Source organism: Flavitalea antarctica (genome assembly GCF_054461535.1).
The window spans coordinates 1-57,671 of record NZ_JBTLQG010000018.1 but is presented as its reverse complement, the minus strand read 5'-3'; the positions used below and the strand labels follow the sequence as shown (position 1 = coordinate 57,671).

Genomic DNA, 57,671 nt, shown 5'->3' with positions numbered 1-57,671 from the left:
CACTCACATAGATCTGCTGGGTTACATTGTATTCAAATTCCTGTTTGATTTGTTGGGTGAGTAACAGCTGCATATCCTTCAATCCAAGTCCCGGCTGGTTAACACGGCTGATTACATTCGGTAGCGCTATCCTGTCGGTCAGAAGGATCATACGCTCGTAAGCCTGTAATTGAAGCTGTTTGCTGATATCATCAGCTGGTTTCTTTTCAGGTACCGGTGATTTTGCAGAAGGTGCCGAACGCTTTGCCTCCTGTCGCTGTTTCCAGAAGAGATAGGCAAGCGTGCCGCCAATTGCAAAAGCGATGATCAATTGCCAGATTAACTGACTACTGGATAATGACATAATGGATTTTTAAGTTAGGCAAAAATAGTGATTAGGCACACCTATAACGGAACTTCTTTGAATTGCTTATTTTTGCATACAAACTTTTTTGGAAGCTGATTATTAATATACCCCGACTTGCCGGAAGGCTCCGTAGGGGCAACAAACAAGATATCGATTTATGGAAACTACAATAACTTCTCCGCTGAATTTTACAGCAAAGGCAATTGAAGAAATTGACCGCCTTATGCAGGCCCCGGATTTTGACAAAACAAAGTTACTTCGTGTTGGTGTGAAGGGTGGGGGCTGCTCCGGGATGACATATATTCTAGGCTTCGATCACAAACAGGACAACGATGAAGTGTTTGAAATTGAGGGATTGAAATTCCTGCTGAACAGATCACACAGCATTTACCTGATGGGAATGGAGATCGACTGGCAGGACGGTCTTAATGCACGGGGCTTTAGCTTTTCCAATCCCAATGCAAGTAAGACCTGCGGATGCGGAACCTCTTTTGCTGTGTAGTCAAAAACAAGCATTTGGCAGGTTTTAAACAGTGGTCTTTTTGTCTGAATTCCGATCACCTGAATGTTCGCCTGAACACTAATCGTTTAAACACGCATAGACGAACTGAAAGCTTATCACAAAAAAAAGGCCAGTCCCGAAAGAGACTGGCTTCATTATTATTAGAAGATCATTATTTAGTAAGCGCTGGTTTAGGCTTATCAATCTTAGCCGTTGGTGCCGAAGCATCTGGCTTGCCTAATGGTCTGTTGCGGGCAAGATCCACAAGTAAAGGAGCTGCAACGAAGATGGAAGAATAAGTACCGGTAAGTACACCAATCAACATCGCGAAAGCAAAACCTCTTGTTACTTCACCGCCCACCAGGAACAAAATGAGGACGGTAAGAAATACGGTGAATGAAGTCATTACTGTTCTGCTCAGCGTTTGATTGATCGCACGGTTCACAATCACATGAGAATGCTCTCCTTTCATCAGTCGTGTGTCTTCCCTTATACGGTCATAAACAATAACCGTATCGTTCATTGAGAAACCAATCACCGTCAGGATCGCCGCGATAAAGTGCTGGTCGATCTCAAGTGGGAAAGGAACAACGTTTTTCAGGAATGAAAACACTATCAGGGTTACCAGTACGTCGTGTAACAATGCGATAATGGTACCCACAGAATATCTCCAGTCACGGAACCTGATGAAGATATAAAGCGTGATAACGAGTATCGACCAGAAGGTTGCCCATAAAGCACCTTTTTGTAAGTCATCCGAAATCGTAGGATCAACTTTTTTAGTTTGCTCAATATACCTGGTCGTTGCAAAAACCTCAGGTGTTAAGTTAGCCGGCAGGAATGGTTTTAATCCTGCAAACAGTTTTTGTCTCACCTGCTCATCAGTTGCGATACCTTCCTGGTTGATCAGGTAATCAGTGGTGATATCGAATTTGCTGCTTGATCCATATGTTTTGATAACAGGGGAGGATCCGAATTCTTTTTCAAGTGCTTCACGCAGTTTTTCCCCATCCTGTGGTGCGTCGAACCTTACTATATAGCTGCGGCCGCCACTGAATTCAACACCTTTTTTGAAACCGTTGATCAATGCTGCCACACCAAGAATGGCGATAACTACAGAAATAACATAAGCATACTTCCTGTATTCGATGAATTTGTAATTCGCGTGACGGAAGATCCGCTTGGAGAAGCTGGTGAAATATTTGAAGTGACGGTCTTTCTTAGTATAAAAATCAGTAATCAACCTCGAAACCAGGATACCTGTGAACAGGGAAAGCAAAAGTCCAAGTATCTGCGTTGTTGCGAATCCAAGTACCGGGCCAAGACCATAGATCGCAAGGATGATCGCTGTAAGCAAACTGGTGATATGCGCATCAAGCACGGGTGGTAAGGAACGACGGTAACCGGTTTTGACAGCCTGGTCATGGGTGCTTCCTTTAGCCAGTTCTTCCTTGATACGTTCAAAGATGATAACGTTTGTATCAACCGCCATACCGATGGTCAATACCAGGCCCGCAATACCTGCAGCAGTCAGCGTAGCATGCATCGCGCTAAGAATACCGACGGTGAAAAGCAGGTTAAGTATCAATGCAATATTGGCTACTATACCCGCGGTGTTGTAATAGATGATCATCAATACGAAGATCACCAGGAATGAAATCAGGAATGATAATAAACCACCCTGTACTGCCTCCTGGCCTAATGTTGGTCCAACTACCTGCTCCTGGACAATTTTTGCAGGGGCATCAAGTTTACCGGCCTTAAGGATGTTTGCAAGATCCTGGGCTTCTTCAACAATAAGCTGTGTATTCGCACCGCTACCGCTTCCCATGGTGATCCTTGAATTACCACCGGAGATCTTGTCGATCACATTCGGAGCCGAGTAAACAATATCATCCAGAACGATTGCAATGGATTTGTTTTTATTCTTCTCTGTCATTCTTTCCCAGGTGCGTGCACCGGAGTTGGTCATTGACATAGTAACATTCACCTCATTGGTAACCTGGTCAAATTCCTGGCTCGCATTTTCGATGGCTTCACCTTCCAGTTCAGCACCCTCTTTACCAGGAATTGTTTTGATCGCATACAACAACAACACCGGTGAAAGTTTACCGGCTTCATCCCTGTCCTGCTTGCCCCAAAGGAACTTCGCGTTTGCAGGGAAATTATTTTTTACTACAGGTAGCCTGAGGTATTCATTGACTTTAGCAGTGTCACTGATTCTCGCGAGACCGATGTATGGGTAGAAGTAATACTTTCCTGTTTCAGGATTTTGTTGTGGTACAGCAGGATTCAGGATCCGGAACAATGGATTGCTGCCGGCACTGGTGTCTGCAACTTTAAGTGAATCAGGCACACGTGAAAGTGAGTCCTGGGTTTTGGCTGAAGAAAACAGGTAGGTGTCCAATGCCTTATCAGCAGCCTGGAGACCTTGACCAAGGTCGGCAAATGTATACACTTCCCAGAATTGCAGGTTAGCGGTTGACTGCAGGAATCTTCTTACCCTTTCAGGGTCAGTTGCTCCTGCAAGTTCCACAGTGATGATACCCTTGTTTTCATCAAGACTGATATTGGGCTGTGCTACTCCAAATTTGTCGATACGTCTCCTGAGAACTTCAAAAGTCTGGGCCATGCCCGCATTGGCCTGGTCGCGGATATAGTTAAGCACCTGCGCATCAGATGCGTTGATGGTAAGTTTATTCCTGTTGGTGTTTGCGAAGAACGGTGCAAGTTTAGCGCCCGGGTTCTGATCATTGAATGCAGCACCAAAGAGATCGATGAAGTTCTGATCACTGTTCAGCTTTCTTCTCTTTGCTTCCTCGATTGCTTTCAACAGCACAGGATCTTTCGGGTTGTTCGATACTCCTTTGATAAGACCATCAAGTGCGATGTCGAGTGTCACGTTGATACCACCCTGCAAGTCAAGCCCAAGAAGCAATTCGCTTTCTTTGGCTTTCTGATAGGTATTACCCCACCATGTTATCTTCTGATCTTTTGTGCTATCAAGTAGAACTGCCAGTCTTTGATTAACAAGTGTGTTAACCGTGTCCTGGTATAAAGCCTGCGCCTCTTTATTACCTGCATATTTCTGCTCAGCAGCGGGATAAAGTCGTTTAACCTGTTGTATCGCTTTTGCTTTCATCGCTGATTCATGCTTATTCACGAACCATGTAAAGGAAAGCTGGTAGCCGGATATCAGGATCAGCAGAACAGCAAAAATACTAACCAGTGCTCTCATCGCAATTGTTGTTTATTTTTTTAAGGTTGGCAAAGATAGGGTTTTCAGGAGAAGAAATTCCTATATGATTCCGGTTTTGCCACAATTATAAGGTATTTCAGAACCGACGTTTACAACGTAAATCGGCATCTCATGGTATGCCCGCCGGCCTTAATCTTATAAAATTTACCAAAGCATTTGCCTGAAATCTGAAACTGTTCCTACCTTTGCGTCCTTCATCAAAAAATAAAGCAACGAAGCAATGCAGTTATCTTCCAGATTACAGCGGTTCAACGAACCGGAAACCCTCAAAATGGCCAAACTCGGCAGGGAATTAAGAGCGCAAGGAATTGATGTTATTGACCTAAGCCTCGGTGAACCCGATTTTGACACGCCCCAGCACATAAAGGATTCTGCAAAGAAAGCTATTGATGAAAACTGGAGTCACTACACACCGGTAGCAGGTTATGCTGACCTCCGGGAAGCCGTTTGTACAAAGCTGAAACGTGATAATAACCTGGATTACAAGCCAGAAAACATTCTCGTCTCTACCGGGGCAAAACAAAGCCTGGCAAATGTGATTATGGCTGTGATTGACAACGGCGATGAGGTGATCATCCCAACACCGTTCTGGGTGACCTATTCTGAACTTGTACGTATTGCGGAAGGTAAACCTGTATTTATCCGATCCACCGTCGAAAATAAGTATAAGATTACCCCGGCAGAACTGGAAGCGGCCATCACCCCGAAGACTAAGCTTTTCATGTTCTCATCCCCCTGCAACCCCAGTGGCGCAGTATATTCGAAAGAAGAACTGGCCGGCCTGGCAGAAGTGTTCAGGAAATACCCTGAGATTTTCATCATCTCTGATGAGATTTATGAATATATCAACTATGTGGGCAAACACGAAAGCATCGCACAGTTTGAGGACCTCAAAAATCGTGTAATTATTGTTAACGGACTGAGCAAAGGTTTCGCCATGACAGGTTGGAGACTAGGGTATATCGCTGCCGATCCGCTCGTGGTGAAAGGAAGTGAGAAGATCCAGGGACAGTTTACCAGTGCAACCTGTTCAATTACTCAGCGTGCGGCCATTATCGCTTTAACCGGCGACCTGACCCCATCAATGCAGATGTCTGAGGAGTTTACCAAACGCAGGCAGAAAATGCTTGAATTGATGGGCACTCTTCCCGGAGTAACCTGTATGGAACCAGATGGAGCGTTTTATGTATTCCCGGTAATGAAGGCATATTATGGCAAGAAAAACGGCGAGCATGCCATAAATAATTCGGATGATCTGTCGATGTACCTGCTCAATACGGCCCATGTGTCGAGTGTTTCCGGCAGTGCGTTCGGAGAACCTGACTGCATCAGGTTGTCGTTTGCAAATAGCATGAAAAATATTGAAACCGGGGTTGCCCGTATCAAAAAGGCACTCAGCGATCTGAAGTAATAAAATAACAAAAACGATGAGCTGATGCCTTGTGTTTCAGTTTCATTTAACCGAAAAGGGCGCAGTCAATAGCGCCCTTTTTTGCATTAAAACAGTGTTCTCACGAAACCGCTAAGGGATTTTACTTATTGTAATCTAAATTATTATCCAACAAGACACTTTTACCCCGATACTTCGGATGGATTGAGGATGTAATACGTGCATCTTTGTTCTACCAAAACAAACTGCTTCAAACACACCGAAACTAACTGAGCAGTAACCCCTTAACCTTAAACCCGGAAAAGCCTGCGGTCAGAGCCTAAACGTAGAAAATTTGTCGCTTCCGCAGACGACGGGCCCAGAAGAGTAGCCCTTAAAACAACCAAAACAAGCTTGTTGATCAATGGACAAGCTTAATGCCCAAAACTAATCAGCTTATTACTTCGAGGTAACCAGCTTAATAACCAAAACTAACCAGCTTATAACCTGAGCTAACACATTTAACGACCAAAACTAACCAGCTTAACCCCTAAACACCTAAACCCCTTAGCGCTAGCCTGTTTGCTTACCGTGGTAGATTAAAGACCCCTCTAACGTCATTGTAACCCAACCGCAGATTTACGTAACGAGATTCCCTGCCTGAGAATGGTGGGGAATTTTTTTGAAGGCTGATTATTTAGAACGGCTTACAAGACCCCCCTTTCTGCTATCCACATTTATGCCATATTTTCCGGAGCCGCGAACTATCCACCTGACAGTAACAGTACCCATACCAGGTATATTATCTACTTCAATGGTTTGCGGATTTGTTTTCTGTTCAGTGGTGATATTCAGATCACGGTTCTGAACTATCATACCGGCAATAACATTTGCACCGGTAATAGTGATGTAATCAGGTCTTTCAATTTTGAACTTTATATCCTGGCTGGAATGTGTCGGCATGATGCGGCGGTTGGCGATTACAGCGGTGATTTCTCTTAAGCCATCTCCCAGGTCCTTTTCAGATATGGAATCAACTTCAAGTTTCGGAGTCTGGTAACAATGATAAATCGTAAAAGCCATGTTCCGGTGTGCATCGCTCTCCAGTAGAAAACCAGGATGAGCCCTTCCGAAATTCTTTTTGAAACCGCCGATCTCTATTTTTCCATATTGAGGGTGATTGAATTCATGCCAGTCTACAAATGCATCTCTAAAAAGCAGATGACGGTTGAATTCGCTGGATGATGGATCCTGCGGATCTCTGGTCGCATCTTTATTAAACATCAGGTAAGGTGTCCATAATTCATTTGAATAAGTGTAGATGCCGCGCCCGCCATAAAACCAGTCAAGTTCGCCGCCATAAGCGGAATATAAATCCTTATACACAACCAGGTATTTATAGCCTGGTATCAGTTCTTCACCTTTTTTGGCGATAAAATCATAAACCCTAACATCCTGCGCATTGTAGGTACCAACATCCTCCTGTCCCCCGGGACCCCGTAATATCATACCGCCGGCATTGTGATAAGATTGTGCAGCAGCTATATTCGGATGCTTCATTACAAATTCCATGATAGCCCGGTTTTCAGGGAGACTGAACGGATATTTAAAGGCGCCGCCCTGAATATAGTTCGGTTGCCATCCCCATCCCCAGTCACGGTTAGGATCGTATTCAAATGTATAACCGTCTTCATTAACCTGGCCGTCGCCGTCATTGTCAATCCCTTCAAGTCCAAGAAATTCATAATCTCCTTTCTGATCGGCCGGTACGGTGATCATTCTTGAAGGATCATTAGGATCTGCACGCAGGTTACCATTGGAACTTTTTCTCCGCATGTATAAGATTTCCTTATCGCCATCCAGGTCGTCATAACCATCTTCGTTCACGAGTCCATCGCGATCATTGTCAACCGGGATAACACCAGAACGGGGAGAGCTGGCAGTATTCCCTTTGTGCATATAGCTGTCTCTTCCATCAGGATTAATACTTGGAATGATATAAAAAGTCTTGTCTGCAAGTAGCTCCTGGATAAACTTCGTATCAAAAAAAGATTCTGTAAGATACCATGCAGTGTACATCGCAAATTCGGCACCCTGGATCTCGTTCGAGTGAATGTTGCCATCAATGTATATGGCCGGCTTTTTTTCAGCCGTTCCTTTTTTGTAGTCGGTGATTGACAGGCACCAAAGATCACGGCCCTCAAAAGATTTTCCGATCGATTCAAGCTTTGCAAGATCAGGGTATGCGGCTGCTATTTTTTTACATATTTCAGTAATACCAGCGTGGTCATAATACTTGTTCCAGCTTAAAACAACTTTGGGATTCGCGGGGCTACCCGCAGCTTTGAAGATCTGGTCAGCATTCTGGCCAGTCGCAGGCACCGCGATCACAACCGGTATGATATAAATGAAAAGTGATTTTATGAATTGTTTCATGTATGCTCAGTTTGTATAGATCATGCGCCGGAGATTCATCCAGGCAATACTAATTTATAATTTTATCTCCTGTCTTTTTGTTCCGGTTGTCGGTGAACCAGCTTCCAGGGTTACCGTGCCTGTCCCTTTTACCAGCCATGTAAGCTGTTGGGAGCCGAGACCGGACAAGCTATCTATTAACTGTGATTTTTTGCCACTGATCACGGTTTGTTTATCAGTGGTTCCAAGTTTTACATTAATCTTTTTCAGCCAGTAATTTTTTTCGCCAAGGGCCGATGTTGCCGGGAGAACTCCTTTGTTGGCAATGGTTGCCGTGATCCGGGTAAGGCCACCGTCTACCTTTTCAGTTTTGAGATTAAGGATGTCGATCTCAGGCTGAAGCGCCGCCAGTTTGACCAGGAAACTGGTGTGTTTTTTCGTGATATCAGGGACAAGTTTGAACGGTGGATTCACCAGCACAAAAGGGTCGATGCCTCCCAATTCAACCTTCTGACCCGGAAAATCCGGATGTTGAACCGGCTTCCATTCAGTGAAACTATTGGTCACTCCTTGTTGTGTCGCAAACCGGAGATAGTTGGCAACGGGATCATCAACCGTAAGCGCTTTTTCCTTTTTTGCGGTGTCGGCTTTTGCTTTGGGAACAAACCAGCCTGGCGTGCCGAAGCTGAAACGTCCGAAATGATAGTAACCCCATGACAGGAGGTCACCGCCTGCAGGAGTACTTTTCGGCGCGTCTTTCATCGCTGTTATTTTGTTGTATAGCTCGCTTACAATTGAATTGATCTTTGTATCCGGTTCAAGATAACCGGCCACCAGGCGCTGGGTTGCTGCGGTGGCGTTGTAGGTAACGGGCGTAGACAGGTTGTTGTCATGGCCAAAGCAAACGAGTGCATAGATGTTTGAACTATTATATAGAATATCGAGCATCGCCCTCGATTCAATTTCAGAAACTGCAAACTCACCGGCACCTTTCGTGAACGATGGATGTTTGAATGAAAGGTTTTTGTTAATGGCAACACCGCCTGCACCATCTTCATTAAATTCCCCATCTTTATCATTATCGATGCCTTCCGCTATCAGGATATATTTTCCTTTTTCGCCTTTGTTCAGATCAGCTTTAACGAGCACCCGTGCATCATCAGGGTGGGGGATATATGCTCCCAGCGGTGACTCTATCCTTAACCAGTTTATTTTTCCATTTCCATCGAGATCCTCATAATCATCTTCATCTGACTTGCCATCACGGTCATCATCAGTCGAAGTTGCATTGCCAAGTCGTTCATATTTCAACTTACTGAAATATTGCTCCATGGCATCAGGGCTCATATTCGGAAAAACATAATAGGTGGTATTGTTAAGCAGGGTGCGAATCGAATCGGAACCCGCTGCCTGAACAATCTGTTCAGCAAAAGCAATAGCCAGTTCCGTACCCAGCAAATGGTTTCCCTGTACACCGCCAACTATTGCTATCGCTGGTTTTGTTTCTGTTTTTCCTGTTCCAAGGGTTATCATCCAGATATCCTTTCCGCCGGCTGTTTTTGCTATTGACCTAACTGAAGCAACCTGTGGATTCGATTTTGCCAGTGCATTTATCCGGGCAGACTGTTGTTGAGCATTACTGTAGTCAGATTGCGCCTGCGTTACGTACCAGCACATCAATGCCAGTATAGAAGCAGTTAGTCGTTTGGTCATGAAGAGAGTTTAGGCCTTAAATATAGGGAAATATTGAAAGCGGGATAGCCTGCTCAGGAGTTTTGAAGAGTGCTACTCCCGGCTGATGATTTTTCAGTAAATAACTGGTGTAGTTTTAATACCTGTGGTATTACAAGTTGCCTCTCATCATTGTAAATGAGAAAATCGCAAAGCTTCATTTTTATATTTTCATCAATCTGCCTGTTCATCCTCTCAATCACCTGTTCCCGGCCCGAGTGGTCCCGTGCCATCGTTCTTTGCAATCTCAACTCATATGGTGCAGAAACACCAATAATGTAATCGAGTGCGGCGTATGAGCCGCTTTCAAAAAGCAGTGCCGCTTCTTTTATCACATAGGGTGCCCGCTGTACACTCAGCCAGTGGTCAGCATCACGAATGGTTGCGGGATGTACAAGCGAATTGAGGAGTTCAAGTTTTGTCTTATCATTAAATACCTGTGCGGCGAGGAATGCGCGGTCAAGTACACCATCTTTATATGCTTCATTGGTGAAATGCCGGGTGATCAGTTCAATCACCTCAGGATCGCTGTTCATTATTCTTTTGGATGCGTCATCGGCGTAATAAACCGGAACCCCAAGCACAGAAAATATTTTTGCAACGGTGCTTTTGCCTGAACCAATTCCACCGGTAATACCAACTTTGATCACCATATCTATGGGTTAACAAAAATGCCGGCAATAAGCCGGCATTAAATGTATAAAATAGTGAATGATTATTTTGCGGGAGTAACCGGTTTGTTGATATTAGAAGTCCATTCCATAGAAATAGCACTTTTTTCTATTTTCATATAACTGCCCGGGCTGGTCTCTATCATAATGGTGCCATCTTCATTTACTTTGTTTACTGTACCATGAATGCCGGCAATGGTTACGACTTTATCGCCTTTCTGCATATTCTGCTGAAACTGTTTTGCGAGCTTCGCTTTTTTGGCCTGGGGACGAATCATGAACAACCAGAAAACGAGAATCATACCTCCTAACAACAATAATTGAAAAGTTCCTGCGGATCCTCCTGCTGCCTGTAAAAAAATAGCTAGTGATGTCATTTTTGAATATTTATATTAAACGAGGGGCAAAATTAGGTAAAAATTGTTCAGCTTTTAGCTTTAACCACCATTACATTGAAGCTTAAAGTGTGCTGGCTCGACTCCTTCGTGTTTGCAGTTACCGTAATTTCCTTGTGTTGCTGACCTTCTCTTCCTTTACTGTCGAACGAAGCCGTGATAGCTGCCTTCTTGCCGGGGGCTATCGGCTCTTTCGGATAATCCGCCACTGTACATCCGCAACCAGGAACAACTGATTGCAGGATCAACGGGGCCGAGCCGGTATTTTTCAGTTGAAAATTGATCTGTAGTTTCTGTCCTTCATTGATAGTACCGAGATCCTTTTTCGGTTCGATCCATTCGATACTTGTAAGGGCATTGGTGCCTGGCGCTACAATAGCATCAACATCGCCGGTTTCAGTTGCATCTTTGCACCCGGTAAAGGCTGAGGCCAATAAAAGGATTGCGAACAAATTTTTCATATCTGGTGATTTAGTCGTGGTTGAAGGCTGTTTACTTGTAAGCGATCTTATGCATCTTCTCGTCTTTGACAAGATCTTTATGAATATTGTCAAGTATTCCATTTACAAAATGGCCGCTCTGAGGGGTACTGTATTCCTTAGCAAGATCAATGTATTCGTTGATGGTAACTTTAGGGGGAATGGTTTCAAAAAACAGGAATTCACAAACACCCATACGCATCAGGATCATATCCAGCGCAGCTATTCTTTCCGGATCCCAGTTTTTCAATTTGGGTTTGATGTATTCCATCGTCAGTTCCTTTTTTTCCAGGCTGGTAGTAAGGAGCTCTTTGGCAAACTGCCATTTTTCGGGGCTGACCAGCTGCTGGAGGTCAGCTGTGGCGGGTTTGGCAATAAAGTTCAACACAAGGAGATTCATCATCTCGCCATCATCATCCCAGTTGTTGAAATGTTCTTCAATAAAACTGGTGAAATTCTCATTAGGGAGCATGAGATCTGTGAATATGTATTCGAGAATTTCTTTTTCTGACTTTTTTTCTCTGCCGGGAGTATTGATGTAAGTGGCATATACATCGGAAGCTGCAAGATCCAGGTAGATCTTCTTCAAAAGATCCGGATTGGAAATGTATTGCGGTTTTTCTTCCTTAATGGCCTGCTGGTAGGAGGGGAGTTCCAGAATCTTCCACAGGTATTCGTTCCCGGCTATTTTCGTGTTGATCGACAGGTCCTCGGCGGAAGGGAGGTGTTTGGATGCCTTGTTACGCGCATGTGTCTCCGAGTAGCGGGCAACCTCTGTTAAGAAATGGACTAAATAGATAAATAACTGGCGGGACTGATCGAACTGTTTCTGGAGTAATTTGACTGGTTCACCTGGTTTAAGCTGTTCCTCGAGGGTTTCAATCGAATAAAGCATTTGCATCACCTTCACCCTGATATTTCTTCTACTGATCATTTTAAGAGCTTGAATTGAAGGTGCAAAACTAGTAAAACAACACAGTATTGACAATGATTATTTCAGGGGGTATGCTGATTTAACAATTCCCGGATGGTGATGCTTGCTGGCAACCCTGCTATCTCTGGACGATATTAATCACTTCGACCCTTTCTTCTCCGGTACCTTGCCATGCAGCAGCACGGGAGCCGGTTTTCTTAAGTATGACCCTTACAGCCAGTTCGGAGACCTTGTAATTGTCCGGAAGATTGACAGGTTCGTACACTACAGAATTTTCAGTGACGAGTAACCAGGCATCTGCCGTACATGCAGGCCCGCAGGGAAATTTTGTTTTTGAAATAGTGGCCGATTCGGAAATAAGCGGAGAAGCATCCTTGCTTTTTGAGCAGGAGATGAACAAAAGCTGGGCAACCAGCAATGCCAGGATCGGGTTTTTCATCAGTTTGGGATTTTGGCCGGGGCTGAGCCGGCGGTACAAACACCTAACGCGGTTTCTGAGCATTTAGTCTGCTTAGAACCAAATACTTGCCGGTACTGTAAAAATGACACAGACCACGGGATAATGCCTGCCGGTGCATGTGCCGGGACAGCTTAACTCTGACAATGCTTACACATAGCCTGCAAAATTGGCTTTTAAAAACGAATTGGTACAAAATTCGCCTACATTTGCCAGCCTTCGGCCCAGACGGCCTGAACGGAGATTTTCTTACAATTCACTAAATCAAAAATTGAATAATTATGGCTAATTCTAAAATTGCCGCGCCAAAAGTTAATGTTACCCCATTACACGACAGGGTAATAGTGAAACCAGCTAAAGCGGAAGAAAAGTCCGCCGGTGGTATCATCATACCGGATACCGCAAAAGAAAAACCACAACGTGGAACAGTAGTAGCAGCAGGACCTGGTAAAAAAGACGAACCAGTAACGGTTAAGGTCGGCGATACAGTTTTGTATGGCAAATATTCCGGAACCGAAATAGTTATAGAAGGTGATGATCTCCTCATCATGAGAGAAAGTGACATTCTCGCGATCGTTTAATCAGCGATAATTTACGTATAGTCAGTCCAACACTGATGCATTCAAGAGTCACAATTAATTCAAACAAACAAATACAATATAATCATGGCAAAACAATTGTTCTTCGATATCGAAGCCCGGAATAAGATGAAAAGGGGCGTTGACGTCCTTGCAAATGCCGTTAAGGTTACACTCGGTCCAAAGGGACGTAATGTGGTATTAGAGAAAAAATTTGGTGCTCCAACCGTAACTAAGGATGGTGTTACCGTTGCAAAAGAAATCGAACTTGAGGATCCTATTGAAAACATGGGTGCTCAGATGGTTAAAGAAGTAGCTTCCAAAACTGCAGATATCGCAGGTGATGGTACTACTACTGCTACAGTTCTTGCACAGTCAATCATCAGCGAAGGTTTGAAAAACGTTGCTGCCGGTGCCAATCCAATGGATTTGAAACGTGGTATTGACAAAGCCGTAATCAAGGTGGTTGAGAACCTGAAAGCACAATCAAAGGCAGTTGGTTCCGACAGCAAGATGATTGAGCAGGTTGCCACAATTTCAGCTAATAACGATAACAATATTGGTAAACTGATCGCCCAGGCTTTTTCTAAAGTAGGTAAAGAAGGTGTTATCACTGTTGAAGAAGCAAAAGGTACCGATACAACTGTTGATGTTGTAGAAGGTATGCAATTCGATCGTGGATATGTATCTGCTTACTTCGTTACAAACAGCGAAAAGATGGAAGTTGAATTGCAGAACCCATACATTCTTATTTATGATAAGAAAGTATCTGCAATGAAAGACATTCTGGCTGTACTGGAAAAAGTTGCACAAAGTGGTCGTCCTTTATTGATCATCTCTGAAGATCTTGAAGGTGAAGCACTCGCTACACTTGTTGTAAACAAATTACGTGGTACACTGAAAGTAGCTGCTGTTAAGGCTCCTGGCTTCGGTGACCGCAGAAAAGAAATGTTGCAGGATATCGCTATCCTCACCGGTGGTACTTTGATCAGCGAAGACATGGGTCACAAACTGGAAGCTGTTGAACTGGTGTCTCTCGGCCAGGCTTCTTCTATCACTATTGATAAAGACAATACCATCATCGTTGGTGGTAAAGGTAAAAAAGAGCAGATCCAGGCTCGCGTTAACCAGATCAAAACACAGATCGGAACTACAACTTCTGACTACGATAAAGAAAAACTTCAGGAGCGTCTTGCTAAACTGAGCGGCGGTGTTGCAGTACTTTATGTTGGTGCAGCTACAGAAGTTGAAATGAAAGAGAAGAAAGACCGCGTTGACGATGCTCTGCACGCAACAAGGGCCGCAGTAGAAGAAGGTATCGTTCCAGGTGGAGGTATCTCTTTCATCCGCGCCATCGAGTCTCTCGAGAAACTGAAAGGTTTGAATGAAGATGAGAACACTGGTATTGCCATTGTTAAGCGCGCTATCGAAGAACCTCTTCGCCAGATCGTTGTAAACAGCGGTATCGAAGGTAGCATCGTTGTTCAGAAAGTTAAGGAAGGTAAACTTGATTTCGGTTTCAATGCCCGTACTGAAGTTTACGAAAATCTTTACAAAGCTGGTGTTATCGATCCAACTAAGGTTTCACGTATCGCGCTTGAGAACGCAGCCTCTATTGCAGGTATGCTTCTTACTACCGAGTGTGTAATCGCTGACAAACCTAAGAAGGAAGAAGCTCACAACCATGGTGGTGGTGCTCCTGACATGGGTGGAATGGGTTATTAATTTTCAGAGCCGATACAGCATTTGCTGCTATCCGGCCAGTTATAGAAAAGGTCCTGACGGTTCGCCGGCGGGACCTTTTCGCTTTGAGGGGGGGCTTCCATATTTCCGCGATGTTTAAGTGGTAAATCAGCCTGCAGTTTCCCGGTAACAGGTATATGTTCTGGGCAAACAAACGGGCACCTATGATCAAAAGAGTATTTACTCATAGCAAAAAAAAATCCGGCACTCGTTGTGCCGGATCTCCGTTCGATATCTTGTGATTATAGTTCTTTTATCTTCATATTTTTCCAGCGGACCTTTATACCGCCACCATCGTGAATTTGAAGCGCCACGAATCCTTTGCCCTGGCCGATCTTCTCATCTTTAAGTTGCACCATCTGGTGACCGTTCAACCATGTCGTCACTTCGTCACCCCTGGCCCTGATCTTCATATGGTTCCATTCTCCGGGTTTAAGCCATTTTTCATCTTCTGGTTTTGGCTTGATCAGCCAGTTGCGACCATATGATTCGTAAATACCTCCACTATTATGATTCAATGGCGCCACCTCAACCTGCCAGCCGGAAATCTTTACGCCTTCTATGCCTGAGCGTATAAAAATTCCACTGTTCCCATTGGCTTCCTGCTTAAAATCTACTTCAAGTTCAAAATCCTGGTAGTTTTTATTGGTCGACAGGTATCCGTATTGTTTGTCTGGCCCGCTTTCACAAATCAATTCTCCGTTTTCAACATACCATTTTTCTGTGCCGTGAATTGTCCAGCCGGTAAGATCCTTGCCGTTAAATATTGACACGGCTTTCTTTTGAGAGTATATAGTTACCGATAATACAACGGACAAACAAAGCAGTAAAAGATGTTTCATACACAAATAATAATTAGGCTTTAAATGTAAGCAATTTATCAACGTTAAGTGAAGCAGTAATGACGCATCTTAACGCAGATTTCACTTATAAGTCATTTCTGCAATAAGTGTTTTGTGAGCGGGATACAGGTCAGTAAGTTCCGCGCGACCGGCAAGTTCAAAGTCCGCAAAATCGAAGCCTGGCGCCACCGTACATCCTACCAGCGAATACGTACCATTGTCCGCTACTCTTGAGCCGAACCATCTGCCGCCGGGGATCATCAACTGGAATGACTGGCCTTTTGAGGGATCACGGCCAAGCTTATGCGTAATCAGTTCGCCCCCGGGTGTGAATTCGAAGATATCCAATGGATCCCCTTCATAAAAATGCCAGGTTTCATCACTTGCGATCTTATGGAAGGCTGAAAACTGTCCTTTTTCCAACAGGAAATATATGCTTGTTGAAACTGGTCTCGGAGCTTTGTAATTTTTTCCAATGGCTTGCTGATCCAGGATAATCGGTGAGCGATAAGTTTCACGGAATGACCCGCCCTCTATATGTCTTGTCAGGTTGAGTTCCCTGATCCAATAGGCGGCGTCAAAGTCCATGCTTAGCAAGTGTTGATTGAAGTTATTATTGCATCAGATTATTGCTGAATGGAAACTTTCATTTCTTTCCGGCCCCAGTACCAGGCGTTGAGTGAATCTTTGATACGTGCAGTATCAGCAGGTGTTCCGGGGAGATCAATATAAATTTTAAAGGAGATGGAATCAGGCGTTTCCAGTTTCATCTTTGGGCTCACCAGTGCCAGCTGATTGATGCGTTTTATTGCCCGGGCTTTTGTTGCGGGCGTTTCCAGGATATACCGGAATGTGCCAGGTGTTACCGATGCCTGGTTAACAGGTGCAGCTGTCACAGGCACTGAGTCCGTTAATGGTGCACGCAAGGTGGTATCAACCGTTTGTGTTGTTCCTGTATCGACCGGCGTTGCAGCAGATACCGGTGGTTGATTATCTTCGATAGCTGCTGGTGTCAGAGGTTCGGTGTTACGGTTATATAAAGAATATCCACCCCAGATCACGGCAGCGAGTCCCAGCACAAGTCCTATACCAAGCAATGCTTTGCGATTGTTGTTATTATCTGGTTCGATCTGCGAATAACCGCTGTCAAACGCAGGTCGTTTTTTGATAATTTTTTCACCTGCTTTATCACCTTCGAGTCTTTCCATCACGGGTGCCCCGGCTACGAATTCGTAATCGCCTTCGCCTATTTTATGCAACGTCCCTATCCCTTCCAGGAAAAATGGTTTGCCAATATTGAGCAGTAGTTTTCCATCGGAGAGATATGATTCAAGATCCGATTCTGCAAGCGGGCGGATTTTTCCCGTCTGTATCCGGATAAAATCTATAAAATCATCGTCTGGCTTCTGGATGGATTTTTTTGTAAAGCGGATATATTGTTTAAAATCGGGTGCATTTTTGTCAGAAGAATCCGGAAGGGGAATAGAGGGATCAATTTCAAAAGTGCCTATCCCCGGCAAATTCATTTTTTTGTTTTGATAGAGGTATTGTGCAAATACAGAGGATAATTTCAAATTGTGGATTTTGGCCCTAAGTTAAAGCAAAATGATGATTTCAGTATAAATGGATGATAGTTAATTAGTATTCTTAATTTTGCGGCCGTTATGAATAGTGAGCAGGAAGAACTTTACATCAGGTATTGGGAAGCGAACAGGGAACGCGAAGGCAAATTTGTCACGCAGTTGCTGTTCGGTATACCCATTGGACTTCTTTTCTCCGTTCCGGTATTCGTGATATTAATAAGTGCGAAGATCTGGTACAAGCGCGCAGATATGGCAGCAAACAGTTCACTTAGCCCCGCCCTGCTCATTATCGCTGTTGGGCTGATTGCTTCGTTCGTTGCGGTGATATATAAAAGGCACCAATGGGATATGAAGGAACAGCAGTATCTTGAGTTTAAGGCAAGGGCTGAAAACCGGGCGAAGAACGAGGTAGAACCAGGAGAAGGAATTATTATACCGGGTAATATCAGCATACAGGGTAACAGTCGAAGTACAGATCACAGCGGCGAAATCGACGACATTAAATCGCAGCCGTGATCCCCGGCAATGCAGCGGTAAGGATAGCGGCGGAGTCTTAAGTATTTTAAACCAAACATATATAAATCAAATCAGAGATCATGAGAAAATTAGTGGCGGGACTTGCATTCATTTTACTGGTGGCTACAGGATGCAACAAAAAAAGTGAATGTCCGGAAGAAAATACAGTGGCTCCTGCATCAGAAGAGCAAATGATAAAAGACTATCTCACCGCTAACAACATAACCGCTACTAAACATAAGACCAATTTATACTACCAGGTGATGACAGCCGGAAGCGGTGGCTCACCCAATGCATGTTCAACAGTTTCGGTGGCTTATGTGGGAAAACTTACTGACGGCCATATTTTTGATCAATCCCAAAATGCTGCCTTCAATCTGCAGGGCCTGATCAAGGCATGGATACAGGGAATACCACTGGTGCAGAAGGGCGGAAAAATCAGGTTATTCGTTCCACCTTCCCTTGGTTATGGGAACCAATCGATCACTGACAATACAGGACGGGTGATCCCGGGCGGGACGCTGATGATCTTTGATATCACTCTTTTTGATTTTCAATAAACGACTTCCTTAATTATAAAAAACCGTTGCCACACGAAGCCATCTCAGTATTCGACATATTTAAAATAGGCGTTGGACCCTCCAGTTCCCATACGCTTGGTCCATGGAGGGCGGCGCAACGTTTTATAACAACTATTGATGCAGCCGGCGACTTGTTTAACATCAGGTCGGTTCGTGTTCTGCTTTATGGTTCTCTGGCAAAAACCGGTGTCGGGCATGGAACGGATATCGCCGTCCAACTTGGCCTTTGCAATGATGATCCGGTGACCTTCGATGTAAACGCGATTGCACCCAAGATTGCGGATATCGCAGCTATGAAATTGCTTATACTTGCGGGGAAACACGAGATAGAATTCGATCCGAAAGAAGATATAGACTTTCTCACCACCGAATCGCTGCCTTATCATCCCAATGCACTCACCTTCCTCGCTTCGTTTGTCGATGGCCGTGAGATCGCGGAAACGTTCTATTCCATCGGGGGCGGATTTATCAAAAAAGAAAATGAACCTGGGCTCGCCCGGCTGGGCCTCGAACTTCCTTTTCCTATAGACAGTGCAGATGACCTGTTACACTGGTGCCGGCGGACAGGCTTGCCCGTTAGTGACGTTGTGCTGGAAAACGAAAATAGCTGGAGAACAGAGAGTGAAACCAGGAAGGGACTTTTGGCCATCTGGGAAGTGATGAAACAATGTACGTTTCGCGGTTGTCATACTTCCGGCACTTTGCCCGGTGGACTGAACGTGAAACGCAGGGCCGCTGAATTGAACGCCAAACTGATCGGAAACAAAGACTATGATGATTACAATGGCTGGCTGAGTCGCATCAGGGCAGGCGGTAATGATTTTAAGTACACGCTTGACTGGGTCAGTTGTTTTGCCCTTGCCGTTAATGAAGAAAACGCATCCTTCGGAAGAGTAGTCACTGCACCCACTAATGGCGCTGCGGGTGTGATTCCGGCGGTACTTCAATACTATGCTGTTTTTTGTGACGGGTATAACGAGGATAAGATCATCCAATTCATGCTTACAGCCGCCGAGATGGGGAGTATATTTAAAAAAGGTGCTACCATTTCTGCAGCCATGGGCGGTTGCCAGGCCGAAGTCGGCGTATCCTCTGCAATGGCTGCCGCAGCCCTTACCGAGGTACTCGGAGGAACACAACGGCAGGTGCTGATGGCGGCTGAAATTGCTATGGAACATCACCTCGGACTAACCTGCGATCCCATTGCCGGCCTGGTGCAGGTTCCCTGTATTGAACGAAATACCATGGGTGCTATAAAAGCAATAACCGCTTCACAGCTGGCTCTCCAGAGCTCCCCTGATTTTGCCAAGGTGTCGCTGGATGGTGTGATCAAAACAATGTGGGATACCGCGAAAGACATGAACCACAAATACAAGGAAACTTCAGAAGGGGGTCTGGCCATTCATATCCCTATCAGCCTTAGCGAGTGCTGATGTATCGGGTGAGACCTTCACTTTCAGCCGCACAAGTTTTCTTATGAGATGGACTTACCCTTCATGTTTTTCTTGATAACAATCCGAAAGAACTGATATGTCGCTTCCAGTGGCGCCGGGAACAACGACCTCCGGACCACTTTCGGGGTGTTCGGTTGCGAACAGGTATTCATCAAAACCGGACAGCTTACGCCTGGAGATAAGCGTAACAATTTGATTTACATTCGATTGTCGATTTGGCATTTTATTGAATATAAATAGCAGGGATTACCATTTACCAACGTTTCCTGTAACCAATCGTTATGTTTAGACACCAGTTGCTTATTGCCCTCAGAAATATGAAGAAGTTTAAAACTTCCTTCCTGATCAACTTCCTGGGATTATCAACAGGACTGGTCTGCACATTCTTCATTTATCTATGGGTCAATGACGAACTGCAATTTGATAAGTTCCATGAAAATGATAAACAATTGTTCCAGGTGATGGAACTGAGCAAGGAAGACGGTGCCATGGTTGTGCATGATGGAACACAGGGTTTGCTTGCGGAGACTATGGCGAAAGATCTTCCTGAAGTTGAACGTGCAGCTTCAGTGATGTCACTCTATGATGAAGGGATGAGAATGGAGGTGGGACTTGAAAATAAAAAACTTAAGGCGTACGGTTCATTTGTAAACAAGGACTTCCTCGAAATGTTTTCGTTCCCTGTTCTTCATGGGAATAAATCGCAATTGCTTAATGATCGTAATAACGTTGTCATTTCCCGTGAACTGGCTATAAGTCTCTATGGCTCCCCCGAAAATGCCGTTGGAAAAAGACTTGACTACGAATTATTCGGCAACACCCGGCAGGCCGCTGTATCAGGAGTACTTGCAAGCCTCCCGTCAAATACTTCGATGAAGTTCGATCTGCTCCTGACACACGAAATATTAATTAATGAGATCTGGACCAATGGTCAGAAATGGTGGAACACGGGTCCTTCGACATACCTGCAATTAAAGAAAGGAACAGATGTAACCCGTTTCAATGCAAAGATCAAACAGTTCCTGCAGCGTTATCATCCTGAAAACATCTATTCATTATTTGTAAGACCGTATTCAAGTGCATACCTGTATGGTAATTATGAAAACGGTAAGCAGGCAGGAGGAAGGATAGAGTATGTCGGTTTGTTCTCTATTATAGGTATCATCATTCTTGTAGTGGCGTGTATCAACTTTATGAATCTTTCAACGGCAAGAGCTTCACGACGCCTTAAAGAAGTAGGGATAAAAAAAGCAGTTGGTTCTTCACGCCGTGCTCTCGTGTTACAGTTTATTTGCGAAGCGATGCTGATGGTGTTGATATCTGTAGTGGCAGCCTGTTTAATCGTAACCATCCTGTTGCCCTCATTCAATAACCTTACCGGCAAGGAGATCGGCATCAACATCAATGGTGAACTAATGCTGATGTTGCTGGCCGTTACTGTTGTGACAGGATTCATTTCCGGCAGTTACCCCGCATTTTATCTTTCTGGCTTCAATCCTGTTGTCGTGCTGAAGGGGAGGCCCAAAAATTCCGTTTCTGAATTATTTGCCAGGAAAGGACTGGTGGTATTCCAGTTCACCGTTTCACTATTGCTGATTGTGTCGGTAATTGTAGTGTACCAGCAAATGAAATTTATTCAATCCAAAAACCTGGGCTACGACCGGTTTTCGATGATCTCATTTGAAAGATCAGGTGGCATCAATAAGAACACCGAAGTCTTCCTTAACGAACTGAAACAAACACCAGGCGTACTCAGGGCTTCTACTCTCGAACAAAGATTTGCCCAGGCCGGTAATGGCTCATCAACTTACGGCATCAGCTGGCCGGGGAAAGATGAAAAACAAATGTTGGACATTGCGGTGCGGGCGGTTGATTATGGACTGATAGAAACGATGGGTATCAAAATGAAAGAGGGTCGTAGTTTTTCCAGTGCTTTCGGTTCCGATAGCAGCAGCCTTATCTTCAATGAGGCCGCAATCAAAGCGATGGGGTTAAAAAAACCAATTGGAACTCCGATAAAGATGTGGGGTAATGATATGACTATTGTTGGGGTTATGAAGGATTTCCACATTTCGTCGCTGCATGAAGCGATTGTTCCGATGGTATTCAGGTACAGCCCATCAAATACTGCCCTGGTGATTGCAAAAATTCAACCGGGCAAAGAGAAAGAAACTTTAGGCCGGATAGAAACCCTATATAAAAAATACAATGCCGGCAGCCCGTTTGAGTACTCCTTTTTGGATGACGAATACCGTGCGCAATATGTCTCCGAAGAAAGGATTTCCGTATTGGCACAATACTTCGCCGGGCTTGCGGTCCTGATCATGTGTCTCGGCTTGTTTGGCCTTGCAGCGTTTAATGCCGAGGTGCGTACAAAAGAGATCGGGATCAGGAAAGTACTTGGCGCTTCCACAAGCGCTGTTGTACTCCTTCTCTCCAGGGATTTCTTCAAACTAGTTGTCATTTCTATGTTGATCGCTTTCCCTCTTGGTTGGTGGGTAATGAATAAATGGCTCAATGGATTTATATATAAAATAAAACTGGGACCGGGTGTATTTGTAGTGGCGGTGCTTGCAATACTCCTGATCACTATAGTCACTATAAGCTTTCAATCTATCAAAGCGGCAGTCGCGAGCCCTGCCCGCAGTCTGAAGGCGGAATAATCGTGAACTCCGGTATCACTTACCTGTAGCCATATATTGCTGTTAATAAGACGTATAATTTTAGCCACGACATTTGAACAGGAACCGGTTTTGTGATCAGACCGGTTTTTGTTTTTTGCTTCATTTTAATCGGATCGGGAGGATCCATGATAAGAAAATTTGCCTATATTCAAGCCGGGTATCTCCCGGCTAGTCATATAAATACAGCTTGTTTTATGAATCGAAGATCTGCAGTAAAAAATCTTGCGTTGGCGTCCGGCGCAATGATAACCCTCCCATCCTGGATGCTAAAGATAGGGATGACCGACCATCCCACTTTCGTTACTGATTTTACTACCGCAGAACAGGACATTCTTGCAAAGATGTGTGATACTATGATTCCTGCCGGCAATGCAATCGGTGCCTTATCGGTTGGCGTCGACAAGTATCTCATCAAACTAATTGATGACTGTTATGAGCCGGAAGTAAAGGCAAATGTGAAGAAACATTTACATCAGTTGGAATCATCCTGCCTGGCAAATCAAGGCAAATCATTTACTGATCTCGCCTTCGAGCCAAGACTTGCCGCATTGAAAAAAATATCTGTTTCAGAAAATAAAGATGACCAGGAATTTTTCAAGCTGATAAAATCAGAAACCATTCGCGGCTTCACCACTTCTCAGAAAGTAATGATGAACTACCATGGCTATAAAATAGCTCCTGGTCATTATTACGGATCCGTAAATGTAAAGGCCTGAACTTAAGAACGCAAAAGACCAATAAAAGTAAAAGCTGAATTATGCCTGGTATTTTAAACGTTGTTGAAGAAAGAAATTTCGAAGCCATTGTGATCGGGTCCGGAGCGAGTGGGGGATGGGCAGCCAAAGAATTTTGTGACAAGGGATTTAAGACCCTCGTCCTCGAACGGGGCAGGGAAGTGAAACATGGCAGGGATTATCCTACCGCCTCAAAAGCACCCTGGCAACTTGACCATCGTGGCGCCGTGCCACTTTCAGCAAGAAAAGATTACCAGGGAGCCCGTATGTTAAGAGCTGAAACACTGCCATTCGCCTTAAAGGATGATGAACAACCATATATCCAGGAGAAACCCTTCCGTTGGGTAAGGGGTTATCACATGGGCGGGAAATCGCTGATGTGGGCAAGACAAACCCAACGCTGGAGTGATTACGATTTTGAAGGACCAGCCAGGGATGGCTTCGCAGTTGACTGGCCCATACGTTACAAGGACCTGGAACCATGGTACTCCTATGTTGAAAAATTTGCAGGAATAGCGGGAAACAAAGATGGTCTACCGGAACTACCCGACAGCGAAGTGATGCCCGGGTTTGAGATGAGCCATATAGAAAGCTACTTCAAAGATTCCCTCGCAAAGAATTTCCAGAACCGGCACCTGATACAGGCAAGATGCGCCCATATCACAGATCCGCAACAAATACATACCCAACAGGGCAGAACAAAATGCCAGAATCAGGCCATGTGCAACCGCGGGTGTGTATATGGGGGTTATTTCAGTTCCAACGCATCTACTTTGCCGTGGGCATTAAAAACGGGCAAGCTCACACTAAGGCCACACTCTGTTGTTCATTCAATTATCTACGACGAAAAAACTGCGAAAGCAAAAGGTGTGAGGATAATTGATGCAAACACAAAAGAGATGATTGAATATTACAGCAATGTGATCTTTGTGAATGCATCTGCATTAAATACCAATGCTATCCTGCTAAATTCAATTTCGTCACGTTTCCCGAATGGTCTTGGCAACGACAATGGCCTCCTTGGTAAATATATATCCTGGCACAACTACCGTGGAAAAGGCAGCGCCGAATATGAAGGATTCCACGATAAAAAAACAGATGGCCGCAATCCGAGTAATAGTTATATACCCAGGTTCAGGAATCTGAAGACACAGGAGATGGACTTCTTGCGCGGCTACGCTATCGGCATTGGTGGTGGCCGGGGAACGGAAATGGACACCAGTATGATTGGTGACCAGCTCCGGGAAAACCTGTTGAATCCAAGGCTGGGCAACTGGAGGATAAGCAGCTGGATGATGGGTGAATGCGTACCTCTTGAAAAAAATCATGTGAGGCTTCACAAAGATCTTAAGGATAAATATGGTATACCGCAACTTATCGTCTCCTGCGAGTGGGATGTAAACGATGATAAGATGGTGGCGGACTACGTTAGCCAGATGACGGAAATGTTCCGGAAAGCCGGATTCATCAATATCAAAGTGGAAGACACAAAATCGCCACCGGGATCTGACATACATGAAATGGGTGGGGTAAGGATGGGTTTGGATCCGGCTACTTCATTACTTAATGGTCACAATCAACTCCATCATTGCAAAAATGTATTCGTAACGGACGGCGCATGTATGACATCCACAGGAACGCAGAATCCGACACTCACTTTTATGGCGCTGACTGCAAGAGCAGTTGACTATGCAGTTAGTGAACTTAAAAAACGAACGATTTGAATAGAGTGATGAGTGATGGGTGATGAGTTATGAGTAAGTTATGAGTTTTAAATGTGTTGAGAGCTGGTTAAGAGAGAAGTTTAATTATTTATTATAAAAGTGGAATCATGAAGAATTTTTTTCGTTTCGTTTTTGTTATGACATTTTTAGGGTGTGCCACAGAGGTGGTTTGGGCACAAAGTGGCAAGGCCCTGTTCACCGCGCCTTTAGGTGTACAAGCTTATACCTTCCGTAAAAGTTTTCCCAACAGTGTTCCTAAAACGCTGGACACTATCAAGATGATGGGGTTTACAGAGATAGAAGGAGGAGGTGGTCGTATGTCACCACAGGAATTCCGGAAACTATGTGAAGAACGTGGGATCAGAATCCCCTCCACCGGTGCCAGTTATGAGCAATTGGTGCGTGCTCCTGATTCAGTTGCAATGACAGCTAAACTGCTCGGGGCGAGCTATGTAATGTGTGCATGGATACCACATAAAAATCACACTTTCACCCTTGAAGATGCAAAAAAAGCAGTTGAAGACTTCAACCGTGCGGGAAAAGTGCTGAAGGAGCAGGGAATCACCTTTTGTTATCATACGCATGGTTACGAATTTCAACCATACGAAGATGGAACGCTGATGGACTATCTTATCAAGAACACAAACCCGGAATACGTGTCGTTTGAAATGGATATTCTTTGGGTACAGTTTGGAGGCGGAGACCCGGTTGCTCTGTTAAAGAAGTATGGTCCGCGCTGGAAGCTTATGCATCTGAAGGACCTTAAGAAAGGAACGAAAAAAGATCTGACAGGTGGTACTTCACAGGAAAACGATGTTCCCCTTGGTACAGGAGAACTTGATATTCCAGGAATTTTGAGAGAAGCAAAAAAGATAGGCATCAGGCACTACTTTATAGAGGATGAAAGCAGCAATGTCATTGGGCAGGTGCCGCAAAGTATAAAATACTTAAAGAGCCTGAAAGAATAAGCTTACCATAATTAATCATAAGGATCATGATTGCTTGAGTCACAGCCATCATGGTCCTTTTTGTTTGTATAAACCGAACACCCGATGTCCGTTTCCGGACAGTTATCGATAGTATTATCATCCGGAAACCTTATCTACCAATGGTTTCGTAGCTGGCACAGGGCTTGGGGGATGTCCTTATTCCAAAACCATGATCATACTTAAACCAGGAACATGCTCAAAAATTATCTGAAAACTGCTTTGCGGAACTTAAGCCGTAACAAGGCTTATTCCCTGATAAACATTTTAGGGCTTAGTATCGGCCTTGCCTGCGCAATGCTTATCATGCTTTATATAAAGGATGAAGTTAGCTATGACAGGTTTCACAACAACGTATCATCAATTTACCGGGTTGTAAGCACAAGGAGTGTTCCCGGCGATAGTGTCACAGAAAAGAACCCATATACCGGCTACTTCCAGGGTCCCCGCTTCACTGCTGCAATTCCTGAAATTGCTGCTTTCGTTCGCTTTCAATCTGACCGGCGCGACCTCAAAAACGGTACTGATGTCACCTCACAGGAAGTCTTTTATGCTGACTCTTCGTTTTTCTCGGTTTTCACTTTCCCTCTTATTAAAGGGAACAGTAAAGAAGCACTGAAGGATCCTAATTCAGTGGTTATTTCAGAAGAGATGTCCATCAAACAATTTGGTACAACCGATGCGGTAGGCAAAACATTACTGCTGAAGGATGGTGACAACTTCTCTCCCTACCTCGTAACCGGGGTGGCCCGTAAACAGCCGGAAAATTCTTCGGTTAAGTTCGAGGTTCTATTACCGATGATAGTCCCCAAAGATGTCGAAGCGGAAAGTATGAACTGGCTTAACTCTTTCATGAACACTTTCGTTGTACTAAGAAAGGGTGTTGACCCTGGTAAAGTCGCCCTGAAAATGCAACAGGTATTTGAACAGGATGCAGGGGAGGCCATGCGGGTGGCCAAAGAGAAATACGGATTCAAGGACAAGATCACCCAGATGTTACAACCATTTACCGGCATGCACCTGAGCACGGACCTTCAGGCTGATAATGGGCTTGTCGGTAGCAGCAATCCTATGTTTTCATACATACTAAGTGGTATTGCCATTTTTGTTTTACTTATCGCCTGTATCAATTTTATCAATCTCACTGTTGCCCGGTCGGTTAAACGTGCAAAAGAAATTGGAATTCGTAAAGTGGTTGGTGGCGACCGGAAACAGTTGATGATGCAATTCCTGGGGGAGTCATTTGTGCTGTCATTTGCAGCGTTCATCCTGGCTATTGCGCTGGTACAATTGGTTCTGCCTTTGTTTAACGAACTATCAAATAAGAAGCTTGCCCTGGTTTACCTTGCAGACGGATGGCTGGTTGGAGGTTATATCGTATTGTTTATATCCACCGCGTTGATTGCCGGTTTTTATCCCGCGATAATATTATCAGGATATCAACCCGTGCAAACATTATACAGCCGCTTCACACTGTCAGGCAAAAACTATCTGCAGAAATCTTTGGTGGTGGTCCAGTTTTCGCTTGCATCGTTCCTGATCATAGGAACAATGGTGATTTATTCACAATTGAATTATCTCACCAATACAGACCTGGGTTATGATGATAATAACCTGGTAATCGTCGGGAACCGCGGTATGTCACTTAATGATGTAAACACTTTCCGGGCGGAGCTATTGCAGAACAAAAACATCGTTGAGGTTGCACCGAAAAACAACGGGATGTGGACCACCATAGCAAAGATCAACGGCGAAACTGAGATTAATTTTGCATATGAAACGATAGACGAAAAGTATCTGCCAATCATGAAAATTCCCGTAGTAAAAGGACGTAATTTTTCAACTGAGTTTACGGCGGATTCCATCAATTCCGCAATGGTAAACCAGGCATTTGTGCAAGCTGCCGGCTGGAAGGATCCGATAGGGCAGGAGATAAATTTCTGGTACAATAATCAAAAACTGAAAGTTATTGGCGTAGTCAAAGATCATCACTATGAGGCGCTGAATACAAAGATCAAACCCCAGGTGTTCAGGATGACATCGGGAGACAGTTATGGTAAACTGATAATGCGCATTCAACCCGGCACCGAGACAGCAAGTCTGAAATCGATTGAAACGTTGTTTAAAAAACTATATCCGTTGAATCCATACAGCTATACATTTATGGAAGAACAGAACCGGAAAAAATATGAGGCAGAAGATAAGTGGAAACAGATCATTTTCTTTTCGGCCATTCTCACGATTTTCATCTCATGTATCGGGTTGTTTGGGCTGTCTGTGTTATCTGCCGAAAAACGCGTTAAAGAGATTGGTATCAGGAAGGTGCTTGGCGCGTCGGTACAACAAGTGGTCAGTATTTTGTCAACCGATTTTCTAAAGCTCGTGATTCTCGCCCTGGTGTTGGCAATACCGCTTGCCTGGATCGCTTCAAATCAATGGCTGCAAAACTATCCTTATAGAACTTCGCTCAATTGGAAATTGTTTGCTTCAGGAGCCGTCCTGGTGATGGCCATTGCTTTTTTTACTATCAGTTTCCAGGCAATAAAGGCCGGACTGTCGAACCCTGTCAAAAGCCTGAAATCGGAATAGTATGTGGCAGGAATATTAGTCTACACGCCAAACTGGGAAAGATGGTGGTCGAGATGTTTGTAAAACATGTTGTTCCATTCAACTTTTGTAAGTGGTCCGAATGAATGAGAAGCTTTGTTGTGAAAATAGGATTCCCCCAGCTTTTGGGTTTTATTCAGATGATCTATAAGCCTGTTACGCTCTGCTTCAAAATCTTTTGTATCAGTGATGAGAAATTGAGCAGAGGTCCTCATGTTTCGCTTATAAGGTTTCTCATTGGTAATAAATTTTTTCACAAAGGATCTGAGCAGGAAGACTACAAACTTATTCGGCCTGGGGTGTTTGTTATCGTAAACCATTTCATAGGCAACATTGCAATGCGCCAACATTTGGGAGACCGTCATTTTACCCCACTGGGGCGTTGATGTTGGCTTCAGCTGATTGATCCTGCCAATCAGCTTTTCTGTTACATCCCGGGTAAAAATATTTGGAAGTGCCATACGAGCTGGTTTGTGATATCAGGGTTAATTGATATTAGTTCTATGGTTGAGTTTTGACGATATTACGATCAGCACACTTTATGAGGCAGTATTCTTTATGAGACTATATTATTAATACTCCATTAATTCTTTGTATAACGTATCTCTCTCTACCGGCCTTCTTTTCACTTGTTTTATAAGTGACACCAACTGATCCGTACTCATGGAAGGTGTTTGTTCTTCTGAGCCGGCCATTGAATAGATCTTAGTGGAATCGTCAATAGTGCCATCGATATCATTCACTCCAAAGGATAATGCAAGCTGTGCATTCTGCCGCCCCAGCATCGGCCAGTACGCTTTAAGATGCGGAAAGTTATCCATGTACAATCGGGCTACCGAATACATTTTCATGTCCTCGACAATGCTGCTTTCGGGCACGTTACTCATTTCATTGTCTTTGTTTCGGAACTTAAGGGGAATAAAAGTATTGAAGCCACCTGTCTTATCCTGTAATGCCCTCAGCCTTTCCATATGATCGATGCGATGTTCGTATTTTTCGATATGTCCATATAGCATGGTAGCATTTGAATGCATGCCTAGTTCATGTGCGGCACGATGGATATGCAACCAACCCTCCGCATCCACTTTATCATCTGCGATCTGTTGCCGGATCTCAGGATGAAATATTTCGGCGCCTCCACCCGGAAGTGAATCAAGCCCGGCTTCCTGTAGATACTTCATTCCTTCTTCAACAGTGACCTTCGCTTTCCTGAACATGTAGTCCAGTTCGACCGGTGTAAAGCCTTTAATGTGTAAGTCGGGGCGGTGCGACTTGATCTTCCTGAGCAAATCAGCAAAAAACTCCATGGTCAGTTTTGGATGTACGCCTCCGACGATATGTACTTCAGTAACAGGCTGGCCATCGTATTTCTTAACGATGTCGAGCATTTGGGCTGTCGTGAGCTCCCAACCGTCCTCACGGTGGGCATACAGCTTTGAATACGAGCAAAACTTGCATGAAAACACACAAACATTTGTCGGTTCAATATGGAAGTTACGGTTGAAATAGGTGGTATTGCCATGAAGTCGCTCACGTACAAGGTTAGCCAGGGCGCCCAGGAATGGAAGACTCCCATTCTCAAATAATATTAATCCCTCGGCAGGAGTGATCCGCTGTTTCCCTGATATTTTTTCCGCTATTGCTCTAAGTGCTTTATTCGGTTCCCGGGCAATTAATGCCTGTATATTCTCTGTCATTACATTGAGGTTCAGTCACAAAAACGATTGTAAAGATATTACAGAATAACAACCCTTAACCGGGAATGTTGTTATAGTTAAGGAGAAACAGTTGGCCGGGCGATCTCAGGATAAAGCCCCGGCAATACAGCCACACATCAGGCAAGCGATGGTACCCCCGATCAATGCCCGCACGCCCAGCTCGGTGAGATTTTTTCTTTGCGAGGGCGCGAGTTGGCTGATCCCACCAATCTGGATGCCGATTGAAGCGAAGTTTGCAAAGCCGCATAAGGCATAGGTTGCAATCAGGATCGATTTCGGATCAGCGATGGTGCCGGCATTTTTCATCTGGCCAAACGAAACGTAGGCCACAAATTCGTTCAGGATTGTTTTCTCGCCGAGAAGCTGTCCAACAGCGACCATCTCCCGTGTATTAACGCCTATCAGCCATGCAACCGGGGAGAAGATGTATCCAAGTAACATCTGCAGCGACAATGAGTCATAACGACCGTTAGTCGCACGAGCTATATCATCATTGATTCCAACCCAGTATCCTACTGAACCAAGTATCCAGTTACAGAGATACATCAGGGCCGTAAAAACGATCAGCATGGCGCCAACGTTTACTGCCAGCTTCAATCCATCAGTGGTTCCGAGCGAGATTGCATCCAGGAAGTTGTCGCCAATTTTTTCCCTCGGTACATGAAGCTCGCGAATCACATTTTCCGTCTGGGGAAACAATACTTTGGACACCACGATTGCTGCAGGTGCGCTCATGATGGATTGGCTCAACATATGTAATGCGAAATATTTTTGCTGATCGGGGTCGTTTCCACCGAGAAAGCCGACATAAGCAGCAAGAACACTACCTGCTGTATTGGCCATACCTCCAACCATAATACAAAGGATTTCGGACCTGGTCATCTTGTCAAGAAAGGGCCGGATCATCAGGGGAGCCTCCGTCTGACCAAGAAAAATGTTGGCCGCGGTGGAAACGCTCTCGGGACCGGAGATCCCAATTTTTTTTAGCATCCAGGCAAACACAAAAACGATCTTTTGAAGAATACCGAGATAATATAACATGGCGGATAGTGCCGAGAAAAAGATGATATTAGGTAAAACCTGGACCGCGAAGATATATGCCCAGTTGCCGGAGGGGTCGGCCAGATTGCCAAAGATAAACTCAATGCCTTTGTGACCGATGTTGATGAGTTCGACGAATTTAGCAGATACCCATCCGAAAAATATCTTTACGAAGTTCACCTTCAGTACACCGAGCGCAAAACAAATCTGGGCAACAACTCCAATCAGCACGAGTTTCCAGTTGATTGCCCGGCGGTTATTGCTCAGGGCAAAACAAACCATTATCAGGAAGAACATCCCGAGAAGGCCACGGAGCAGGTTATCCACGTGAAGATTCATTCAATTCATTTTTTCTAAAAAAACAGGATCCAATGGGCGGCAATATAAAGCTAAGAACCCATAATCTTCAATCGTGGCATCAAATAACTGCGCTGTTACCGGGAGGCTGACGCATTTCTTTGCGTTGGATAAACCGCTTCATAGAGGGCGCTGGCAACCTTCTTATGACCCTGATCATTCCAGTGAGGATTACAACTTAAAAAATCCGTTTTCTTGTTGAGCACATCACTAAGATCGACGATATTAATATTGCCGCGTGTTATACCACTGAAATCACCAGGTTCATATTGTACCGAAGGGGCTATAACGAAATAGAATTGTTTATCCGGAAACTCCGTACTGAACATTGTCATCACCTTTTCTACATTCGGATATTTCCTGGGGACGCTGTCAACCTCCCTGGCCAGCATTTTTGACTTCAGGAAATTCCGATTTTGAAAATGATCAAGCAAATGGTTGGAATAGGAATATTGAAGCAATAGAAATTTTGACTTGTCTACCAGGTCTTTTTGTTCAGGGAATCCATCTTTGTTTTCCGTGTAAGCAATACCGGTATCAGTGAGATAAGGTCGATATCGGTTCTTATCCGCCCGGGTTATCGTGTTTTCATCATTCGGAAGTATTATGACAACGAAACAGGTGTCAAAATTCAGGACTGGCGCGAACTTCCTGAGGGCCATCAACGACTGCACAGGCGTAAAGGTCCCACTCATACCACAATTGAAAACCTCCGTATTGGTACGATCTTCAAATATATCCGTGAATCTTTTTTCATCCGGCACTCCATATCCCTCCACAAACGAAGATCCGAGGAATAGGTGCCCTTTTTTTGTAGTATCCCAGTCATTATCCCGTGCACCGAATCTGTTCGCTTTCATAGGTACGCTGAAGCAGGCGCCCAGCTGCAACCAGCTGTCATATGGTTTATGCCAGACACCAACAAGCGTGTCACGGTCTGCGTAAGCGTGTACCGAATCATTCCACTCACTGGAAAAATAGTGTTTAAACCCGGTTGGTTCTATATCTAATGCCGACATGGTTAAGCCTGTCAGTTCAATAACTACGAAAGCCCAGCAGAGGTATTTTACAAATCGCTTCATTAAAATTGGAAATAAATAAATTGATTAGTAAACCGGTCCTCAATAAATGATCCAAAAATGGCAATCGTTAAAAAAACATGGAACACGAATATGGCGAAACGCGGGAGTGCCAGTTTTTTCATCAGCATGTAGTCGTAAACAAATAGTACGGCAATCATGGCTAAATCAAAACTATAAATAACGGTATTATCTATCACCAGGTTGAAATCGGAAATGATTCGCGCAATAAAGGAGAATGCAGTTGAAATGTCCGGCGCACGGAAAAATATCCACCCGATGGTGACCAGTGAGAAAGTAAGTATCATTTGTCCGAATTCCCTGCCACCAGGAAAAAGGTTGTCACCTCCGATGTCTTCGCTGCCATGATTTTTAGTCCGATTCAATAGTAGCAGAGGCAGGAACAAAAGGGCATGGAAAAGCCCCCAGATTATAAATGTCCAGTTCGCACCATGCCAGAAACCACTAACGAGAAAAATGATAAAGGTGTTTCTTACTGCAATTGCCTTGCCCCGGCGGGAACCCCCCAGTGGAATATACAGGTATTCCCTGAACCAGGATGAGAGCGAAATGTGCCATCGCTTCCAAAACTCGGCTATGTTGCGTGAGAAATATGGAAACCGGAAGTTGGTAAGCAATTCAAAACCGAACAGTTTTGCCGTACCCAGGGCGATATCGGTATAGCCGCTGAAATCTCCGTAAATCTGGATGGAAAACAGGATTGCACCAAAGATGAGTGTGGCACCCGAATACTGCTGGTAATTGTCGAAAATATTGTTGACGACAGGCGCTATGGAATCAGCTATCACTATTTTCTTAAAAAAGCCCCAGAGCATCATTTTTATCCCATCTATTGACTGATTTGGATCAAAAACCCTCGGTTTTTTCACTTGGGGCAGAAGATGGGTGGCTCTTTCTATAGGTCCGGCTACCAGCAGAGGGAAAAAGCACACAAACAATCCATAATCAACGAAATCTGTGGTCGGTTTAATCTTCCGGTTATAAATGTCAAATACATAAGACATTCCATGAAACGTATAAAACGAGATACCGACGGGCAGGGCAATCTGCAGTACATACGGATGCGCTGTCATGCCAAAAACTCCAACCAGGTCACTAAAACTGTCTGCAAAAAAGTTATAATACTTAAAAAAGCCAAGGATCGCCAAATTACTGAAGACGCTTAACCACAAAAAGAGCCTTTTCCTTTTTACCGAATCATGGATTTTTATACCAAAGAAATAGTCGATAACGGTTGAAAGCAACAACAAAAAAACAAATCGCCAATCCCACCACGAATAGAAAAAGTAGCTTGCAACCAGCAGGAACAGGTTCTGGGTTTTCAATCTGCCCTTGTTCATCAGCCAGTAAATGCACAACACTACCGGAAGAAAGAATAAAAGGAATTCTTTCGAGTTAAATAACATGCTGAGTCGTTAAGAAGTAGTTTTCAGTTTTAAATGGTCCGGCTTGCCCGGATAGTGCTAATGCTATTGCCTATGACTTCCCGGTATTGGTGGAGGACAAAGGAAATATCTTATCAACCGCAAACATATCGAAAATATACTAACCGGCGATGCGTAAAAATACGTGAGTGGCCAGTTTTAAATAAGGACAAAAAAAGCCCTCCACTTAAGGTGAAGGGCTGATAAAGTTTGAACCTGATCAGATATGCTGCTCTATTTTCTTAACGAAGTTTGACTTTGGCTGAGCTCCAACCAGTTTGTCTACCACCTTTCCACCTTTGATAAAAAGGATGGCAGGAATTGAGGTAATGCCATAATTAACAGACAATTGCGGATTATGGTCAACATTGACTTTGCCAATATTTATTTTTCCATCGTACTCCTTAGAAAGTTCCTCGATAACCGGGCCAATCGCACGACAAGGTCCACACCATTCAGCCCAAAAGTCTACAACTGTAAGTTTTTCTGAAGAAATCACTTTATCCTGAAAATTTGAATCATTAAATTCTGATGCCATAGTTTTATGTTTTATATTATTATTCTTTTCCTCTTATGAGTATGCTGCTATCAGGCAAATTTACATCCAATCGTGAATAACCGCTTGTTTGACATTTCCACAAATGTTCATTACTCGTAGTATTCTTAAATACCTGACATTTGGTCGTGCAATGATCGTGAAAAGCTCCATAGCCATCTCTTATTTAGGTAGTTAACACCTGTACTTCGAGCTCTTGCTTGTCATACAAATAGGCCGCCAATTCGTCATTCATCTCAATTCCCGACTCCATACTAAACATCGAAATTTTTGACTGCGAACGCGGATCACTGATGTTGAACTTCAAACCCGTCCGGCCGGGATGGGTTTTGAGATTGTTTTCCAGAAACCTGATCAGCCCCTCATCTACGAATCTCGCCTCGATGTCAACTATAACCTGTTTTGTCAGCATTTGTTTGATGCTTTCTAATAATATTATCTTATCAATCTTAAACTCAAATTCTATTTTGTTAAAACGTGGTTTGAAGGAACCGCTGATAAACAGGTTTTTCCCTTTTTCGAGGTAGGCTGCATACCGGGTATAGTCATCGCTCCATAACATCAACTCGGTTTTCCCTGTATAGTCCTCGATCATTAATGACCCAAACTGCCGGCCCGTTTTGGTGAGCCTGTGCTGGGCATCTACCACCAGCCCGGCAAGCCGGAATGTGCGCCCGGCATTAGGAGAAAGATTTATCGCGTCCTTTATCTCATTAAACTCTCCGAGCCTGGTGATCCCGTAGTGTTTGATCTCAAAACGGAAATTATCAAGCGGGTGGCCGCTCATAAACATTCCAGTGACGTCCTTTTCATGATCCAGCAATTCCACAAGGGGCCATGGCTCGCAGGTAGGTATCTTCGGAGGCACCACATCAGGCATTGCCAGGTCACCAAACAAGGTGTTCGAAGCGCCTGCTGAATTGGTTTGAAAAACATTCCCGAATCGAATGATCTTTTCCATGCCCGTCGTATTGTCGCCCTGCGGTATGTGAAAGTACTGGGCCCGATGCATTTCGGAAAAGCAGTCAAACGCCCCGGCATAAACCAGACTTTCCAATGTCTTTTTATTGACCGTGCGTTGATTGATCCTTTTGATAAGATCGAAAACTGTTGGGAAAGGCCCGTTTAGTTCTCTCTCCGCGATGATGCTTTCTACGGCCGCCTCACCAACTCCTTTGAGGCCACCCAGACCAAACCGGATCTCGCTTTTATCGTTAACGGCGAAACCTTTCTTGGATTCGTTGATATCCGGCCCGTAGACTTTCTGGCCCATACGTTTACATTCTTCCATGAAAAATGTAATCTTTTCAATACTGCCCGCATTGTTTAATACTGCGGCCATATACTCTGCAGGATAGTGTGCCTTCAGGTATGCGGTCTGGTAAGCCACAAATGCATAGCAGGTTGAATGGGATTTATTAAAGGCATATTGGGCGAAGGCCTCCCAGTCTGTCCAGATCTTTTCAAGCTTTGCGGTGTCCGGGTACTTTTTGGAAGCGCCGGAAATGAACTGTGCCTTCATTTTATCGAGCACCGATTTCTGCTTTTTACCCATTGCTTTCCGCAAAACATCCGCATCACCCTTTGAGAAGCCGGCAATGATCTGGGAGAGCAGCATTACCTGTTCCTGGTAAACGGTTATCCCATATGTTTCTTTAAGGATGTCTTCCATTTCAGGAAGATCATATGTGATCGCCTGGCGACCATGTTTACGATCGATGAAGTCAGGTATATAAGCCAGGGGCCCCGGGCGGTACAAAGCGTTCATCGCAATCAGGTCATCGAACTTATCCGGCTTGAGATCCCGCAGATATTTTTGCATCCCGGTACTCTCAAACTGGAACGTGCCGTTTGTTTCACCCTTCTGATAAAGTTCAAAAGTTTTCTGGTCATCAAGCGGGATTTCATCGATCTCGATACTGATTCCGTGATTTTGCCTGATCAGCTCAAGCGCGTTCTTCAGGATCGAAAGTGTTTTCAACCCAAGAAAGTCCATCTTGATAACCCCTGCATCTTCAATGATATTACCCTCTATCTGGGTGACCCACAACGGAGAGTCCTTGGCGATGCAAACAGGTATCAATTCCGTAAGATCCCGTGGAGCGATGATGATACCCGCCGCATGGATACCGGTGTTCCTGACAGAGCCCTCAAGTCTTTCAGCTTCATGTAAAACCTGGCTCTCGATACCCGTGGTTTTATAAATTTCGCGGAGACGCTTTACATTTTCCATGTCATCAGCGCCGACCCCATCTTTTTCTTCCAGTGATTTTTCGCCTTCTTTGGCGTTCAGGGGAGCATGCAAGACCCTTTTTAACTCGATCCCGGGTCGATCCGGGATGAGTTTGGCCAGGGCGTTAGCTTCGGGTAATGAAAGATCGAGTGCGCGGGAAACATCCTTGATACTCATTTTAGCGGCCATCGTACCATAGGTAACGATTTGTGCTACCTGGTTTTTGCCATATTTCTGAACCACATAATCGATTACTTTCTGCCTTCCTTCATCATCGAAATCCGTATCTATATCAGGCATCGACTTCCTGTCCGGGTTAAGGAACCGTTCAAACAGCAGGTTATATTTCATCGGATCAATATTGGTGATCCCGATGCAATAAGCTACCACGCTTCCGGCTGCGGATCCTCGCCCCGGTCCCACAAAAACCCCAAGTTCCCGCCCGGCTTTAATGAAATCGCTGACGATAAGAAAGTAACCGGCAAATCCCATCGTTTTGATGGTATGTAATTCGAATTCCAGTCTTTCTTCCACAGCAGGCGTGATCTCAGTATAACGATTTTTTGCGCCCTCGTAAGTAAGATGCTTTAACAATTCCCACTGATTCAGATTAGCATCCTTGTGGATGGCAAACTCCTTCGGAACGGGGAAGGCGGGAAGGAGAATATCTTTTTTAAGATTAAGGATCTCCACCCGGTCAACGATGATATTTGTATTGTCAATAGCCTGAGGAATATCATGGAACAATTTTTCCATTTCCTCTTTTCCCTTGAAATAGAATTGATCATTCGGAAACTTGAACCGCCTGTCCTTTGTATTGACATCGTCGTTCACATAGTCATCATACCCGGGGGTACTTTTCTTTTCACCGGTATTTATACATAGGAGGATGTCATGTGCATTGTAATCATCACGATCAGTATAATGACTGTCGTTTGTTGCGATCACTGGCACGTTGTATTTCTCCGAAAATCTGACCAGCGTTTGATTGATCAGCTCCTGTTCCTTCATGTTGTGCCGCTGCAACTCGATGAAGAAGTCTTCGCCGAATATGTCCAGCCACCATTTGAATTCTTTCTCAGCTTTTTCTTCACCTTCTTTCAGAATTGCCTGGGGTACATGGGCGCCGATGCAGCAGGTAGTAGCTATCAGTCCTTCATGATATTGTTCAATCAGTTCCTTGTCGATGCGTGGATATTTGCTGTACATTCCTTCAATATAACCGAGGGAGGTAAGCTTGATCAGGTTTTGATAACCAACGGCATTTTTCGCAAGTAAAACCTGGTGGTAGCGCTGATCTTTTTGTTCCTTGGTAAATATTTTCCGGTGACGATCGGCTACAACATAAAATTCGCAGCCTACAATTGGTTTAACTTTTAAGGAACCATCTTCGTTTTTATGTTTGTAGGCTTCTGCCACAAACTCAAACGCGCCAAACATATTTCCATGATCAGTGATCGCAAGTGCCGGCATGCCCTCTTTTACTGACTTCTTATATAGACTCTGAATAGAAGCCGCTCCGTCCAATAATGAGAACTGTGTATGTACGTGAAGATGAGAGAATTTTGGCATGTGTTCAATAACAGATTTTGTACCCGCAAATTTAGTTCATACTAGGGATGAAGCAAGGTTGTTTTGTCCACAACGTATGGCAGCGATGATGAGGCACGTCGTGGCAGGGGTTTGCGATGATGCGGCACGTCCTGGCCTGGGTTTGCGATGATGCGCCCCGTCGTGGCGCGGGTCTGCAATGATGTGGCCCTCCGTGGCCCGGGTTTTGTAAAAATGTAACTGATTATCGGCTTGAACCGGTTACAATAGTCTTCTAATGTTAAAATTTTGTTTTATGAAAATACCTGCTGCTCTTATCAGTGGCTTCAGTGGTGCAGTTGCATTGACTCTTTTGCACGAGGCATTACGGAAAACCGTTAAGCACGCACCAAGAATGGACAGGATGGGAGAGGAAGCCATTCAAAAGATCATCGGCTCAACCGGTCACAAGGTTCCGTCGAAAGACAGCCTGTTCAATGTTACCATGGCTGGTGACGTTGCCGGCAACGCGATGTATTATTCCATGATCAGCGCGTTGCCGGTAAACCCTGTTGTTGCCGGTGCAGGTCTTGGCCTTGCAGCCGGGATCGGCGCTGTATTATTGCCTGAACCCATGGGATTAAATGAAAAGTACAGCAATGCTACCACAAGGACGCAGGTGCTCACAATTGCTATTTATCTCGCTGGTGGCATTGTTGCCGGTCTTGTGCACAAACGACTAAAGAAAGATAAGACACCGGTCAAAGAATTAACCGGCGAGGGTCTGGCGATTCATTAACACAAGCTCATCATCAGCATTTATCTCTTGCCATAGATGACATTTATTGAAATCGTCAAGCCATAGTCGACATATATTTACAGGGTCAAAAGCAATGCTTGTCAATTAGATCATTCCAGGGTCTATCCCATTAATTGAAATCAGTTGCTTTCCACTTTTATACTGTCACTATGGGGGCAGTTACGATCAGGCAATAACGATGTTTTTTATCCGTTTTAACAAGCTTATCGTTTAACTTCGCGGCACGTTTCGGAATAAATTAATGCATTTGAAAAATCTGGCCTTAGCAATTGGGATTGTTGCCGTTTCGGCATGTTCATCCACAAAAAAAACAAATTCAGCGGGATCCGCCGATACGGGTCAGTCCCCGGTTCGTATCAAGCAACCACGAAATGGAGACTATTCTGCTGATGGTCCGGAAGCCACTCCTAAAAAAAATACAAAAAAGGCTTCTTCTGCTGATCCCGGTAGGAACGGGGATAATTCCGGTATTTCTTTCGGACAACTGCAGTTCAAATACGCGATATTACTAGACGTACCGGTAGAGGAAATTGATGACGAAAATTTATTTTCATTTATTGAATCATGGTATGGAACTCCATACCGGTATGGGGGCTTTTCAAAAGAGGGTGTGGATTGTTCAGGTTTCACCCAGGCATTGATGTCAAATATTTACCACCTGAATGTGCCACGGATCTCTGCAGAACAGTACAATCAGTCAAAAAGAATTTCCAAAAAGGAACTTAGGGAAGGTGATCTTGTTTTTTTCAAGACCAACGGCAGTACAATTTCTCATGTTGGGGTCTATCTCAGGAACAACAAGTTTGTTCATGCTTCCACTTCAGGCGGTGTCATGATCAACGACCTGAATGATGACTATTACGCGAGGAGATACGCAGGTTCGGGTCGCGTAAGGTAGCTTCTCAATTTCCGATGCCAATCTTCTTTTTGATGGTGGCCCAGACCGGTAACACATCAGGCGACAAATTCATCAATAACACGCCCGCGATATAGAGGATAGTAAATGCCGTACTCCGGAGCACTATCCAGATGAAACCGATCTTATCGTGGAACAGGTAATGACATATCGCATATACAACCAATCCCAATATTAACGTCAGGAAAGTTTTCACATTGAAAGGCTGCATTTTGTATTTCCTCAAGAGGAAAGTGTAACGGATGCCATTGTATATGGTCAATGCTATGAGATTAGAAATTGCAGGACCTATCACTCCCAGGGACTTTGTAAGGAAATAATTTAAGGGCAGTGTGAGTGTTAACAGGATCATCCCCGTAAAAAATTCAAATCTCCACAAGGTGGATGTACCGATGATCTGCGAATTAACGCCTGTGCCCATATCCAGGATGCGCATAAGCCCGATAAAAAGAAAAACATCCTTTGCATCGAGATATTGTTTTTTCAACCCGAATGTGTAGATGCCATCAGTAAAATTAATCCAGATCAGGATGAACATTCCCGTAGCGAAGATCAACTGGTTGATAGATGAACTGTGATATATCCTCTTGATCTTGTCAAAATCTTTGTCTTTCCAGGCTTTTGATAATGGTGCGATAGAAGCAGAAATCACTCCGCGCTGTGGCGCCTGTATAAGGCTTGCAATATTTTGTGCCAATGTATATACAGCTGCAAAAGCAAGTCCGTTTGGCATCACATGCGCAATCACAAGGGTATCGAATACATTAGAGATATTAAAAATGAGACCGCCACCCCAGATAAAACCAATAAGCGTAACGATCTTTTTCCGAAACTTCAGTGTAACCCTGCTGGGACGAAAAACAAAATGTATTCGTTTGTTGACGAGCAGGTAAATCAGTAATGTTAATGCAATTGCCAGGTAAGTAAATGCATATAGTTTGATGAATAGGTCAAACGATGAAATAATGTTTGTAAAGGACAGAATGATCAGAACAGTTAACAACAACCGAAATCCTATCTCCCTTAGAAAATTGGTAAGAACAGTTTTTTTCAGTTGCCAGGCAAAAGCTTCCAGTACGGAATACATTGTTAAACCAAATCCAAATGGAAACAGGTAATAATAATAACTCACAATCTCGGGTGAAGTGCGGATATAGCGGTCTATCACAAAATCTTTGAAAATAATACCGTTGATCATTACAAACACAAAGCCCATGAAGCTGGTAAACAGGGCCCAGGTCATCATGTCATTTTTGTCGGGTTCCGTATTCTCGTTGTAATAGGGATAAAACTTGTGAATAAATGCCTGCATGCCAAGGCTCGCAACTGAAAACATGATGTTTGCAATGGCAATAAAAAGGCCGGTGAGACCATATTGCTCCGGTGTGAAACCGCCTTCTCTTGCGAACAAATAAGTATTCAGGAAACCAAGGGCAAAACCGAAGTAAACGACAAATGACGAAATAATGCTTTGCCTCCGGATATCACTCATGTATTGGGATGTGTTATACTTCTTTTAATAGACGCTTTTTACATCTACTTTTTTTGATGTGACATACATATTGGGATCAGTGGTGATCCCGTTTACAAACTCGGGTCCCAGCTTTCCTGTCTGCCAGTCAGGTGAGGGAGTGATCCATTGCGTTTTGCCCTGGCCAACAATCTTCACCGGCATATTAAAGCCTTTGATGCATTTGGTCCAGCGATAGGTAATCATCTGCTTGTCTATGGTATATTCCAGTTCCGGTATATCTATTGTTCTCAGGTATTGATCAAATACTTTTGTAAAATTTTTACCTGATTGTTTGTTGATATATGATTCGATGTCTTTTGTGTCCACTGTCTTATGATAAAACTCGGTGTTCAGCCCGCGTAGGATCAACCTGAAACGTTCATCGTTGTCAATGATCTGGCGGATGGTATGTAGCATGTTTGCGCCTTTGTAATACATATCCCCGGACCCTTCCTGCTGAACGCCGTACTTGCCGATAACAGGGATATCATTATCCATATTTTTACGGGTACCGGCTACATATTCATTACCCGCCTGTACACCAAATTCACTGGTTGTGTACAACGTTTCCGAGTATGCGGTAAAGCCTTCGTGGATCCACATGTCTGCAATGTCATTGGAAGTAATGTTGTTGGCGAACCATTCATGACCGCTCTCATGGATGATGATGAAATCCCATTTGAGGCCATGACCCGTGCCCGAAAGATCTTTTCCGAGATAACCGTTCAGGTACTGGTTGCCATAAGCAACGGCAGACTGATGTTCCATTCCGAGATGCGGTGATTCAACAAGTTTAAATCCGTCCTCATAAAATGGATAAGGACCGAACCAGTATTCAAAACTCTTCAACATCTTCGGGACCTGGGTAAACTGGGCTTGTGCTTTTTCGAGATTTTCTGCGAGCACCCAGTAATTACAATCGAGCTTACCTTTTTCGCCTTTGTAAGTCTCACCGAATTGCACATACTTCCCGATGTAAGGAATAATGTTATAATTATTGATAGGGTTGACAACCTCCCAGGTGTAGGTTGACAACCGGCCTTTTTTTGATTGAGATTTTAACCTCCCGTTTCCGACCGCGACTAATGTGTCGGGAACAATCATGGTGAGGGTGGCACCTTTATCCGGCTCGTCACTCTGATGATCTTTACACGGATACCAAACACTTGCACCAAGGCCCTGGCAGGCAACACTCATCCATGGAGCACCCGCTTTATCTTTTTTCCAGATCCAGCCCCCGTCCCACGGTGGCATTTTTGCTTCTTTAGGTTTGCCATGGAAATAAACCCGTATCACAAAAGACTTCGACGTGAGCTCATTTTCAAAATCAACATGCCAGGCGTTGCCGTCACGCACATATTTAAGTCTCGCCACTGGCGCGTTCAATTCGTCCATCTGAACAATACTGTCTATCTCCATTGGTACCTGCAGGTCAAGCTGCAGGGTTTTGCCTGGTTTAATCACTGCGGCGCTGATCTGTGAGTAGCCGCTGATTTCCTTTTTAAGATAATTTGGTTTTACTTCAATATCGTACCGGAGAACATTCCACCAGGCCCGCTCCGGACCGATAGAACCCCGGAGCGTATCCTGGCGGGTAAAGCCGGTTTTTTTATTCAAAGGTTGTCCGAACAAAGCGGGCGAAATCTGAAACTGTAGGATTACAAAAAATATAACGGGAACACAAAGAATATGATTGCTATTTTTAAACCGCATAAGCCTCACACAAATTGATATGATAAACTGAAAGTGGCGCGCCTCAACCGAGGGCGGAACCCAAAAAACGAAAGTTAACGGATGAAAGGTATAAATATTTCTTTTTTAGTATTGATTTTTTGTTTTGCATTAACATCATGTGGCGGGAGCGAAAGTGAAGAAAAGATGGTTTTCCGGTATAATGAACAAACAGGTATTGCAAGCATGGATCCTGCTTTTGCAAAAAATCAATCTATCATGTGGGCCGTTCACCAGGTATTCAACACGCTGGTTGAAACAAACCAGGATCTCAATATTGGCCCTTCGCTGGCTTACCGATGGGACGTTTCAGAAGACCGCAAAACCTATGTGTTTCACCTGAGACCTGATGTTTATTTTCACGATAATGAAGTTTTCCCTGGTGGAAAAGGCAGGAAGATGGTTGCCGCTGATGTGGTGTATAGCCTGCAACGCATAATGGATCCTTCAGTTGCCAGCAGTGGCGCATGGATATTCAATAACAGGGTCGACAAAATTACCGGCTTCGAAGCGCCTGATGATTCCACATTCCGGTTAACGCTGATCAGACCATTTACACCCATTCTCGGATTGTTAAGTATGCAGTATTGTTCCATAGTTCCAAGAGAAGTGGTGGAGAAGTGGAAGAAAGATTTCCGGAGTCATCCATGCGGTACCGGTCCGTTCAGAATGAAAACCTGGGAAGAAGGCCAGGTAATGGTTTTGCTAAAAAATGAAAAATATTTTGAAGTGGACAGCAATGGTAAAAGGTTGCCATACCTGGACGCAATCAAAACAACATTTTATGACAATAAGGCGACCGAGTTTCTCCTGTTCAGGCAAGGCAAACTTGATTTCACCAATGATCTTGACGCTTCTTTCAAAGATGAGGTATTAAGCAAAAAAGGCATATTGAAAAAAGAGTGGGAAGGAAAGATCAGGCTTTCAAAACATCCTTACCTCAACACAGAATACCTGGGTATCATGGTGGATAGCTCAGGAGAATTCGGACGTTACTCGCCATTGCGATCAAAAAAGGTGAGGCAGGCAATGAATTATGGTATTGATCGCAGGAAAATGATGCTTTACCTGCGTAATTCTATAGGTATACCGGCAGAGGCAGGCTTTATTCCGGCAGGTCTCCCTGCATATGATACTGCTGTAGTAAAAGGCTACACCTATAACCCGGAAAAAGCAAGAAGGTTGCTCAGCGAAGCAGGATTTCCAGGCGGGCGTAACTTACCCCAGGTGCGGTTACTCACGGTACCTATTTATTCTGATCTTGGCAGTTTTATCGCAAAACAATTGGAAGAAGTTGGTATTGATGTACAGGTAGAAGTTATTCAGAAAAGTTTATTGCTGGAACAGACGGCAAAATCCCAGGCTTTATTTTTTCGGGGCAGTTGGATAGCGGATTATCCGGAAGCTGAAAACTACCTGAGTGTTTTTTATGGGAAGAACCCTGCGCCACCAAATTATACCCGGTATAGAAATCCGGCCTTTGATGCTTTGTATGAAAAGGCACTTGAAGAAAATAATGACAGCCTCAGGAATAAGCTTTATCAGCAGATGGACCAGATGGTGATTGATGACGCGCCGGTGATACCTCTATGGTATGATGAGGTGATCAGGTTGGTTCAATTAAATGTAAAAGGGTTTGAGCCCAATGGATTGAATCTGCTTGAACTCCGCTACGCACGAATTGAAAAGTAACCAGCATCTTATTTAAACACCGTTACAAATACAAACTACTGTCTCGGGATCAGGTACATTTCTTTCTGCCTGCCATTGATATAACGAAAGTTTTGACCATCAAAATAGCCGTCCTCCTCCAGCATTATCCTGATTGTTTTTTTCCACGCCGGTATTTCCGATGCGCAGTTGAGCTCAATTGAATACACAGTGTGGGGATATAAGGGGTAGTCGCCGTCGCCGGGTTTTATTCCCTGGTTGTCCCACATACCGATAGTTGGTCCGGCGGCATGACCGTGGTAACCCAACGGATGTGTATATATTGTTGCAGCCAGTCCCTGCGCCCGACAGGCAGCAAGAGCGTCTGCCAGGATTTGGTTACCAGTCTTCCCTGTCTTAAAACTGCCGGTTAGCAGGTCCTGGACGCGGTTGCCTTTTGCAAAGGCTTCTTTTAAAAATGAAGGTGCATCGGTTTCTCCGGGTTTGAGTATATAGGCATGCTGTTGAACATCGGTGTTGAGCCGGAGGTAAGTAATGCCTATGTCAACATGAATAAGATCGCCCGGGAGAATAACCTGCTGGTCTGGCCGGCTGGAAAATGAGCGGAGATGATCGAATGAAGTTGAATCACTTCTTTGAATATCAACGGTAGGATGGAACCATGTGTCAACACCCAGCGCACGGAATTTATCGCGGAACCACCATTCGACATCGGAAGTAGTCGTGACTCCAGGCGTAATGATTTTTTCTGAAAACCCTTCATTCACTATATCATGAGTAATACGAATGAGTTGTGGGTATAAGGTCATTTCTTTTTCGGTCCTCGTCTCAAGCCAGGCAACCGCAAGTTTTTCCGCACTGGTCACTTTTGATTTTTGAGCGTTTGAAAGTTTGTTGAGCAATTCGCCGTGTTCGGTATATGTCAGGCCATCCGCATGACCGAAATCTTTGGAATAGTTCAGCGCAATTTTTTTTGGATTGTACTGATTTATGAGAGCGACCAGTTGATCCCATTGATCAGGGTATTTTTTCATATCCCAGGCTGCCTTGATGGTTTTTCCCACATCGTACCTGGAGATAGCCAGTTTTTCAACAGGTTTGTTATTTCCGGGGTTATAAAAAAGGAGTACTGTGCGCCTGCGGGCTGCATGCCAGTCGCCGGGCAACATTGTCTTAATGATCGGGTCCTCATTATACTCCCGGCTGATCACTATCCACATATCAATCCCGGTCCTTTCCATCAACGAAGGAAGCAGGTTATTCAGCCGGTCGGCCAGTATCTCGTCGATTACGGCTGCTCGCCGCTGTTCCCCCAGGATTCCGGTTGTTAATTGGCTACTAACGTGTAAGGATAACAGAAGGGAAAACGCGGCCAGTATGCCAATTCTTTTAATCATTGTAGATATCATTTTTTCCAGGATGTCCAAAATACCCAAAAAGCCTGCACAAGCCAAATGATAATGACCAGGGTAGTGTATAATTGGAAAAGGTTGCGTACCAACAGGCAGCAACCTTTTATTTACTCATGAGACTGAAAAAACTCTATGAGAAGCCGTTAATGGGCTCCCCGGTATCTCTTTATGAACTATTAATGCTTGAGCTTATCTTTAAAAACCTTTTGAAACTTCTCCATTTTTGGCCTGATCACAAAATTGCAATAAGGCTGTGACCCGTTCTGATTATAGTAATTTTGATGATAATTTTCAGCTTTGTAGAACATAGAAGCCGGGGTAACTTCGGTTACGATCTTGTTGCTGAATGCTCCGCTTTTGTCCAGTTCGGATTTATACTTCTCTGCTTTCAACTTTTGTTCCTGGTTATGATAAAAAACGGCGCTCCGGTATTGTGTGCCTACGTCATTGCCCTGCCTGTTCAATGTAGTAGGATCATGGGTTTCCCAGAATACCTCCAGGAGTTCGTCAAAAGTTATCTTCGCCGGATCATAGATCATTTGTATTACCTCAGCGTGGCCGGTGGTTCCTTCACAAACCTGTTCGTAGCTTGGGTTTTTTACATGTCCGCCGGTATAACCTGAAGTTACTTTGAGCACACCATCCAGTTGCTGAAATATTGCTTCCGTGCACCAGAAACATCCGGTGCCAAAGGTCGCAGTATCGGTTTTTATACCAGAAAAGTTTTCAACAGTACTTACTGCTGCGGTCAGATTCGTCGTGGCAACCGGGCTTGAATTTTCAGTCTGAGTGCAGGAAAAAAATGCCAGCACAGGTGCAAGAATTCCTGAAAGAAGGATGGTCATGTTCTTTTTCATTTTTTTAGCATCTTTGGACGCATAACATATACAGCAAAAGGCATCACGCGGTTTTCACGGACAGCCCGTTTACCGAACAATTAACAGAGTTACGAATTTTTTCAGGGAACGGTTCATCAGCACTTGTTACTGATCCGTTAATGATACTCACAGATGCCCTGATACGTGCGGGTGGCAAATCCCACCCTCCCTTTTGGCCGGATTTTAGTAGCTTTGCGGGCTTAAAAGGTACGAATAACAGATGATCAGAGCTTTCCCCGAATCGGCTTTAGTGCAATTGGAATTTGATAAAATTGAGGCGTTACTGGAAGCGCATTGCCAGACCGAATACGCGAAGACCAAAAGTTTATCATTGCGTGTTCATACCCGCAAGGAATTTATCGAGCTTGAATTGAACCAGACGCACGAATTCAAGGTAATCGTACAAAACGGTCAGTATTTTCCGCTTGATTACATTCTCAACCTGTCAAAGGAACTAAAGATGCTGGGTATCCCCGGCGCATTACTCACGGGTGAGCAATTCATCGATATCAGGAAACTTGCTGAAAACCTGCAAAGCATTTTCCGTTGGTTTGATAACGACAAACGCATAGCTTACCCTGCGTTAGCGGAAGTGATCAAGGACACTTATTACGAAAAACAGATCATTCACGAGATCGACCAGGTACTGGATGAAAGCGGCCAGGTAAAGGATAATGCGTCTGATGATCTTTCACGTATCCGGATGAGTTTATACCGTCGCCGCAATGAGTTGCGCCGTACGTTTGATAAGATCATTAATAAGCTGGGGAAGTCGGGCTATATAGCAGATATCGAGGAGGCTTTTTTAAATGGGCGCAGGGTAGTGGCCGTTTTTGCTGAACAAAAAAGACAGGTCAAAGGAATTCTTCATGGAGAAAGTGATACCAGGAAAACCGCATTTATTGAGCCGGAAGAAACGATCGAACTTAATAACGAGATCTATTCACTGGAAAGCGACGAACGCCGGGAAGTTTACCGGATCCTGCGGGATCTTACCGCGAAATTATCCCGGTTTGCTGACCTGTTGAAGGCTTACCATAATGTACTCGGCGAATATGACTTCATAAAGGCAAAAGCAAAACTTGCCTTCGATATGAACGGCAACCTCCCGATATTGGTCGACAGATCTCATATTCATCTTGTTGCAGCCTATCACCCCTTGTTACTTCTTTATAATAAGAAGTCGGGAAAGCCAACCTTCCCCGTGAACCTTACACTTGATGAGAAAAGTCGCATTCTCGTTATTTCCGGTCCAAATGCGGGTGGTAAGACAGTTACTCTCAAAACCGTGGGGCTTTTGCAGCTTATGGTGCAGAGTGGGTTGCTGGTTCCCGTGCAGGATCATTCGGAGATGGGGATTTTCAAACAAATCATGATTCACATCGGGGATACACAAAGCCTGGAATTCGAATTATCTACCTATAGTTCCCACCTGAAGAACATGAAGTATTTCATGGAAAGCGCGAACGGCCGAACCCTGTTTTTTATAGATGAACTGGGCAGTGGCAGTGATCCCAACCTGGGTGGAGCTTTTGCTGAAGTTATACTGGAAGAACTGGTGAAAAAGCATTCTTATGGGATAGTAACCACGCATTATCTTAACCTTAAGGTAATGGCAAATAAGACCCCCGGGATAGTTAACGGTGCTATGGCTTTTGATGAAAAAAACCTGTTGCCAATGTACCGCCTGATTGTTGGAAAACCGGGCAGTTCCTATACCTTTTCAATTGCAGAGCGGATCGGACTTGATCCCAAACTGATCAACCGCGCCCGTGCCCTTGTGGATGAGGGCCATTTCCGGTTAGACAAGTTGCTCAACCGCACCGAACAGGATCTGCAGACCATTGATAAAGAAAAAAAGGAATTGCAGAAACAGGTAAAAGAAAACGAACGCCTCCGCAAGGAGATGGAAGTGTATATAAACAAAGAAAAACATAGCCAGCAGGTTGAGCTGCTTCGACACCAAAACCAGATTACTGAAGACCGTCTTGCCTACCTTAAGGATATGGAAAGGAAACTCAAGCAGATTGTGTTTGACTGGCGTAAGGCTTCGGGCCAGGACAAAAAAGATGAACTGATCAAACAACTCCAGATGTTGTTGTTCAAACAGAAACAGCAACAATCTACCGACAAGGCACAGAAAAAGATCAATTCTAAATATGAGCAGTCTGAAGCCGACATTCAGTTGGGGCAGAAAGTACTGATGAAGAAAAACCACCAGGTAGGGGAGGTTATCGAAATTAAGGGCCGCAAAGCAGTCGTTAAACTGGGATTGGTGCCGATTACCGTTGACCTTGGTGACCTGGTAGCTGTGAATGAAAAGACCGTTGATCAATAGATTCGGTGATGAATTTTCTGTAGACGGTCTATGGGCAGTTAACCAGTTCAAATGCAAGGCCCTGACAGGGTCAGAACCTGCATTTGCTGGTAGCCGTTAAGTTTATCAGTACCTCAGATCTGTTGATTTCAGAAAATTTATGGTTTACATGCTGGAATGTAAATAATCCTTCAGCTGGGTGATTGTTTCCTGTTGAGACAGGATGGTTTCTTTGACTACGTCATTTATCGATATGATCCCGATAATCATGTCATTTTCAAACACGGGGAGATAACGGATGTTTTTATCTGACATCAGTTTCATGCAATAGTCAATGCTGTCGTTAGGAGTTACCCTGGGCAGATCATCAGACATGATTTCCGAAACTTCGGTATGCGTTGATGACTTACCTTTCAAAATCACCTTTCTCGAGTAATCCCTTTCCGTCATGATCCCCATGTATTTACCATTTTCCATGACCATCACAGACCCTATGTTCTGATCTGCCATAATTTTCAGGGCCTCGATAACTGTTTCATTTGGCGCCACTGTTGTGATATTGCTGCCTTTTCTCAAAAGCACATCGGTTACCTTTTTATTCATATCTAATGTTTAGGTGGACAATCGTATAGGAAATTACAAAATATAATTTGTAATACAAGATGTTATTCCCGCGGCCCACAACGTGTTTTTTTGGTTGAAACGGCAACAGAAAGACGCGAACAGGAAATCCTTGCTAATTCCTGAATTTTTTTTGATAGCTAAGACAATTCACTGTTACTGAATTATTCACGCAAAAAAAAATCATTATTCTTTCTGAAAATTTCCTTGGAATGAATTCATACTGTATTTTCGCGCCGGAGAGCTGGCAGAGCGGTCGAATGCGGCGGTCTTGAAAACCGTTGAAGCGCAAGTTTCCGGGGGTTCGAATCCCTCGCTCTCCGCTAACAGCACAAGTAAAAAAATACAGAGAGATGCAAGTAGTTGGTTTTCAACACTTGCATTTTTTGTTTGGGTGCACCGGGAACAAGTAAAGGCAGCTACCTGGTGTACTTTCGGAGAATAAATAACAACGCGCTAACTACCTTTCAGCCTCTTACGCTTCTTTACCTGGTTCTACACTTCGTTGGGTCGCACTCTCCTGAACCAATGACCCATGGTGTGAATATTGCAGTCTATAGTATTCATGGCACTTCGACCGAGTTATGCACAAGTAAATGAATGTCGCCCTCTTATGTTTGTTTGAAAAGAGGTATCCTATTGTCATTAAATATTTCTCTATGCCTACAACAACACCAGGAAAGGAGTCGGTCAAATTTTTTAGCAAGCCTTATAGTTCATTCTTTTCAACGGTAATGAAGTGTGTTAATGCACACTTTGTCAATAACCTCCACTCAAAACCTGGCGACAATAAACTGTTTAATCAAACTTTCGCCCTAATGGGGTGAATAAGGCATTAGGTTAACGGTCCTAAAGTCAGACCGGAATGTGTGCTCATCCTGCTGATCCCTGGTCTTATCTGATCACATCTTAATTTATTAACCATTCAAAATAAATCTAGTCAATATGTTTTACCACATCAATCGTTATTCAATAAATTAGGAAATGTCAACTATATCAAAAGTGTCCTTTAGCACTGCAATTTCCCGCTACAGCATCATCAATCAATTATCATCAGTATAGGGTTATTCTGTTTCACGTTTGAATATAAGCTAGCAACCTTTCATATCCTTCCCAGGTTGTAGGGCCGTGATATCCTTCAATTTATTCTTATCAGGAAGAGCTCCTGCCGACAAATTATTGCACATTTTAACTGATGATGAACACAGCTCCATCCTGAAAATATATCCGCATCGTGGGAGATTCCTGCGTGATCAATGTAGATTTTGTCTAACAGATAAAATCAACACAAAGGAAGAGCATCCTGCAAAGATGCTACCCCATAGCTAAGTGTAATGTTAAGGTTGCCGCCAGTCAGCAGTCGCCTGGTATCAAAAAGCTCTGCTCAATATTTTAAACTAAGACTATGGAAAAAAGAAATATAATCGTAATTGGAGCTTCCGCCGGAGGATTCGAAGCCATCAAAAGACTAGTGGCTGATCTCCCACCAGATCTGGATGCTGCAATTTTTATAGTATGGCATATGTCACCCGATATCACGGGTATACTACCGCAGGTACTGAACCGGGGAAAAACGGTATTTGCAGCGAATGCGATAGATAACGAGCCGATTGTTTTCAACCGGATTTATGTGGCACCGCCAGACCGGCATCTTGTATTGGAAAAAGATGTTGTGAGGGTGACCCGTGGCCCAAAAGAAAATCGTTTCAGACCAGCGGTGGATCCTTTGTTTCGTTCCGCTGCGTTGATCTATGGTTCGCGGGTAATAGGAATCGTTTTATCAGGCGGCCTTGATGATGGAACTGCCGGGCTCTGGACGATAAAAAACAGAGGAGGCATTGCGATTGTGCAGGACCCCCAGGATGCAGAAGTTTCGTCGATGCCCGCAAATGCGCTTAAAGCTGTTCATGTGGACTACCAGGTGCCTTTGGCCGAAATGGGATCTTTAATAGTTCAACTTTCCCAGGTTGGGGTTATTGATGATAAAAAAGTTGATATGGAAGAAAGCAAGAAAACAGAGTTAGAAGTCAGAATTGCTGTTGAGGAGCCTGGTCTGGAAATTGGAATTCTCAGCCTTGGTAAACTAACCCGGTATGCCTGCCCCGATTGTCATGGTGTGCTCGCAGCAATCAACGATGGTGATATTGTCCGCTATCGCTGCCATACCGGGCATGCATATTCTGCGGCTGCCTTGCTCAATTCTCTGTCCGGAAATATCGAGAATAGCTTGTGGAGTGCGATACGTGGAATAGAGGAGAGCATTATACTTTTGAATAACCTGGGTGATCATTATGCCGAAAAAAATCAATTAACACAGGCATCCATGTATTTCAAAAAAGCCAAAGAGGCAGAAGAGCAGGCCAGGCTTACGCGGCGCGCCGTTTTCGACCACGAGCAAGTAACACCCGACAGCATATCGACGGAAGTTAAACAAGACGACCAAATTGGTTAAGTGTTATGGAATTTATTTGCCATACCTTGTACAGTATTCCGGCAAAAACATTGACAGCTTGTATACCAGTTTAAAGTACTAACGAGGAAGCAATTCGCGATCCGGTTACTGCAGACACCCCGTTCAAAAAAATATCGTCCACTCGATCTCACAAAAAGCTTACTACTATGGTGTGGAATCCGAAAAATACAGGAAAATGGAAAAAGGCATCAATGATTCTGCGCCATCTGAAAAACTTAATCAATTTTTGATTGCCGGTATCGGCGCATCGGCTGGTGGCATACAGGCACTGAGAAAGTTTTTTGAACAGGTTCCAGGGCAGTCTGGAGTTTGTTATGTAGTTATCCTTCATCTTTCACCAAGCCATGATAGTCAACTGGCAGAAGTATTACAAGCTGTATCGGCAATCCCGGTGCAACAGGTTGTTGAAAAAACCATACTGGAACCGGACCACATTTATGTAGTGCCTCCTAATCAGCATCTTATCATTGAGGACGGATTTATTGCACCTTCTGTTAACATTAATACCGACGACAGGAGATCGCCGGTAGATCTTTTCTTTCGTAACCTGGCAGACACACATGGCCAAAGAAGCGTTTGCGTTATTTTATCCGGCACGGGCGCCAATGGTTCAATGGGATTAAAGCGAATAAAAGAAATGGGCGGAATGGCGTTTGTTCAAAATCCAAGGGAGGCTGAATTTAATGAAATGCCAAGAAACGCTATAGCCACGGAGTTAATTGACGAAGTGTTGCCGGTAGCGGAAATCCCTGCAAGAATAATAGCATGCAGAGATCGTGTTGGATCAGTTCAAATTAATTTAGAGGCGTTGCAGGGCTTCGAACTGCATCAACAAGCGCTGCGCCAGATATTTACCCAATTACGTATTCACACCGGCCATGATTTCACGAATTACAAACGCGCAACTATACTTCGTCGCATTGAACGCCGCATTAATATTACGAATTTACCCGACCTGCCAGCTTATGCGAAATATGTGAACGAAAACAGCGGTGAGTCTACTGCACTACTAAAAGACTTACTTATTTCGGTGACTAATTTTTTTCGTGACGCCAAACCGTTTGAGGCGCTTGAAAATGAAGTCATACCCCTTGTATTTCAAAACAAAAAGCCGGAAGACCAGGTCAGAATATGGGTCGCCGGATGTGCAACCGGCGAAGAAGCATACTCAATCGCGATGTTATTTGCAGAACGATTGGAAGGAACGCCAAACTCACCAAAGGTTCAGATATTCGCCACTGACATTGATGAATCAGCCATTGCCACAGCCCGTGAAGGATATTATACACTCAATGATGCGGCTGATGTTTCCCCGGATAGATTGCAGCGCTTTTTTACTCCGGAAGGAGAGGGCTATCGCATCAGGCGTGAAATAAGAGAGATGATTCTTTTCGCTACTCATAATTTTTTAAAAGATCCCCCTTTTTCAAGATTGAACCTGGTTAGCTGTAGAAACGTTCTTATTTATTTGAACCCTACTGCGCAGGAAAGGGTAATGGAAACTTTCCACTTTACCCTGGCGGCGGGTGGATTTCTCTTTCTTGGCACTTCTGAGTCAGTTGAAGGAGTCAGTGAATTATATTCTACTGTTAGCCGCGAAAATCATATTTTCAAAGCAAGACAAGTTTTATCCAGAAACTGGTCCATTCCGGAGTCAGTACCCAGATTCAGATACCTGAATAACGAGGAAAGGAAAAAGCCCGATGATATCTCTATACTTCCGGGGAATCGCTTTTCTTCCGGAGAACTTCATCAAAAACTACTGGAAAAATATGCTCCACCGTCTCTCGTCGTTAATGAAGATTACGAGATAGTGCATATGTCTGAAAAGGTTGGTAAATATCTGGAATTTAAAGGAGGTACTCCAACACAAAACCTGCTTGAATTGATAAGGCCGGAGATCAGGTTAGAGCTCCGTTCTATACTGCACCAGGCGCTGCAAACTAGAACCACGGTTGCTGCGAGAGGCTTGAACGTGGTAGTGGGCGGGCAGCCCCAGGCAGTAGATATAAAAGTGCAGCCGGTTTTCCAGGATGACAAGTCCTCGCAGGGCCTTATCCTGGTAACGTTCGAACAGTTGGATACCGTCGTTAAAAATGAACAGGTGGTGTTATCTTCCGTTGAGCCGGTCGCTAAACAGTTAGAGGATGAACTTAACCGGGTTAAAACGCATCTGCGAACTTCCATTGAGCAGCACGAATATCAGTCCGAAGAATTGAAGGCATCGAACGAGGAACTTCAGGCCATGAATGAAGAGCTTCGGTCTGCAGCGGAAGAATTAGAAACAAGTAAGGAAGAGCTACAATCAATCAATGAGGAACTAAGAACCGTAAACCAGGAGCTTAAAGTAAAGATTGAGGAACTAGGTATTACAGGTAACAATCTCCGAAACTTTATTAATTCTGCCGATGTTGGAACCATATTCCTTGACCGGAGTTTTGCTATAAGTTTGTTTACCCCGGCAGTGTTACAAATTTTTAATTTAAAGATGTCAGATGTTGGCCGCCCCGTAACCGACATAACCACAAAATTAATTTATGATGAGTTAATGCAGGATGCAGAAATTGTACTCAATAAACTAGCAACAATTGAACGGGAGGTATCCACCACAGATAACAGAACTTTCGTAATGCGCCTGTTGCCTTACCGTACATTTGAGAACACGATTAACGGAGTTGTATTGACGTTTTTTGATATCACCAATCGCAAACTGATTCAAAATGCGTTGCAGCAATCTGAAGAATATTTGCGCCTGCTGATAGAAAGTGCACAGGATTATGCCATATTAACACTGGATCCAAATCGCAAGGTTGTTAGCTGGAGCATAGGAGCCCATAATATTATGGGTTACATGGAAAGCGAAATAACAGGCAAGTCCGGAGATTTGATTTTTACAATAGAAGATTTGCGTGATGGCGCACCCATAAAAGAGGCAGACAAGGCTGCCCGGGAGGGTAGAGCCCAGAATGAACGCTGGCATGTACGCAAAGACGGCACCATGTTCTGGGGCTCAGGTTCGTTAAGTCCCTTACGGAACGGCAAAGGAGAACTACTTGGTTTTGTAAAGATCATGCGCGATCTGACGGAGGCGCGGCGATTAGAAGAAGCAAAATTTTTCCTCGCCTCTGTTGTAGAAACCTCAAATGATTCTATCATCACCATTGATTTTGAAAGAAAGATCACAAGTTGGAATAAGTCAGCCGAAAAGCTATACGGGTACACTGCGGAGGAAGTAATTGGAAAAAACCTGACTCTCTTAACCCTTCCTAAAGACTTCATTAAAATACTTAACAAAATTGATATAGTTGAGCATAGCAGGAAGGTTGCTGTTTTTGATACGGTGCGGGCACATAAAGATGGACAACATATGGAACTTGAAGTCGTGATGTCTCCTGTCATGAATGCCCTTGATCAGGTAATTGGCGTCTCTACGATCGCCAGAGACATTACCGGCCGTAAGCGTCGTGAAGCTAATCTTGCCTTTTTAGCAGAGATAAACCTGGATTTCGCCCCGCTGCTTCAGATCGACGAAATTATGGAGCAAATTGGAAAGCGGCTGTTCAATCATCTTGACCTGTCAAGATGTGCCCTTGCATTTGTAGATAATGATGCAGACCGGATAAATGTGGTTTACGAATTACGTAGGGACGAAAAGACAAAGAGCATGGCAGGTGTTCATCCTATATCTGAAATACTTACACCTGCAGGACGGGAACGATATGCTGCAGGCACAATGTCTGTAATTATCGCAAACGAGGATAACGGGATTTTGCAGAATTCAACGGAGCTGCTATCCCAGTTAGGTATTGGATCAATGGTAGAGGTCCCCCTTCTGGAAGATACACGGTGGACGTTCTTACTGAGTGTTGGCCGCCAGGAAAACGAAGGATGGCAAGCTGATGAACTGGAATTGCTTGTAGAGGTTGCGTCCCGGGTTTATATACGGATTGAAAGAGCGCGGGCAGAAAGGGCACTCCGCATCAGCGAAGAGCGTTTTCGCACCTTAACTAATGCAGTTCCACAGGTTATATGGGCTAACAATGAAAAAGGGGAGGCCAACTACTTCAACAAGGGATGGTACGAATATTCAGGGTTGACGTATGAACAATCCTATGGTTCAGGATGGGAAGCGATAGTACATACTGACGATGCCCACGAATCGAAACAGGTATGGAATACTGCGCTTGCAACCGGGCAGATATTTGATACGGAGTATAGGCTAAGAAACGTAAATGGGGATTATCGTTGGTTTATTGGCAGGAATGTTCCTGTAAAAGATTCCACCGGCAAAGTGTTTGGTTGGTTTGGATCTGCAACTGACATTGAGAATTTGAAACAGGCAGAAGAATTATTACAGAGTACGACGGACCGCTTGCATCTGGCTCTTGAGGCTGGGAAACTAGGCTCCTTTGAATATGATTTTAAAACGAAACTTGTTTCAGGTTCACTCCAGCTAAATGAAACCTTCGGATATTCACCTGACGAGTCTGTCAGCCTTGAAAGTTTCGTGTCACTTGTTTCAAAGAAAGATCAGATTAGAATGGAACAGGAAGTCGAAAACGTCATCAGGGATCGTTCCATCTACAACGTTGAATTCCGTGCAAATTTGCAAAATGGTGGGTTCCGTTGGCTAAAATCTTCAGGAAGAGGGATGTATGATAGCTACGGTGAACCCCAAAAATTCGTGGGTATCGTACTTGACATAACGGAGCAGAAACTGTTCACAGAAGAGCTTAGTCGTTTGGTAACAGAAAGAACTTATGAACTCCA

42 protein-coding genes and 1 tRNA gene (1 of these 43 running past the window's edge) are annotated in these 57,671 nt (G+C 44.2%); 19 read left to right on the top strand and 24 right to left on the bottom strand.

Annotation, left to right across the window (positions count from 1 at the left end):
• A protein-coding gene (locus tag ACX0G7_RS16330) for a DUF7935 family protein (RefSeq protein ID WP_458924574.1) crosses the window boundary here: on the bottom strand, positions 1-343 show its 5' portion. The gene continues 203 nt to the left of window position 1, outside the view; 343 of the gene's 546 nt are visible here — the first part of the coding sequence; its start codon is at positions 341-343; its stop codon lies off the left edge, out of view.
• A gap of 160 nt (positions 344-503) precedes the next feature.
• Here ACX0G7_RS16330 and ACX0G7_RS16325 point away from each other — a divergent pair, with 160 nt between their 5' ends.
• Positions 504-848, top strand: coding sequence for a HesB/IscA family protein (locus ACX0G7_RS16325; protein ID WP_458924573.1), 345 nt, complete (start codon positions 504-506; stop codon positions 846-848).
• 172 nt (positions 849-1,020) lie between these two features.
• Here ACX0G7_RS16325 and secDF read toward each other — a convergent pair whose 3' ends face one another.
• Positions 1,021-4,086: a protein translocase subunit SecDF gene (gene secDF / locus ACX0G7_RS16320; RefSeq protein ID WP_458924572.1), complete on the bottom strand. Its 3,066-nt coding sequence runs from the start codon at positions 4,084-4,086 to the stop codon at positions 1,021-1,023.
• 241 nt (positions 4,087-4,327) lie between these two features.
• Between secDF and ACX0G7_RS16315 the strand changes: the two genes are divergently transcribed.
• The gene (locus ACX0G7_RS16315) at positions 4,328-5,518 is read left to right on the top strand and encodes a pyridoxal phosphate-dependent aminotransferase (protein WP_458924571.1); all 1,191 of its coding nucleotides are present in this window, start codon (positions 4,328-4,330) and stop codon (positions 5,516-5,518) included.
• Positions 5,519-6,169: 651 nt separating this feature from the next.
• On the opposite strand, the gene ACX0G7_RS16310 is transcribed toward ACX0G7_RS16315, so the two are convergent.
• From ACX0G7_RS16310 to ACX0G7_RS16280, 7 genes are all read right to left on the bottom strand, one after another.
• Positions 6,170-7,912 (bottom strand): M14 family metallopeptidase, encoded by a 1,743-nt coding sequence (locus ACX0G7_RS16310; RefSeq protein ID WP_458924570.1) that lies wholly within the window; start codon positions 7,910-7,912, stop codon positions 6,170-6,172.
• 54 nt (positions 7,913-7,966) lie between these two features.
• On the bottom strand, positions 7,967-9,604 hold the full coding sequence (locus ACX0G7_RS16305; protein WP_458924569.1) for a M14 family metallopeptidase: 1,638 nt from the start codon (positions 9,602-9,604) through the stop codon (positions 7,967-7,969).
• 53 nt (positions 9,605-9,657) lie between these two features.
• Positions 9,658-10,275 (bottom strand): dephospho-CoA kinase, encoded by a 618-nt coding sequence (coaE, locus tag ACX0G7_RS16300; RefSeq protein ID WP_458924568.1) that lies wholly within the window; start codon positions 10,273-10,275, stop codon positions 9,658-9,660.
• 62 nt (positions 10,276-10,337) lie between these two features.
• A complete protein-coding gene (yajC, locus tag ACX0G7_RS16295; RefSeq protein WP_458924567.1) occupies positions 10,338-10,670 on the bottom strand; it encodes a preprotein translocase subunit YajC in 333 nt (110 codons plus the stop codon).
• 47 nt (positions 10,671-10,717) lie between these two features.
• On the bottom strand, positions 10,718-11,149 hold the full coding sequence (locus tag ACX0G7_RS16290) for a DUF1573 domain-containing protein (RefSeq protein ID WP_458924566.1): 432 nt from the start codon (positions 11,147-11,149) through the stop codon (positions 10,718-10,720).
• Positions 11,150-11,180: 31 nt separating this feature from the next.
• Positions 11,181-12,101: a transcription antitermination factor NusB gene (nusB, locus tag ACX0G7_RS16285; protein WP_458924565.1), complete on the bottom strand. Its 921-nt coding sequence runs from the start codon at positions 12,099-12,101 to the stop codon at positions 11,181-11,183.
• 118 nt (positions 12,102-12,219) lie between these two features.
• Entirely contained in the window at positions 12,220-12,540 is a 321-nt protein-coding gene (locus tag ACX0G7_RS16280; protein WP_458924564.1) for a hypothetical protein, read from the bottom strand.
• 299 nt (positions 12,541-12,839) lie between these two features.
• On the opposite strand from ACX0G7_RS16280, the gene ACX0G7_RS16275 reads away from it, so the two are divergent.
• Positions 12,840-13,139 (top strand): co-chaperone GroES, encoded by a 300-nt coding sequence (locus ACX0G7_RS16275; RefSeq protein WP_458924563.1) that lies wholly within the window; start codon positions 12,840-12,842, stop codon positions 13,137-13,139.
• An 84-nt stretch (positions 13,140-13,223) separates the two neighbouring features.
• On the top strand, positions 13,224-14,861 hold the full coding sequence (groL, locus tag ACX0G7_RS16270) for a chaperonin GroEL (protein ID WP_458924562.1): 1,638 nt from the start codon (positions 13,224-13,226) through the stop codon (positions 14,859-14,861).
• A gap of 260 nt (positions 14,862-15,121) precedes the next feature.
• Here the strand turns inward: groL and ACX0G7_RS16265 are convergent, their stop codons facing one another.
• From ACX0G7_RS16265 to ACX0G7_RS16255, 3 genes are all read right to left on the bottom strand, one after another.
• Positions 15,122-15,721 (bottom strand): 3-keto-disaccharide hydrolase, encoded by a 600-nt coding sequence (locus ACX0G7_RS16265; protein ID WP_458924561.1) that lies wholly within the window; start codon positions 15,719-15,721, stop codon positions 15,122-15,124.
• Between the two features lie 81 nt (positions 15,722-15,802).
• The gene (locus ACX0G7_RS16260) at positions 15,803-16,309 is read right to left on the bottom strand and encodes a cupin domain-containing protein (RefSeq protein WP_458924560.1); all 507 of its coding nucleotides are present in this window, start codon (positions 16,307-16,309) and stop codon (positions 15,803-15,805) included.
• 38 nt (positions 16,310-16,347) lie between these two features.
• Complete coding sequence (locus ACX0G7_RS16255; protein ID WP_458924559.1) at positions 16,348-17,295, bottom strand: hypothetical protein; 948 nt, start codon at positions 17,293-17,295, stop codon at positions 16,348-16,350.
• 90 nt (positions 17,296-17,385) lie between these two features.
• Here ACX0G7_RS16255 and ACX0G7_RS16250 point away from each other — a divergent pair, with 90 nt between their 5' ends.
• From ACX0G7_RS16250 to ACX0G7_RS16215, 8 genes are all read left to right on the top strand, one after another.
• On the top strand, positions 17,386-17,820 hold the full coding sequence (locus tag ACX0G7_RS16250) for a hypothetical protein (protein ID WP_458924558.1): 435 nt from the start codon (positions 17,386-17,388) through the stop codon (positions 17,818-17,820).
• An 80-nt stretch (positions 17,821-17,900) separates the two neighbouring features.
• Entirely contained in the window at positions 17,901-18,380 is a 480-nt protein-coding gene (locus ACX0G7_RS16245; protein WP_458924557.1) for an FKBP-type peptidyl-prolyl cis-trans isomerase, read from the top strand.
• Positions 18,381-18,406: 26 nt separating this feature from the next.
• Positions 18,407-19,834, top strand: a complete 1,428-nt coding sequence (locus ACX0G7_RS16240; RefSeq protein WP_458924556.1) for an L-serine ammonia-lyase — start codon at positions 18,407-18,409, stop codon at positions 19,832-19,834.
• A 302-nt stretch (positions 19,835-20,136) separates the two neighbouring features.
• Entirely contained in the window at positions 20,137-22,518 is a 2,382-nt protein-coding gene (locus ACX0G7_RS16235) for an ABC transporter permease (RefSeq protein ID WP_458924555.1), read from the top strand.
• Between the two features lie 215 nt (positions 22,519-22,733).
• Positions 22,734-23,255: a gluconate 2-dehydrogenase subunit 3 family protein gene (locus ACX0G7_RS16230; RefSeq protein WP_458924554.1), complete on the top strand. Its 522-nt coding sequence runs from the start codon at positions 22,734-22,736 to the stop codon at positions 23,253-23,255.
• A 41-nt stretch (positions 23,256-23,296) separates the two neighbouring features.
• On the top strand, positions 23,297-24,997 hold the full coding sequence (locus ACX0G7_RS16225; protein ID WP_458924553.1) for a GMC oxidoreductase: 1,701 nt from the start codon (positions 23,297-23,299) through the stop codon (positions 24,995-24,997).
• A gap of 107 nt (positions 24,998-25,104) precedes the next feature.
• Positions 25,105-25,965 (top strand): sugar phosphate isomerase/epimerase family protein, encoded by an 861-nt coding sequence (locus ACX0G7_RS16220; RefSeq protein WP_458924552.1) that lies wholly within the window; start codon positions 25,105-25,107, stop codon positions 25,963-25,965.
• Between the two features lie 213 nt (positions 25,966-26,178).
• Complete coding sequence (locus tag ACX0G7_RS16215) at positions 26,179-28,572, top strand: ABC transporter permease (protein ID WP_458924551.1); 2,394 nt, start codon at positions 26,179-26,181, stop codon at positions 28,570-28,572.
• A 20-nt stretch (positions 28,573-28,592) separates the two neighbouring features.
• On the opposite strand, the gene ACX0G7_RS16210 is transcribed toward ACX0G7_RS16215, so the two are convergent.
• The 7 genes from ACX0G7_RS16210 to dnaE all read right to left on the bottom strand — a co-directional run bounded on the left by ACX0G7_RS16210 (position 28,593) and on the right by dnaE (position 38,591).
• Positions 28,593-29,051, bottom strand: a complete 459-nt coding sequence (locus tag ACX0G7_RS16210) for a DUF1569 domain-containing protein (protein ID WP_458924550.1) — start codon at positions 29,049-29,051, stop codon at positions 28,593-28,595.
• Positions 29,052-29,162: 111 nt separating this feature from the next.
• Positions 29,163-30,287 (bottom strand): aminofutalosine synthase MqnE, encoded by a 1,125-nt coding sequence (gene mqnE / locus ACX0G7_RS16205; protein WP_458924549.1) that lies wholly within the window; start codon positions 30,285-30,287, stop codon positions 29,163-29,165.
• A gap of 105 nt (positions 30,288-30,392) precedes the next feature.
• Positions 30,393-31,688 (bottom strand): NupC/NupG family nucleoside CNT transporter, encoded by a 1,296-nt coding sequence (locus ACX0G7_RS16200; RefSeq protein ID WP_458924548.1) that lies wholly within the window; start codon positions 31,686-31,688, stop codon positions 30,393-30,395.
• A gap of 95 nt (positions 31,689-31,783) precedes the next feature.
• Positions 31,784-32,788: a hypothetical protein gene (locus ACX0G7_RS16195; protein ID WP_458924547.1), complete on the bottom strand. Its 1,005-nt coding sequence runs from the start codon at positions 32,786-32,788 to the stop codon at positions 31,784-31,786.
• Positions 32,788-34,212, bottom strand: coding sequence for an MBOAT family O-acyltransferase (locus ACX0G7_RS16190; protein WP_458924546.1), 1,425 nt, complete (start codon positions 34,210-34,212; stop codon positions 32,788-32,790). Before ACX0G7_RS16190 ends, ACX0G7_RS16195 begins: the two co-directional genes overlap by 1 nt.
• 238 nt (positions 34,213-34,450) lie before the next feature.
• Entirely contained in the window at positions 34,451-34,768 is a 318-nt protein-coding gene (gene trxA / locus ACX0G7_RS16185; protein ID WP_458924545.1) for a thioredoxin, read from the bottom strand.
• Positions 34,769-34,952: 184 nt separating this feature from the next.
• Positions 34,953-38,591, bottom strand: coding sequence for a DNA polymerase III subunit alpha (dnaE, locus tag ACX0G7_RS16180; protein WP_458924544.1), 3,639 nt, complete (start codon positions 38,589-38,591; stop codon positions 34,953-34,955).
• Between the two features lie 274 nt (positions 38,592-38,865).
• Here dnaE and ACX0G7_RS16175 point away from each other — a divergent pair, with 274 nt between their 5' ends.
• Both ACX0G7_RS16175 and ACX0G7_RS16170 read left to right on the top strand, forming a co-directional pair.
• Positions 38,866-39,348 (top strand): hypothetical protein, encoded by a 483-nt coding sequence (locus ACX0G7_RS16175; RefSeq protein WP_458924543.1) that lies wholly within the window; start codon positions 38,866-38,868, stop codon positions 39,346-39,348.
• Positions 39,349-39,616: 268 nt separating this feature from the next.
• Positions 39,617-40,267, top strand: a complete 651-nt coding sequence (locus ACX0G7_RS16170) for a C40 family peptidase (protein ID WP_458924542.1) — start codon at positions 39,617-39,619, stop codon at positions 40,265-40,267.
• 4 nt (positions 40,268-40,271) lie between these two features.
• On the opposite strand, the gene ACX0G7_RS16165 is transcribed toward ACX0G7_RS16170, so the two are convergent.
• Together ACX0G7_RS16165 and ACX0G7_RS16160 are read right to left on the bottom strand one after the other, a co-directional pair.
• Complete coding sequence (locus ACX0G7_RS16165) at positions 40,272-41,777, bottom strand: lipopolysaccharide biosynthesis protein (RefSeq protein ID WP_458924541.1); 1,506 nt, start codon at positions 41,775-41,777, stop codon at positions 40,272-40,274.
• 24 nt (positions 41,778-41,801) lie between these two features.
• Positions 41,802-43,511: a M1 family metallopeptidase gene (locus ACX0G7_RS16160; protein WP_458924540.1), complete on the bottom strand. Its 1,710-nt coding sequence runs from the start codon at positions 43,509-43,511 to the stop codon at positions 41,802-41,804.
• 81 nt (positions 43,512-43,592) lie between these two features.
• Between ACX0G7_RS16160 and ACX0G7_RS16155 the strand changes: the two genes are divergently transcribed.
• Entirely contained in the window at positions 43,593-45,221 is a 1,629-nt protein-coding gene (locus ACX0G7_RS16155) for an ABC transporter substrate-binding protein (protein ID WP_458924539.1), read from the top strand.
• A gap of 35 nt (positions 45,222-45,256) precedes the next feature.
• On the opposite strand, the gene ACX0G7_RS16150 is transcribed toward ACX0G7_RS16155, so the two are convergent.
• Together ACX0G7_RS16150 and msrA are read right to left on the bottom strand one after the other, a co-directional pair.
• Positions 45,257-46,597, bottom strand: a complete 1,341-nt coding sequence (locus ACX0G7_RS16150) for a M24 family metallopeptidase (protein ID WP_458924538.1) — start codon at positions 46,595-46,597, stop codon at positions 45,257-45,259.
• Between the two features lie 191 nt (positions 46,598-46,788).
• Positions 46,789-47,469, bottom strand: coding sequence for a peptide-methionine (S)-S-oxide reductase MsrA (gene msrA / locus ACX0G7_RS16145; RefSeq protein ID WP_458924537.1), 681 nt, complete (start codon positions 47,467-47,469; stop codon positions 46,789-46,791).
• A gap of 244 nt (positions 47,470-47,713) precedes the next feature.
• On the opposite strand from msrA, the gene ACX0G7_RS16140 reads away from it, so the two are divergent.
• Complete coding sequence (locus ACX0G7_RS16140) at positions 47,714-49,828, top strand: endonuclease MutS2 (protein ID WP_458924615.1); 2,115 nt, start codon at positions 47,714-47,716, stop codon at positions 49,826-49,828.
• A 144-nt stretch (positions 49,829-49,972) separates the two neighbouring features.
• Here the strand turns inward: ACX0G7_RS16140 and ACX0G7_RS16135 are convergent, their stop codons facing one another.
• Positions 49,973-50,410: a CBS domain-containing protein gene (locus tag ACX0G7_RS16135; protein ID WP_458924536.1), complete on the bottom strand. Its 438-nt coding sequence runs from the start codon at positions 50,408-50,410 to the stop codon at positions 49,973-49,975.
• 256 nt (positions 50,411-50,666) lie between these two features.
• Between ACX0G7_RS16135 and ACX0G7_RS16130 the strand changes: the two genes are divergently transcribed.
• The 3 genes from ACX0G7_RS16130 to ACX0G7_RS16120 all read left to right on the top strand — a co-directional run.
• A tRNA-Ser gene (locus ACX0G7_RS16130) sits at positions 50,667-50,751 on the top strand.
• A gap of 1,082 nt (positions 50,752-51,833) precedes the next feature.
• Positions 51,834-52,880 (top strand): chemotaxis protein CheB, encoded by a 1,047-nt coding sequence (locus ACX0G7_RS16125; protein ID WP_458924535.1) that lies wholly within the window; start codon positions 51,834-51,836, stop codon positions 52,878-52,880.
• Between the two features lie 196 nt (positions 52,881-53,076).
• Positions 53,077-57,671 (top strand): PAS domain S-box protein (locus ACX0G7_RS16120; RefSeq protein WP_458924534.1); only part of this gene is annotated, 4,595 nt, incomplete at its 3' end.

Coding starts and splice junctions, on each gene's coding strand:
- ACX0G7_RS16125 (WP_458924535.1), top strand. CDS start 51,834: ATGGAAAAAAGAAATATAATCGTAATTGGAGCTTCCGCCGGAGGATTC.
- ACX0G7_RS16325 (WP_458924573.1), top strand. CDS start 504: ATGGAAACTACAATAACTTCTCCGCTGAATTTTACAGCAAAGGCAATT.
- mqnE (WP_458924549.1), bottom strand. CDS start 30,287: ATGACAGAGAATATACAGGCATTAATTGCCCGGGAACCGAATAAAGCA.
- ACX0G7_RS16210 (WP_458924550.1), bottom strand. CDS start 29,051: ATGGCACTTCCAAATATTTTTACCCGGGATGTAACAGAAAAGCTGATT.
- dnaE (WP_458924544.1), bottom strand. CDS start 38,591: ATGCCAAAATTCTCTCATCTTCACGTACATACACAGTTCTCATTATTG.
- ACX0G7_RS16265 (WP_458924561.1), bottom strand. CDS start 15,721: ATGAAACATCTTTTACTGCTTTGTTTGTCCGTTGTATTATCGGTAACT.
- trxA (WP_458924545.1), bottom strand. CDS start 34,768: ATGGCATCAGAATTTAATGATTCAAATTTTCAGGATAAAGTGATTTCT.
- ACX0G7_RS16230 (WP_458924554.1), top strand. CDS start 22,734: ATGAATCGAAGATCTGCAGTAAAAAATCTTGCGTTGGCGTCCGGCGCA.
- ACX0G7_RS16150 (WP_458924538.1), bottom strand. CDS start 46,597: ATGATTAAAAGAATTGGCATACTGGCCGCGTTTTCCCTTCTGTTATCC.
- ACX0G7_RS16165 (WP_458924541.1), bottom strand. CDS start 41,777: ATGAGTGATATCCGGAGGCAAAGCATTATTTCGTCATTTGTCGTTTAC.
- ACX0G7_RS16305 (WP_458924569.1), bottom strand. CDS start 9,604: ATGACCAAACGACTAACTGCTTCTATACTGGCATTGATGTGCTGGTAC.
- groL (WP_458924562.1), top strand. CDS start 13,224: ATGGCAAAACAATTGTTCTTCGATATCGAAGCCCGGAATAAGATGAAA.
- ACX0G7_RS16195 (WP_458924547.1), bottom strand. CDS start 32,788: ATGAAGCGATTTGTAAAATACCTCTGCTGGGCTTTCGTAGTTATTGAA.
- msrA (WP_458924537.1), bottom strand. CDS start 47,469: ATGAAAAAGAACATGACCATCCTTCTTTCAGGAATTCTTGCACCTGTG.
- ACX0G7_RS16200 (WP_458924548.1), bottom strand. CDS start 31,688: ATGAATCTTCACGTGGATAACCTGCTCCGTGGCCTTCTCGGGATGTTC.
- ACX0G7_RS16290 (WP_458924566.1), bottom strand. CDS start 11,149: ATGAAAAATTTGTTCGCAATCCTTTTATTGGCCTCAGCCTTTACCGGG.
- ACX0G7_RS16275 (WP_458924563.1), top strand. CDS start 12,840: ATGGCTAATTCTAAAATTGCCGCGCCAAAAGTTAATGTTACCCCATTA.
- ACX0G7_RS16250 (WP_458924558.1), top strand. CDS start 17,386: ATGAATAGTGAGCAGGAAGAACTTTACATCAGGTATTGGGAAGCGAAC.
- ACX0G7_RS16260 (WP_458924560.1), bottom strand. CDS start 16,309: ATGGACTTTGACGCCGCCTATTGGATCAGGGAACTCAACCTGACAAGA.
- ACX0G7_RS16190 (WP_458924546.1), bottom strand. CDS start 34,212: ATGTTATTTAACTCGAAAGAATTCCTTTTATTCTTTCTTCCGGTAGTG.
- ACX0G7_RS16235 (WP_458924555.1), top strand. CDS start 20,137: ATGTTTAGACACCAGTTGCTTATTGCCCTCAGAAATATGAAGAAGTTT.
- coaE (WP_458924568.1), bottom strand. CDS start 10,275: ATGGTGATCAAAGTTGGTATTACCGGTGGAATTGGTTCAGGCAAAAGC.
- ACX0G7_RS16280 (WP_458924564.1), bottom strand. CDS start 12,540: ATGAAAAACCCGATCCTGGCATTGCTGGTTGCCCAGCTTTTGTTCATC.
- ACX0G7_RS16225 (WP_458924553.1), top strand. CDS start 23,297: ATGCCTGGTATTTTAAACGTTGTTGAAGAAAGAAATTTCGAAGCCATT.
- ACX0G7_RS16160 (WP_458924540.1), bottom strand. CDS start 43,511: ATGCGGTTTAAAAATAGCAATCATATTCTTTGTGTTCCCGTTATATTT.
- ACX0G7_RS16220 (WP_458924552.1), top strand. CDS start 25,105: ATGAAGAATTTTTTTCGTTTCGTTTTTGTTATGACATTTTTAGGGTGT.
- ACX0G7_RS16175 (WP_458924543.1), top strand. CDS start 38,866: ATGAAAATACCTGCTGCTCTTATCAGTGGCTTCAGTGGTGCAGTTGCA.
- nusB (WP_458924565.1), bottom strand. CDS start 12,101: ATGATCAGTAGAAGAAATATCAGGGTGAAGGTGATGCAAATGCTTTAT.
- ACX0G7_RS16245 (WP_458924557.1), top strand. CDS start 17,901: ATGAGAAAATTAGTGGCGGGACTTGCATTCATTTTACTGGTGGCTACA.
- yajC (WP_458924567.1), bottom strand. CDS start 10,670: ATGACATCACTAGCTATTTTTTTACAGGCAGCAGGAGGATCCGCAGGA.
- ACX0G7_RS16310 (WP_458924570.1), bottom strand. CDS start 7,912: ATGAAACAATTCATAAAATCACTTTTCATTTATATCATACCGGTTGTG.
- ACX0G7_RS16135 (WP_458924536.1), bottom strand. CDS start 50,410: ATGAATAAAAAGGTAACCGATGTGCTTTTGAGAAAAGGCAGCAATATC.
- secDF (WP_458924572.1), bottom strand. CDS start 4,086: ATGAGAGCACTGGTTAGTATTTTTGCTGTTCTGCTGATCCTGATATCC.
- ACX0G7_RS16215 (WP_458924551.1), top strand. CDS start 26,179: ATGCTCAAAAATTATCTGAAAACTGCTTTGCGGAACTTAAGCCGTAAC.
- ACX0G7_RS16315 (WP_458924571.1), top strand. CDS start 4,328: ATGCAGTTATCTTCCAGATTACAGCGGTTCAACGAACCGGAAACCCTC.
- ACX0G7_RS16155 (WP_458924539.1), top strand. CDS start 43,593: ATGAAAGGTATAAATATTTCTTTTTTAGTATTGATTTTTTGTTTTGCA.